Source organism: Modestobacter sp. KNN46-3 (assembly GCF_011039295.1).
Genome location: NZ_JAAKGN010000008.1, coordinates 1 through 56,023 on the forward strand (window position 1 = coordinate 1; position 56,023 = coordinate 56,023).

At 74.2% G+C, this 56,023-nt stretch carries 55 protein-coding genes and 1 tRNA gene (1 of these 56 cut by a window edge); 29 read left to right on the forward strand and 27 right to left on the reverse strand.

Annotated features, from left to right (window positions below; translation table 11 throughout):
- The 4 genes from G5C62_RS04075 to G5C62_RS04090 all read left to right on the forward strand — a co-directional run.
- A partial coding sequence (locus G5C62_RS04075) for a uracil-DNA glycosylase family protein (RefSeq protein WP_277424754.1) occupies positions 1-361 on the forward strand: 361 nt, incomplete at its 5' end.
- 48 nt (positions 362-409) lie between these two features.
- Positions 410-1,789, forward strand: a complete 1,380-nt coding sequence (locus G5C62_RS04080) for an NAD(P)/FAD-dependent oxidoreductase (RefSeq protein ID WP_164700044.1) — start codon at positions 410-412, stop codon at positions 1,787-1,789.
- A 25-nt stretch (positions 1,790-1,814) separates the two neighbouring features.
- Positions 1,815-1,888, forward strand: a tRNA-Leu gene (locus G5C62_RS04085).
- A gap of 119 nt (positions 1,889-2,007) precedes the next feature.
- The gene (locus tag G5C62_RS04090) at positions 2,008-2,820 is read left to right on the forward strand and encodes a Bax inhibitor-1/YccA family protein (protein ID WP_164700045.1); all 813 of its coding nucleotides are present in this window, start codon (positions 2,008-2,010) and stop codon (positions 2,818-2,820) included.
- 121 nt (positions 2,821-2,941) lie between these two features.
- Here G5C62_RS04090 and G5C62_RS04095 read toward each other — a convergent pair whose 3' ends face one another.
- Together G5C62_RS04095 and G5C62_RS04100 are read right to left on the reverse strand one after the other, a co-directional pair.
- Positions 2,942-4,162, reverse strand: a complete 1,221-nt coding sequence (locus G5C62_RS04095; protein WP_036341067.1) for an acetyl-CoA C-acetyltransferase — start codon at positions 4,160-4,162, stop codon at positions 2,942-2,944.
- A gap of 102 nt (positions 4,163-4,264) precedes the next feature.
- Positions 4,265-5,284, reverse strand: coding sequence for an SGNH/GDSL hydrolase family protein (locus G5C62_RS04100; RefSeq protein WP_036341069.1), 1,020 nt, complete (start codon positions 5,282-5,284; stop codon positions 4,265-4,267).
- 87 nt (positions 5,285-5,371) lie between these two features.
- Here G5C62_RS04100 and G5C62_RS04105 point away from each other — a divergent pair, with 87 nt between their 5' ends.
- Positions 5,372-6,733 (forward strand): DUF2252 domain-containing protein, encoded by a 1,362-nt coding sequence (locus tag G5C62_RS04105; RefSeq protein ID WP_241175692.1) that lies wholly within the window; start codon positions 5,372-5,374, stop codon positions 6,731-6,733.
- Here the strand turns inward: G5C62_RS04105 and G5C62_RS04110 are convergent.
- From G5C62_RS04110 to G5C62_RS04120, 3 genes are all read right to left on the reverse strand, one after another.
- The gene (locus tag G5C62_RS04110) at positions 6,726-7,190 is read right to left on the reverse strand and encodes a GNAT family N-acetyltransferase (protein WP_052091663.1); all 465 of its coding nucleotides are present in this window, start codon (positions 7,188-7,190) and stop codon (positions 6,726-6,728) included. The two genes, G5C62_RS04105 and G5C62_RS04110, sit on opposite strands and share 8 nt — an antisense overlap.
- A gap of 129 nt (positions 7,191-7,319) precedes the next feature.
- Complete coding sequence (locus G5C62_RS04115; RefSeq protein ID WP_036341071.1) at positions 7,320-9,314, reverse strand: VWA domain-containing protein; 1,995 nt, start codon at positions 9,312-9,314, stop codon at positions 7,320-7,322.
- A 1-nt stretch (position 9,315) separates the two neighbouring features.
- Positions 9,316-10,785, reverse strand: a complete 1,470-nt coding sequence (locus G5C62_RS04120; protein WP_164700046.1) for a sigma 54-interacting transcriptional regulator — start codon at positions 10,783-10,785, stop codon at positions 9,316-9,318.
- Between the two features lie 78 nt (positions 10,786-10,863).
- Between G5C62_RS04120 and ilvA (G5C62_RS04125) the strand changes: the two genes are divergently transcribed.
- The 4 genes from ilvA (G5C62_RS04125) (at position 10,864) to G5C62_RS04140 (ending at position 16,254) form a co-directional block, all read left to right on the forward strand.
- A complete protein-coding gene (gene ilvA / locus G5C62_RS04125) occupies positions 10,864-12,090 on the forward strand; it encodes a threonine ammonia-lyase (RefSeq protein WP_197058613.1) in 1,227 nt (408 codons plus the stop codon).
- 171 nt (positions 12,091-12,261) lie between these two features.
- The gene (locus tag G5C62_RS04130; RefSeq protein WP_036341076.1) at positions 12,262-13,263 is read left to right on the forward strand and encodes a daunorubicin resistance protein DrrA family ABC transporter ATP-binding protein; all 1,002 of its coding nucleotides are present in this window, start codon (positions 12,262-12,264) and stop codon (positions 13,261-13,263) included.
- Complete coding sequence (locus G5C62_RS04135) at positions 13,260-14,069, forward strand: ABC transporter permease (protein ID WP_164700047.1); 810 nt, start codon at positions 13,260-13,262, stop codon at positions 14,067-14,069. The genes G5C62_RS04130 and G5C62_RS04135 overlap by 4 nt, the downstream gene beginning before the upstream one ends.
- 103 nt (positions 14,070-14,172) lie before the next feature.
- The gene (locus G5C62_RS04140; protein WP_164700048.1) at positions 14,173-16,254 is read left to right on the forward strand and encodes a M3 family metallopeptidase; all 2,082 of its coding nucleotides are present in this window, start codon (positions 14,173-14,175) and stop codon (positions 16,252-16,254) included.
- A gap of 164 nt (positions 16,255-16,418) precedes the next feature.
- Here the strand turns inward: G5C62_RS04140 and G5C62_RS04145 are convergent, their stop codons facing one another.
- Together G5C62_RS04145 and greA (G5C62_RS04150) are read right to left on the reverse strand one after the other, a co-directional pair.
- Positions 16,419-16,769, reverse strand: a complete 351-nt coding sequence (locus tag G5C62_RS04145) for an RNHCP domain-containing protein (RefSeq protein WP_036341085.1) — start codon at positions 16,767-16,769, stop codon at positions 16,419-16,421.
- Positions 16,770-16,797: 28 nt separating this feature from the next.
- The gene (gene greA / locus G5C62_RS04150; RefSeq protein ID WP_052091664.1) at positions 16,798-17,304 is read right to left on the reverse strand and encodes a transcription elongation factor GreA; all 507 of its coding nucleotides are present in this window, start codon (positions 17,302-17,304) and stop codon (positions 16,798-16,800) included.
- Positions 17,305-17,604: 300 nt separating this feature from the next.
- On the opposite strand from greA (G5C62_RS04150), the gene mca (G5C62_RS04155) reads away from it, so the two are divergent.
- From mca (G5C62_RS04155) to G5C62_RS04165, 3 genes are all read left to right on the forward strand, one after another.
- Positions 17,605-18,492, forward strand: coding sequence for a mycothiol conjugate amidase Mca (mca, locus tag G5C62_RS04155; protein WP_164700049.1), 888 nt, complete (start codon positions 17,605-17,607; stop codon positions 18,490-18,492).
- Positions 18,489-18,824: a hypothetical protein gene (locus G5C62_RS04160; protein ID WP_164700050.1), complete on the forward strand. Its 336-nt coding sequence runs from the start codon at positions 18,489-18,491 to the stop codon at positions 18,822-18,824. The genes mca (G5C62_RS04155) and G5C62_RS04160 overlap by 4 nt, the downstream gene beginning before the upstream one ends.
- A gap of 290 nt (positions 18,825-19,114) precedes the next feature.
- Positions 19,115-19,630, forward strand: a complete 516-nt coding sequence (locus G5C62_RS04165; RefSeq protein ID WP_164700051.1) for a phosphate-starvation-inducible PsiE family protein — start codon at positions 19,115-19,117, stop codon at positions 19,628-19,630.
- Between the two features lie 24 nt (positions 19,631-19,654).
- On the opposite strand, the gene G5C62_RS04170 is transcribed toward G5C62_RS04165, so the two are convergent.
- Complete coding sequence (locus G5C62_RS04170) at positions 19,655-20,290, reverse strand: hypothetical protein (protein WP_241175693.1); 636 nt, start codon at positions 20,288-20,290, stop codon at positions 19,655-19,657.
- 22 nt (positions 20,291-20,312) lie between these two features.
- On the reverse strand, positions 20,313-21,401 hold the full coding sequence (locus tag G5C62_RS04175; RefSeq protein ID WP_164700052.1) for a transglycosylase domain-containing protein: 1,089 nt from the start codon (positions 21,399-21,401) through the stop codon (positions 20,313-20,315).
- A gap of 121 nt (positions 21,402-21,522) precedes the next feature.
- Here G5C62_RS04175 and G5C62_RS04180 point away from each other — a divergent pair, with 121 nt between their 5' ends.
- The 5 genes from G5C62_RS04180 to G5C62_RS04200 all read left to right on the forward strand — a co-directional run bounded on the left by G5C62_RS04180 (position 21,523) and on the right by G5C62_RS04200 (position 26,905).
- Complete coding sequence (locus G5C62_RS04180; protein WP_164700053.1) at positions 21,523-23,529, forward strand: thioredoxin domain-containing protein; 2,007 nt, start codon at positions 21,523-21,525, stop codon at positions 23,527-23,529.
- 45 nt (positions 23,530-23,574) lie between these two features.
- Positions 23,575-24,153, forward strand: a complete 579-nt coding sequence (locus G5C62_RS04185; RefSeq protein WP_164700054.1) for a hypothetical protein — start codon at positions 23,575-23,577, stop codon at positions 24,151-24,153.
- Positions 24,154-24,196: 43 nt separating this feature from the next.
- A complete protein-coding gene (locus G5C62_RS04190) occupies positions 24,197-25,447 on the forward strand; it encodes a geranylgeranyl reductase family protein (protein WP_164700055.1) in 1,251 nt (416 codons plus the stop codon).
- A 106-nt stretch (positions 25,448-25,553) separates the two neighbouring features.
- Complete coding sequence (locus G5C62_RS04195; protein ID WP_036341107.1) at positions 25,554-25,889, forward strand: PadR family transcriptional regulator; 336 nt, start codon at positions 25,554-25,556, stop codon at positions 25,887-25,889.
- A complete protein-coding gene (locus tag G5C62_RS04200; RefSeq protein ID WP_164700056.1) occupies positions 25,886-26,905 on the forward strand; it encodes an HAAS signaling domain-containing protein in 1,020 nt (339 codons plus the stop codon). Before G5C62_RS04195 ends, G5C62_RS04200 begins: the two co-directional genes overlap by 4 nt.
- Positions 26,906-26,914: 9 nt before the next feature.
- Here the strand turns inward: G5C62_RS04200 and G5C62_RS04205 are convergent, their stop codons facing one another.
- Positions 26,915-27,742, reverse strand: a complete 828-nt coding sequence (locus G5C62_RS04205) for a hemolysin III family protein (RefSeq protein WP_081975642.1) — start codon at positions 27,740-27,742, stop codon at positions 26,915-26,917.
- A gap of 124 nt (positions 27,743-27,866) precedes the next feature.
- Here G5C62_RS04205 and G5C62_RS04210 point away from each other — a divergent pair, with 124 nt between their 5' ends.
- The 5 genes from G5C62_RS04210 to G5C62_RS04230 are packed head-to-tail and all read left to right on the forward strand — an operon-like array spanning position 27,867 to position 31,934.
- Positions 27,867-28,646, forward strand: a complete 780-nt coding sequence (locus tag G5C62_RS04210; RefSeq protein WP_036341110.1) for an isoprenyl transferase — start codon at positions 27,867-27,869, stop codon at positions 28,644-28,646.
- A gap of 46 nt (positions 28,647-28,692) precedes the next feature.
- Positions 28,693-29,910: a DUF885 domain-containing protein gene (locus tag G5C62_RS04215; protein ID WP_164700057.1), complete on the forward strand. Its 1,218-nt coding sequence runs from the start codon at positions 28,693-28,695 to the stop codon at positions 29,908-29,910.
- Positions 29,911-29,915: 5 nt separating this feature from the next.
- The gene (locus G5C62_RS04220; RefSeq protein ID WP_164700058.1) at positions 29,916-30,101 is read left to right on the forward strand and encodes a hypothetical protein; all 186 of its coding nucleotides are present in this window, start codon (positions 29,916-29,918) and stop codon (positions 30,099-30,101) included.
- A gap of 43 nt (positions 30,102-30,144) precedes the next feature.
- A complete protein-coding gene (locus G5C62_RS04225) occupies positions 30,145-31,140 on the forward strand; it encodes an ATP-binding cassette domain-containing protein (RefSeq protein ID WP_164700059.1) in 996 nt (331 codons plus the stop codon).
- Positions 31,137-31,934, forward strand: coding sequence for an ABC transporter permease (locus G5C62_RS04230; protein ID WP_164700060.1), 798 nt, complete (start codon positions 31,137-31,139; stop codon positions 31,932-31,934). Before G5C62_RS04225 ends, G5C62_RS04230 begins: the two co-directional genes overlap by 4 nt.
- Here the strand turns inward: G5C62_RS04230 and G5C62_RS04235 are convergent.
- From G5C62_RS04235 to G5C62_RS04255, 5 genes are read right to left on the reverse strand one after another with little or no spacing between them, the layout of a single operon-like run.
- Positions 31,850-32,455: an ABC transporter permease gene (locus G5C62_RS04235; protein WP_241175694.1), complete on the reverse strand. Its 606-nt coding sequence runs from the start codon at positions 32,453-32,455 to the stop codon at positions 31,850-31,852. The two genes, G5C62_RS04230 and G5C62_RS04235, sit on opposite strands and share 85 nt — an antisense overlap.
- Positions 32,452-33,447 (reverse strand): ATP-binding cassette domain-containing protein, encoded by a 996-nt coding sequence (locus G5C62_RS04240; RefSeq protein WP_164700059.1) that lies wholly within the window; start codon positions 33,445-33,447, stop codon positions 32,452-32,454. Before G5C62_RS04240 ends, G5C62_RS04235 begins: the two co-directional genes overlap by 4 nt.
- Before the next feature lie 43 nt (positions 33,448-33,490).
- A complete protein-coding gene (locus G5C62_RS04245; RefSeq protein WP_164700058.1) occupies positions 33,491-33,676 on the reverse strand; it encodes a hypothetical protein in 186 nt (61 codons plus the stop codon).
- 5 nt (positions 33,677-33,681) lie between these two features.
- Positions 33,682-34,899 (reverse strand): DUF885 domain-containing protein, encoded by a 1,218-nt coding sequence (locus G5C62_RS04250; protein ID WP_164700057.1) that lies wholly within the window; start codon positions 34,897-34,899, stop codon positions 33,682-33,684.
- A gap of 46 nt (positions 34,900-34,945) precedes the next feature.
- Positions 34,946-35,725 carry an isoprenyl transferase gene (locus G5C62_RS04255; RefSeq protein WP_036341110.1) on the reverse strand — a complete coding sequence of 260 codons (780 nt, stop codon included), beginning with the start codon at positions 35,723-35,725 and terminating at the stop codon, positions 34,946-34,948.
- A 124-nt stretch (positions 35,726-35,849) separates the two neighbouring features.
- Between G5C62_RS04255 and G5C62_RS04260 the strand changes: the two genes are divergently transcribed.
- Positions 35,850-36,677, forward strand: a complete 828-nt coding sequence (locus G5C62_RS04260) for a hemolysin III family protein (RefSeq protein WP_081975642.1) — start codon at positions 35,850-35,852, stop codon at positions 36,675-36,677.
- Between the two features lie 9 nt (positions 36,678-36,686).
- Here the strand turns inward: G5C62_RS04260 and G5C62_RS04265 are convergent, their stop codons facing one another.
- From G5C62_RS04265 to G5C62_RS04285, 5 genes are all read right to left on the reverse strand, one after another.
- Positions 36,687-37,706, reverse strand: a complete 1,020-nt coding sequence (locus tag G5C62_RS04265; protein WP_164700056.1) for an HAAS signaling domain-containing protein — start codon at positions 37,704-37,706, stop codon at positions 36,687-36,689.
- On the reverse strand, positions 37,703-38,038 hold the full coding sequence (locus G5C62_RS04270) for a PadR family transcriptional regulator (protein WP_036341107.1): 336 nt from the start codon (positions 38,036-38,038) through the stop codon (positions 37,703-37,705). The genes G5C62_RS04265 and G5C62_RS04270 overlap by 4 nt, the downstream gene beginning before the upstream one ends.
- Before the next feature lie 106 nt (positions 38,039-38,144).
- On the reverse strand, positions 38,145-39,395 hold the full coding sequence (locus G5C62_RS04275) for a geranylgeranyl reductase family protein (RefSeq protein WP_164700055.1): 1,251 nt from the start codon (positions 39,393-39,395) through the stop codon (positions 38,145-38,147).
- Between the two features lie 43 nt (positions 39,396-39,438).
- On the reverse strand, positions 39,439-40,017 hold the full coding sequence (locus tag G5C62_RS04280; RefSeq protein WP_164700054.1) for a hypothetical protein: 579 nt from the start codon (positions 40,015-40,017) through the stop codon (positions 39,439-39,441).
- A gap of 45 nt (positions 40,018-40,062) precedes the next feature.
- Entirely contained in the window at positions 40,063-42,069 is a 2,007-nt protein-coding gene (locus G5C62_RS04285) for a thioredoxin domain-containing protein (RefSeq protein WP_164700053.1), read from the reverse strand.
- Positions 42,070-42,190: 121 nt separating this feature from the next.
- On the opposite strand from G5C62_RS04285, the gene G5C62_RS04290 reads away from it, so the two are divergent.
- Positions 42,191-43,279 (forward strand): transglycosylase domain-containing protein, encoded by a 1,089-nt coding sequence (locus tag G5C62_RS04290; protein ID WP_164700052.1) that lies wholly within the window; start codon positions 42,191-42,193, stop codon positions 43,277-43,279.
- Positions 43,280-43,301: 22 nt separating this feature from the next.
- Positions 43,302-43,937, forward strand: a complete 636-nt coding sequence (locus tag G5C62_RS04295; RefSeq protein ID WP_241175693.1) for a hypothetical protein — start codon at positions 43,302-43,304, stop codon at positions 43,935-43,937.
- Between the two features lie 24 nt (positions 43,938-43,961).
- Here the strand turns inward: G5C62_RS04295 and G5C62_RS04300 are convergent, their stop codons facing one another.
- From G5C62_RS04300 to mca (G5C62_RS04310), 3 genes are all read right to left on the reverse strand, one after another.
- Complete coding sequence (locus G5C62_RS04300) at positions 43,962-44,477, reverse strand: phosphate-starvation-inducible PsiE family protein (RefSeq protein WP_164700051.1); 516 nt, start codon at positions 44,475-44,477, stop codon at positions 43,962-43,964.
- A 290-nt stretch (positions 44,478-44,767) separates the two neighbouring features.
- A complete protein-coding gene (locus G5C62_RS04305) occupies positions 44,768-45,103 on the reverse strand; it encodes a hypothetical protein (protein ID WP_164700050.1) in 336 nt (111 codons plus the stop codon).
- Positions 45,100-45,987, reverse strand: a complete 888-nt coding sequence (gene mca, locus G5C62_RS04310; RefSeq protein ID WP_164700049.1) for a mycothiol conjugate amidase Mca — start codon at positions 45,985-45,987, stop codon at positions 45,100-45,102. The genes G5C62_RS04305 and mca (G5C62_RS04310) overlap by 4 nt, the downstream gene beginning before the upstream one ends.
- Positions 45,988-46,287: 300 nt before the next feature.
- On the opposite strand from mca (G5C62_RS04310), the gene greA (G5C62_RS04315) reads away from it, so the two are divergent.
- Positions 46,288-46,794 carry a transcription elongation factor GreA gene (gene greA, locus G5C62_RS04315; RefSeq protein WP_052091664.1) on the forward strand — a complete coding sequence of 169 codons (507 nt, stop codon included), beginning with the start codon at positions 46,288-46,290 and terminating at the stop codon, positions 46,792-46,794.
- A 28-nt stretch (positions 46,795-46,822) separates the two neighbouring features.
- A complete protein-coding gene (locus G5C62_RS04320; RefSeq protein ID WP_036341085.1) occupies positions 46,823-47,173 on the forward strand; it encodes an RNHCP domain-containing protein in 351 nt (116 codons plus the stop codon).
- Positions 47,174-47,337: 164 nt separating this feature from the next.
- Here the strand turns inward: G5C62_RS04320 and G5C62_RS04325 are convergent, their stop codons facing one another.
- From G5C62_RS04325 to ilvA (G5C62_RS04340), 4 genes are all read right to left on the reverse strand, one after another.
- Positions 47,338-49,419 carry a M3 family metallopeptidase gene (locus G5C62_RS04325; protein WP_164700048.1) on the reverse strand — a complete coding sequence of 694 codons (2,082 nt, stop codon included), beginning with the start codon at positions 49,417-49,419 and terminating at the stop codon, positions 47,338-47,340.
- 103 nt (positions 49,420-49,522) lie between these two features.
- Complete coding sequence (locus tag G5C62_RS04330; RefSeq protein WP_164700047.1) at positions 49,523-50,332, reverse strand: ABC transporter permease; 810 nt, start codon at positions 50,330-50,332, stop codon at positions 49,523-49,525.
- On the reverse strand, positions 50,329-51,330 hold the full coding sequence (locus G5C62_RS04335; protein WP_036341076.1) for a daunorubicin resistance protein DrrA family ABC transporter ATP-binding protein: 1,002 nt from the start codon (positions 51,328-51,330) through the stop codon (positions 50,329-50,331). The genes G5C62_RS04330 and G5C62_RS04335 overlap by 4 nt, the downstream gene beginning before the upstream one ends.
- Positions 51,331-51,501: 171 nt before the next feature.
- On the reverse strand, positions 51,502-52,728 hold the full coding sequence (gene ilvA, locus G5C62_RS04340) for a threonine ammonia-lyase (RefSeq protein ID WP_197058613.1): 1,227 nt from the start codon (positions 52,726-52,728) through the stop codon (positions 51,502-51,504).
- Between the two features lie 78 nt (positions 52,729-52,806).
- On the opposite strand from ilvA (G5C62_RS04340), the gene G5C62_RS04345 reads away from it, so the two are divergent.
- Both G5C62_RS04345 and G5C62_RS04350 read left to right on the forward strand, forming a co-directional pair.
- Entirely contained in the window at positions 52,807-54,276 is a 1,470-nt protein-coding gene (locus tag G5C62_RS04345; RefSeq protein WP_164700046.1) for a sigma 54-interacting transcriptional regulator, read from the forward strand.
- 1 nt (position 54,277) lies between these two features.
- A protein-coding gene (locus G5C62_RS04350) for a VWA domain-containing protein (RefSeq protein WP_036341071.1) crosses the window boundary here: on the forward strand, positions 54,278-56,023 show its 5' portion. It continues 249 nt past the right edge of the window; 1,746 of the gene's 1,995 nt are visible here — the first part of the coding sequence; its start codon is at positions 54,278-54,280; its stop codon lies beyond the right edge, outside the window.

Here is a 56,023-nt window from a genome sequence, read left to right on the forward strand (position 1 = left end):
GTGCGCCGCGGTGCGGTGCGCGCCACCGGCCAATGCGCCCACGCCGGAGGAGCGGGACACCTGCTCGCCGTGGCTGGCCCGGGAGCTGGCGCTGCTGCCCCGACTGCGGGTGATCGTGGTGCTCGGCGGGTTCGGCTGGACGGCGCTGTGGCCGGTGCTGGCCGGCGCCGGGGTGCCGCTGCCCCGGCCGCGGCCGGCGTTCGGGCACGGCGTGGAGGTGTCGCTGGCCGGCCCGAACGGCCCGCTGACCCTGCTCGGCAGCTACCACGTCAGCCAGCAGAACACCTTCACCGGCCGGCTCACCGAGCCGATGCTGGACGCGGTGCTGCACCGGGCGAAGGAGCTCGCCGCCGCGGGATGAGTCGGCGACAGGTGTCCGCCGGGGCGCGTGCGGGCCTACGGTGAGTCCATGGCCCAGCGACCGGTGATCCTGATCGTGGGCGGCGGCTACGTCGGCCTCTACACCGCCCTGCGCTTGCAGAAGAAGCTGCGTCGCGGGCGGGCGGAGATCATCGTGGTCGACCCGCAACCGCACATGACGTACCAGCCGTTCCTGCCCGAGGCGGCGGCCGGCTCGGTGGAGCCCCGGCACGTCGTCGTCCCGCTGCGGCGCACGCTGGACCAGTGCCGCGTCATCACCGGTGCGGTGGCCGGGCTCAGCCACGCCGACCGGACCGCGACGGTGACGCCGGCCGAGGGCGACTCCTTCGAACTGCGCTACGACGTGCTGGTGATGGCCGCCGGCTCGGTGGCCCGCACCCTCCCCATCCCGGGCCTCGCCGAGCACGGCATCGGCTTCAAGAACGTCGGCGAGGCCATCTACCTGCGCAACCACGTGCTGGCCCGGCTGGACGCCGCGAGCTCCACCGACGACCCGCAGGTGCGCCGGCGGGCGCTGACCTTCACCTTCGTCGGCGGGGGCTACGCCGGCATCGAGGCGTTCGCCGAGCTGGAGGACATGGCCCGCTACGCCCTGGAGCGCTACTACCCCCGGCTGTCCCCGGCGGACATGCGCTGGGTCCTGGTGGAGGCGACCGGCCGGATCCTGCCCGAGGTCGACGCGGACATGGGTGCCTGGACGGTGCAGCAGCTGCAGGCCCGCGGCATGGAGGTCAAGCTCAACACCACGCTGGACTCCGTCTCCGACGACGGCGTCGTGCGCACCGGCGACGGTGACGAGTTCGCCAGCGACACCCTGGTCTGGACGGCGGGCACCAAGCCGCACCCGATGCTCGCCCAGACCGACCTGCCGCTGGACGAGCGCGGCCGGGTCCGCTGCCGGGCCACGCTGCAGGTCGACGGCCTGGACGGCGCGTGGGCCGCCGGCGACCTCGCCGCGGTGCCGGACGTGACCAAGGACGAGCCCGGCGCCACCACCGCCCCGAACGCCCAGCACGCGGTGCGGCAGGCCAAGCGGCTGGCCGACAACATCGTGGCCGTGCTGGACGGTGAGCAGCCGGTGGAGTACCGGCACGCCTACGCCGGTTCGGTGGCCAGCCTCGGGCTGCACAAGGGGGTGGCCCAGGTCTACGGGGTCAAGCTCAAGGGCCGACCGGCCTGGTGGATGCACCGCGCCTACCACGTCAGCCGGGTGCCCACCCTGAACCGCAAGGTGCGGGTGGTCGCCGACTGGGCGCTCGCCTCGGTGTTCCGGCGCGAGGTCATCGCGCTGGGCCAGTTGCAGAACCCGCGGCGGGAGTTCGTCGCCGCGGCCACCGGCGGCCAGGCCCCGTCGATCCCGCCGCCGAGCGCGGCCGACCGGGACCAGTCGGGCCCCCGGGCCAGCTAGGGTCCCGGGCGGGCCCCGAGCCCGCGCCCCCGTAGCCCAATCGGCAGAGGCAGGCCCCTTAAAAGGGTTCCGGTGTCGGTTCGAACCCGACCGGGGGCACCCGTCCGGGTGGTCCCGGGCACACGGGAACTACCGGCGCTGAGCTGGCGTTACACCAGACAGCGTGGGGCGGACGAACTGAGCCCCACGGCCCGACCAGTCACCTCGAGGAGATGACGATGCCCAGCAGCAACCCGGCCTTCCGGGGCCTCCCGGCAGCCGGCAACGGCCCGTCCGCCGGCTGGGGCTCCGCCCCGCAGCAGACGTACGGCGGGGCACCCACCCAGCACGACCCGTACGCCGCTCCGTCGCCGTACGCCGCGACCGACCGCGCCTACATGACGATGGACGACGTCGTCACCAAGACCGGCCTCAGCTTCCTGGTGACGGTGCTCTCCGCCGCCGTCACCTGGGCCGTGCTGCCGGACAGTCTCGCCCTGGGCCTCACGCTCCCGGCCGTCCTGGTCGCCCTCGTGCTCGGCCTGGTCATCGCGTTCAAGCAGGTCGCCAACCCGGTCGCGACGCTGACGTACGGCGCTCTCTACGGCGTGGCGCTCGGCGCGATCAGCGAGATGTTCAACGACCAGTACAGCGGCATCGTGGCGCAGGCGCTCATCGGCACCTTCGGTGTCTTCGCCGGCATGCTGGTGGTCTACAAGACCGGCGCCATCCGGGTCACCCCGAAGCTCACCCGCTGGATCGTGGGCGCGCTCTTCGGCGTCCTGGCGCTCGTGATCGTCAACCTGGTCGCCAGCTTCTTCATCCCCGGCGGCCTGGGCCTGCGCGACGGTGGCCCGCTGGCCATCATCTTCAGCATCGTCGTCATCGGCGTCGCGGCGTTCACGCTGCTGCTGGACTTCGACATGGCCGACGAGGCGATCCGCCGCGGCGTCGAGCCGAAGTTCGCCTGGTACATCGCCTTCGGCCTGCTGGTCACGGTCATCTGGCTGTACATCGAGATCCTGCGGCTGCTCAGCTACTTCCGCGAGTGATCGCAGGCCCCCGTCCCGGGGTCTGACACACGACGACCGTGGCCCGGTCCCCGCGAGGGGGCCGGGCCACGGTCGTCTGTGCGCGCAGCCCCGGCGGCCGGTCGGCCGCCGGGGCGCGACGTCAGGAGAGGCGCTCGAGCACCATCGCCATGCCCTGCCCGCCACCGACGCACATCGTCTCCAGGCCGAACTGGCCGTCGCGGGCGCGCAGCCCGTTGAGCAGCGTGCCGGTGATCCGGGCGCCGGTCATGCCGAAGGGGTGCCCGACCGCGATCGCGCCACCGTGCACGTTCAGCTTGTCGATGTCGATGCCCAGGTCGCGGTAGCTGGGGATGACCTGGGCCGCGAACGCCTCGTTGATCTCCACGAGGTCCATGTCCGAGATGGACATGCCCGCCCGGGCCAGCGCCTGCTCCGAGGCCGCGACCGGGCCGTAGCCCATGATCTCCGGCGACAGCCCGGTGACCCCGGTGGAGACGATCCGGGCCAGCGGGGTGATGCCCAGCTCCTGCGCCTTGCGGTCGCTCATGATCACCAGGGCGGCGGCGCCGTCGTTGAGCGGGCAGGCGTTGCCCGCGGTCACCCGGCCGTCGGGGCGGAAGACCGGCTTCAGACCGGCGAGCCCCTCGAGGGTGGTGCCGGCGCGCGGGCCGTCGTCCTTGCTGACCACGGTGCCGTCCGGCGTGGTGACCGGGGTGATCTCCCGCTCCCAGAAGCCGTTCGCGATCGCCTGCTCGGCCAGGTTCTGGCTGCGCACGGCGAACTCGTCCATCTCCTGGCGGGAGACGTCCTTGAGCAGCGCGAGGTTCTCCGCGGTCTGGCCCATGGCGATGTAGGCGTTGGGGAGCTCGCCGTCCTCGCGCGGGTCCTGCCAGCTCTCCGCGCCGCTCTCGGCGGTCTTGGCGACCCGGGCCTCGGCGTCGGCGAAGCGCGGGTTGTGGGTGTCCGGGATGGCGTCGGAGTTGCCCTTGGTGAAGCGGGACACCAGCTCGACGCCGGCGGAGATGAACACGTCGCCCTCGCCGGCCTTGATCGCGTGCAGCGCCATCCGGGTGGTCTGCAGCGAGGAGGAGCAGTAGCGGGTGATCGTCGTCCCGGGCAGGTGGTCCATCCCCATCAGGACGGCGACGACCCGGCCCATGTTGAAGCCCTGCTCACCGCCGGGGAGGCCGCAGCCCAGCATCAGGTCGTCGATGTCGGTCGGGTCCAGCTGCGGCACCTGGTCCAACGCGGCCCGGGTGATCGTCGCGGCCAGGTCGTCCGGACGGAGGTCCTTGAGCGACCCCTTGAACGCGCGGCCGATGGGGGAGCGGGCGGCGGCGACGATGACGGCTTCGGGCATGGGTCCTCCACGATGAGGCGCGCCACCTCGGAGGCGGCGACGGACGTCAGATGACCCGAACCTACCCCCGGGTAGCTCCGCCGTCCGTCGGCGGCGGGGCGCTCACTGCGGTGCGGCCTCCAGCACGGACTCGTCGGCCTGCTCGGGCGTCGGGATCTCCGGGGGCCGCCGTCGACGGAGCCGGGCCCAGGGGCCCCGGGGACCGGTCTCGTTGCCGCGGACGGCGGTCGGCTGCACCTCGGTGCCGGTGCGGCCGGCGGCTCGGGCCGCGGCCTGGGCGACCGGCCGGACGGTGTCCCGGCGCAGCCGCAGCCCCCGGTCGGCTGCCGCGGGCCACACGCCGATCGAGTCGGCGATCGAGGGCAGCATCGAGGCGGCCGCCGCGGCGTACCCGGCCGCCGACGGGTGGAACTCGTCGTGGCTGAAGAGTTCCCGGTCGCTGGCGAACGAGGGGCCGAGGACCGAGCCGAGGGAGACGGTGCGCCCGCCCTCGGCGACCACGGCGATCGTCTGCGCGGCGGCCAGCTGGCGGCTCCAGCGCCGGGCCAGCACCCGCAGCGGCTGGGCGATCGGCCGGATGGTGCCCAGGTCGGGGCAGGTGCCGACGACGACCTGGCAGTCCGCGGCGATCAGCCGGCGCACGGCCTCGGCCAGCGCCCGCACCGAGTCCGCGGGCCGGGCCCGGCTGGTGACGTCGTTGGCGCCGATCATGATCAGGGCGACGTCGGGTCGTTCGAGCAGGGCCTGGTCCACCTGGGCGGTGAGGTCCTTGGACACGGCGCCGGACCTGGCGAACTTGGCCAGCCGGACCGGCCGCTCGGCCAGTTCCGCCAGCGCTGCGGCGATCAGCACACCAGGGGTCTGCCCGGCGTCGTCCACCCCGAGCCCCACGGCACTGGAGTCGCCGAGCACCGCGAGCACGAGCGGCTTGCCGCGACCGCGGCCGTACACGCCGTTGCCGGTGGGCGGGTCGGCCTCGGACGGGTTCGCCTTGACCCGGCGCCGGGCGGCCCGCGCCTCCTGGCGCAGCAGCGCCACCAGCGCGGCGCCGGCCAGCCCCACGCCGCCACCGCCGTAGGCGGCGCCGGTCGCCAGCCGCCGCGCCCTGCTCGCTCGTGTCACCCGGCCCGTCCTCTCTCCTGGCTCCTCGGCCGCGTGCTGCGGCCCGGAGCGCTGAATCCCAGGCTAGCCACCCCCTACGGTGGCGCTGTGGACGAACGCGCTGAGATCACCCCTGCTGGCGGGGACCCCGCCGACCGGCAGCAACAGATCGTCGACGTCCTCGTCGACGCCTTCTCCGACCTCATGGCCGCCGATGCCGACGCCTTCCGGACCAAGTTCCGCAAGATGGCGGCGGATCCCTTCGCCTTCTACCGCGGGTCGGCATGCCTGTTCTACGCCGACATGGCGACGCTGGAGGACCCCTGGTGTGACGAGCGGACGTCGCGCGTGTGGATCCAGGGTGACCTGCACGCGGAGAACTTCGGCACCTACATGGACGGGCAGGGCCGGATCGTCTTCGACGTCAACGACTTCGACGAGGCCTATCTGGGCCACGTCAGCTGGGACCTGCGCCGGTTCGCCGCCAGCTTCGCCCTCCTCGCCTGGCGCAAGGCGCTCGGCGACGACGTGATCGACGCCGTGCTGCGCCGCTACCTGGAGTCCTACCTGGACCAGGTGCACGCCTTCGTCGCCGCCGACGACGACCGCTCCTTCGCCCTCCGCCGGGAGAACACCGAGGGTGCGGTGCACGAGCTCGTGCTGGAGACCACCGAGCACACCCGGATCGCGCTGCTGGAGCGGATGACGGTGATCGAGGCGCACCAGCGCCGCTTCGCGGACCGTCCGCGCACCCGCCGGCTGGACGACGACGAGCGGGACCGGGTGCTGGCCGCCGTGGAGCGGTACCGGGAGACGCTCCCGCCCGGCAAGCGCCGCCGGGAGGTGACCTACGACGTGAAGGACGTCGTCGCCACCGGTGGCTTCGGCATCGGCAGCGCCGGGTTGCCGGCCTACAACGTGCTGATCGAGGGGTACGACCAGGCGCTGGAGAACGACGTCGTCCTGTCGATGAAGCAGGGCAACGTGCCGGCGCCCAGCCGGGTGGTGACCGACCCGGAGATCCGCCGGCACTTCGAGCACGAGGGGCACCGGACGGCGATGAGCCAGCGGGCGCTGCAGTCCTACGCCTCGGCCTTCCTCGGGCACACCGAGATGGACGGCGTGGGCTACGTGGTCGCCGAGCTCTCGCCCTACGAGCTGGACCTGGACTGGGACGACCTGACCGAGCCGGAGGAGATCCTGCCCGTGGTCGCCCAGCTGGGGCGGGCCACGGCCAAGATGCACTGCGTCGGGGACGCCGACAGCGACCACGAACTGGTCGACTTCCAGACCGAGGACGCGATCACCGAGATGATCGGTGACCGGCGCGAGGAGTTCATCGCCGACCTGATCGACTTCGCGCACTCCCACGCCGAGCGCACCCGCGCCGACCACCGGCTCTTCGTCAACGCCTTCCGGTCCGGACAGATCCCCGGGGTCAGCTCCAGCGGAGCCCACCCGGTCACCTGATCGGCAGCTCGATCAGCATGCCGCGGTGCCCGCCCACCGGCCGCAGGTCGTACTCGTCGGTGACGATCTGGAAGCCCAGGCGCTCGTAGAAGCCGACGGCGGACGCCCGGGCGTCGCACCAGACCAGCTGCCCGCCGCAGGCAGCCACCCGGGCCAGGCCCGCGGCGACCAGCGCCCGGCCCGCGCCGAGCCCCCGAACCCGCGGGTCGGTGGCCATGCCCCGCAGCTGCCAGGAGCCCTCGCCCTCCCGCCAGGGGCAGTCGCGCGGGTGGAAGCGGACCACGCCGACCACCTCGTCCCCGTTGATCCGGGCGGCCAGGTGCAGCGTGTACGGAGCGTCGTCCTCGTCGATCTCGACCGGTCGGCCCTGGCGCAGCTCCTGGGCGCGCAGCGGGTAGGTCGCCGCCGCGTCGACCTGCTCGATGGTGATCGTCCCGGACTCCGCCTCGGTGGTCACGACAACAGTCTCCTCGATCCTGGGCGGTCCCGTCGCCGGAGCCGGCCCTGTGCGACGACTGACCTGATCAGACCCCTCCTGCTGCACCCCACGAGGGTGCAGCAGGAGCAGTCACCTGGTCACCCTCCGTCACCGGCCGCGACGACCGCGGCGCGTGCGCAGGTAGTCGGCGACGACGTACTCGCCGAGTCGCTCGCTGTCGGGCTGGAACACCCGGCCGCCGGCCCGCGCGGTGATGTCGTGCACGAACTCCACCAGCCCGGGCTCGGGGTCCAGGGCGAAGACGTTGAGCGTCGCGCCGGTGCGGGCCACCCGCTCCACCTCGGCCACCGTGCGGGCGATCGTCTCGGGCATCGGCGGCCAGCAGAAGTACGGCGTCCCGTCGTCCTCCAGGTGGGCGGTCGGCTCCCCGTCGGTGACCACCAGCACCACCGGCTCGGCGTCCCGGTGCCGGGCCAGGAAGCGGCGGGCCAGCATCAGGCCGTGCTGCAGGTTGGTGCCCTGCAGGGTGTCCACCGACAGCTCGGCCAGGGTCTCCGGGCGGAGCACCTGGGCGGTGGAGGAGAAGCCGATGATCTCGATGGCGTCCTGCGGGAACTGGGTGGTCACCAGCGAGTGCAGGGCCATCGCCGTCGACTTCGCCGCGCCCCAGGTGCCGCGCAGCGCCATCGAGTAGGACAGGTCGACCAGCAGGGCCACCGCGGCCCCCGTGCGCCGTTCGGTCTCCACCACCTCGAAGTCCTCGACGGCGATCTGCACCCGGCGCTGGCCCTCCTCGCGGGGGCTGCCGGCGCTGCGCAGCACCGCGTTGCGCACCGTGCGGACGACGTCCAGCGGCTGCTCGTCGCCGAACCGCCACTCCCGCGAGGCCCCGGTCAGCTCCCCGGCGGCGCCGGCGTCGGCGACGTCGTGCTCCCCGCGACCGGTGGCCGACAGTTTCGCGAACACCCGGCGCAGGGCCGTGGCACCCAGCCGGCGCACCGCCTTGGGGGAGAGCTGCAGTGCCCCCTCCGAGCGGTCGAGCCAGCCCTGCCGCTCGAGCTCCCGCTCCAGCCGACGCAACGCCGCGAGGTCGTCGACGGCCGAGCGGCCCAGCGCCTGCTCCAGCAGCTCCTCGTCCACGTCGGCCAGCGAGGCGCCGGCGTAGCCCTGGGACAGCTGCTGGGACAGCGCCTCCAGGTCGGCGAGCTCGGCGACGGCGGTCGTCGCGTCGCCCAGCCCCAGCGGTTGGTCCCCGTCGGGCACCGGGCCGCGCTGGCCCCACGGCAGGTCCGGCCGGGCCTGCCGCAGCGCATCGGACAGGTGCGCCATCTCGCTCTGCAGCCCGAGGTCGCCCATCGCCTGGCCCATCAGGTCCTGCAGCTCGGCCCGCTGCTCGGCCGACAGCCCGGCCATCATCCGCTCCTGGGCGGCCGCCCGGCGGGCGAGGGAGTCGATCAGCTCCTCCACCGACTGCGGGTCGTCGGGGAAGAACTGCCCGTGCCGGTCCATGAAGTCGGCGAACTGCTGGTCGGTGTCCTCGCCCCGGTTGTGCGCATCGACCAGCGCGGACAGGTCGGCGACCATGTCCTTGACCGCCTGCATCGCCGCGCCGTCGCCGTCCTGCATCTGCTGCAGGGCCTGCTTCATCCCCTGGAACGAGCTGTCCAGCACCTCCTGCCGCAGCAGCTCCTCGATCTCCCGGTAGGCCTGGGCGGCCTCGGGCGAGCGCCAGGCGTGGTCCTTCAGCGCGCGGACGGCCCCGGCGGTGTCCTCCGGCAGCGTGTCGAGCTCGGCCTCGGCCAGCCGGGCGGCGTCGTCGGGGTCGGGGAACAGCGCCGTCCGCTCGGCCTCGACCGCCCGGTCCAGCAGTTCCCGGACCTGCTCCAGCGTGCCGTCCAGTCGGCCGGCCTCGCGGGCCTGGCGCAGCCGGTCCCGGACGGTGCGGCGCAGCTGGTCCAGGCCGCGCCGACCGTCGACACCGCGGCGCAGCAGGTCGCGCATCGCCTCCCGCACGCCGCTGCCGGCCAGCACCTGGTCGCCGATCTCGTCGACCGCGGACGCCACGTCGTAGGGCGGCGCCAGGGGGTCGGGCCCGCCCCGCCACTTCCCGTACCGGTAGCCGCCGTGCCGTCGCTGCGGCATCTCAGGCTCCGTAGACCGTGCGCGAGCCGTCGGTGTCCTTGGCCAGCCGGCGGGTCAGCCACAGCCCCTCCAGCGCGAACTCGACGGCGGCGGCGGCCTGCTCGGCGGACTGCTCGCCCTCGGGCACCCCGAGCCGGCCGAGCAGCTGGGCCAGGTGCGGGATGGTGCCCAGCTGCCCGAGCAGGACGGCGGCCGGCACCAGGTCACCGGACTCCACGGTGTCCCCGCCGGTGAAGTGCTCCTGCAGACCGGTGAGGTCGAGGCCGCCGCAGCGGGCCCGGAAGGTCTGCGCGGTCGCCTGGCGCAGCAGGTGCTCGAGCACCTCCAGGTCGCGGTCGTCGTCGGCGTCGCTGCCGGAGTCGGCGAACTCCACCTTCCCGCGGCTGGCCGGGACGATGCTGGGCAGGTCGACCACCCGCGCCACCGGCCGGCTCTCCCCGGCGACGGCGGCCCGGCGCACCGCGGAGGCGGCCACCGTCTCCAGCCCGGCGATGGCGAACCGGGCGCTGACCCCGGAGCGCTGGTCGACGTGGCTGGACTCGCGGACCAGCCGGGTGAACCGGGCGACGATCTCCACCAGGTGCTGCGGCACCAGCGGGGTGCCGAGCTCGCCGCTCCCGCCCAGCCAGGTCGTCTGGGCCTCCTGCTCCAGCAGGCGCACCTCGTCGGCGAGCTCGATCGGGTAGTGGGTGCGCACCTCGGCACCGAAGCGGTCCTTCAGCGGGGTGATGATCCGGCCGCGGTTGGTGTAGTCCTCGGGGTTGGCGCTGGCCACCAGCAGCAGGTCCAGCGGCAGCCGCACCCGGTACCCGCGGATCTGGATGTCCCGCTCCTCCAGCACGTTGAGCAGCGCGACCTGGATCCGCTCGGCCAGGTCGGGCAGCTCGTTGACGCTGAAGATGCCGCGGTTGGTGCGCGGCACCAACCCGTAGTGGACCGTCTCCGGGTCGCCCAGGGTGCGGCCCTCGGCGACCTTGATCGGGTCGACGTCGCCGATCAGGTCGCCGACGCTGGTGTCGGGGGTGGCCAGCTTCTCGCCGAACCGCTCGCTGCGGTGCAGCCAGCCGACCGGGGTCGCGTCGCCGTGCTCGGCGACCTGACGGTGCCCCCAGACGCTGATCGGCTGCAGCGGGTGCTCGTTGAGCTCGCTGCCGACCAGCACCGGGGTCCACTCGTCGAGCAGGCCGACCAGGGTGCGGATCAGCCGGGTCTTGCCCTGGCCGCGTTCGCCGAGCAGCACCAGGTCGTGCCCGGCGATGAGCGCCCGCTCGACCTCGGGCACGACGGTGTCCTCGAAGCCGACGATGCCGGGCAGCGTGGGCTCGCCGGCGGCCAGCCGGGCGAGGAGGTTCTGGCGGATCTCGGCCTTGACCGGCCGGGGGGCGGCTCCGCTGGCGCGGAGCTCGCCGAGAGTGGTGGGAGCGGGAGGGGTGGGGGACTGGGTGGTCCCCGTCAGTGCGGCGTCCGTCACCTCGACCACGGTACGACGGACCTGTGACACCCGGGTGTCCGTCACACCGCGCATCCGCGGACTGCGAGGATCGGCGGCGTGTCCGTCCCCGGTGCAGTGCCCCTGGTCAGCGGTGCCGACGTCGAGTCGGCCGCGCGGTTGCTGGACGGCGTGGTGCGCCGGACGCCGCTGGAGCACTCCCGCGCGCTGGCGGAGCGGGTCGGCGGGCCCGCGTGGCTCAAGTGCGAGAACCTGCAGCGCACCGGCTCGTTCAAGATCCGCGGCGCCTACACCCGGATCGCCCGGCTCAGCGACGCCGAGCGCGCCCGGGGCGTGGTCGCGGCCAGCGCCGGCAACCACGCACAGGGCGTCGCGCTGGCCGCCCGCGAGCTGGGTGCGGCCGCGACCGTGTTCATGCCGGAGAGCGCCCCGCTGCCCAAGGTCGCCGCCACCCGCGGCTACGGCGCGGACGCCCGGCTCGGCGGGGAGACCCTCACCGAGGCGATCCTCTCGGCGGTCGAGTACGCCGACCGGACCGGCTCGGTGTTCATCCACCCCTTCGACCACCCCGACGTCATCGCCGGGCAGGGCACCGTGGGCCTGGAGGTGCTCGAGCAGTGCCCGGACGTGGCCACGGTGGTCGTCTGCACCGGCGGCGGCGGGCTGGTGTCCGGGATCGCCGCCGCCGTGAAGGCCCGCCGTCCCGACGTCCGGGTGGTCGCGGTCCAGGCGGCGACGGCAGCCGCCTTCCCCGCCTCGCTGGCTGCCGGTCGGCCGGTGCCGCTGACCAGCATGGCGACGATGGCCGACGGCATCGCCGTCGCCGCCCCCGGTGACCTCACCCTGGCGCACGTCTCCGGCCTGGTCGACGACGTCGTGACGGTCAGCGAGGGCGACCTCTCCCGGGCGCTGCTGTTCTGTCTGGAGCGCGCGAAGCTGGTGGTCGAGCCGGCCGGGGTCGCCGCGGTCGCCGCGCTGCTGGCCGACCCCGCCGCGTTCGCACCACCGGTCGTGGCGGTGGTCTCCGGCGGCAACATCGACCCGGTGCTGATGATGAAGGTCGTCCAGCACGGCATGGCCGCCGCCGGCCGCTACCTGTCGCTGCGGGTGCAGGTGCCCGACCGGCCCGGCTCGCTCGCCGGGCTGCTGCGGGAGCTGGCCGGGCTGGCCGCCAACGTGCTCTCCGTCGAGCACGAGCGGTTGACGCCGCGCCTGGTGCTGGGCGAGGTGGAGGTCGGCGTGCACCTGGAGACCCGCGGCCCCGACCACGCCGAGCACGTGCTGGCCGCGCTGTCCGCGGCCGGGTACGCCCCTCGCGTCGACTGACCGGCGCGGCCCGATGAGTTCTCCGGGTGGGGCGGGTCTGCACCCCTGAGCCGTCGCACCGCGACGGCCGGACGGACCACGCGTCGTCGGAGGAGTGTTCATGGAACGGACCCGCCTGGTGCCCGGAAAAGACAGTGATAACCGTCGGTGGGCGGGCCTAGCGTGCGCGGCATGACCGATGCCGTCGTCGTCGAGGGGCTCGTGAAGCGCTTCGGGGAGAACACCGCGCTCGGTGGGGTCGACCTCACCGTGTCCGAGGGCACCGTCCTCGGGCTGCTGGGGCCCAACGGCGCCGGCAAGACCACCGTCGTCCGGATCCTGAGCACGCTGTTGCAGCCCGATGCCGGGCGGGCGGAGGTGGCCGGGCTCGACGTGGCCACCCAGGCCGACCAGGTGCGCGCCACGATCGGGCTGACCGGTCAGTACGCCGCGGTCGACGAGTACCTGACCGGGCACGAGAACCTGGAGATGGTCGGGCGGCTGTACCGGCTCGGCAAGCGCGAGGCCAGGTCGCGCGCCGGCCAGCTGCTGGAGCGCTTCGACCTCGCGGACGCGGCGAACCGCCCGGCGAAGACGTACTCCGGCGGCATGCGCCGTCGGCTGGACATCGCCGCCTCGCTCATCGCCCGGCCCCGGGTGCTGTTCCTCGACGAGCCGACCACCGGGCTCGACCCGCGCAGCCGGCTGGGCATGTGGGAGTTCATCGCCGACCTGGTCAGCGACGGGACGACGATCCTGCTCACCACCCAGTACCTGGAGGAGGCCGACCGGCTGGCCGACCGGATGGTGGTCATCGACCGCGGCAAGGTGATCGCCCGGGGCACCGCCGACGAGCTGAAGGCCCAGGTGGGCGGCGAACGGCTGGAGCTCACCGTGGGCACCGTCGAGCAGCTCGCGGTGGTGACCGACGCCCTGCGCCCGCTCTCCCACGGCGAGCTGCACGCCGACCGGCAGACCCGGCGGCTGTCGGTCCCGGTCACCGGCGGCACCGACACGCTGGCCGAGGCGCTGCGCCGGCTGACGGGCACCAGCGCGCAGGTGCTCGACATCGGCCTGCGCCGGCCCGACCTGGACGACGTCTTCCTCACCCTCACCGGACGCTCCGCAGAGGACGCCGACACCGCCACCGACGCCGAGCCCTCGGCCACCGTCAGTGCAGGAGCGCAGTCATGAGCAGCACGCTGGCCGAGACCGTCTCCGACAGCGTCGTCATCACCAAGCGGAACCTGATCAAGGTCAAGCGGGTGCCCGACCTGATCGTCTTCGCGACCCTGTCGCCGATCATGTTCGTGGTGCTGTTCCGCTACATCTTCGGTGGCGCCATCAACCTGCCGCCGGGCATCAGCTACGCCGAGTTCCTGCTGCCGGGGATCTTCGCCCAGACAGTGGTCTTCGGCTCCACCGTCACCGGGGCGAGCATCGCGGAGGACCTGCAGAAGGGGCTGATCGACCGGTTCCGGTCCCTGCCGATGTCGCGGTCGGCGGTGCTGATCGGCCGCACCGTCGCCGACCTGGGGCTCAACGTCATCTCGATCACGGTGATGGCGCTGACCGGGTACGCCGTGGGCTGGCGGATCAACTCCTCGATCGCCGAGGCGATCGGCGGGTTCCTGGTGCTGCTGATCTTCGCCTTCGCCATCTCCTGGCTGATGGCGCTGGTCGGCCTGCTGGTCCGCACCCCGGAGGTGGTCAACAACGCGAGCTTCATCGTGATCTTCCCGTTGACGTTCGCTTCCAACGCCTTCGTCCCGCTGGAGAGCTTCCCGGCGCCGCTGCGGGCCTTCGCCGAGTGGAACCCGGTCTCCACCGTCGTCCAGGCGGCCCGGGAGCTGTTCGGCAACGTCCCCGCCGGGGCCCCGGTCCCCGACGTCTGGTCGCTGCAGAACCCGGCGCTCTACACGGTGCTGTGGACCGTCGTGATCCTGCTGGTCTTCGTGCCGCTGGCGGTTCGGGCCTACCTGCGCACCGCCAGCCGCTGAGGCCGTGGGCCTCTCTGCCCCCGCCGCTCGCAGGCTCCCGGCGGGACGCTGCAGCGAGGCCGCGGGTGACGGCCGGCCGGGCGTGGGGGTGAAGATGGGCGGGATGAGCACCACTGCACCGGCTCCCTCGCCGGACTCCGCGTCCCTGTCCGCGTCGAACCCGCTGGCCGCCCCGTCGGCGCTGCCCTACGAGCTGCCCCCGTTCGCCGACATCTCGCTGGAGCACTGCCGGGAGGCGCTGCTGGCCGGGATGGCCGAGCAGCGGGCCGAGGTCGCCGCCCTGCTGGCCGACCCGGCCGAGCCGACGTTCGAGAACACCGTCGTGGCCCTCGAGCGCTCCGGCCAGCTGCTCGGCCGGGCGGAGGCGGTGTTCTGGAACCTGTCCTCGTCGATGTCCAGCGACCGGCTGCGGGAGATCGAGCGGGAGGTCGCCCCGCTCTCGGCGGCCCACTCCGACGCGCTGCGTCTGGACCCGGCGCTGTTCGCCCGGATCGACGCGGTCCACGCCGGGCGGAACGACGCCGGCCTCGACGAGGAGGCGGTCCGCCTGGTCGAGCGCTACCACCTGGACTTCGTCCTCGCCGGTGCCGGGCTGGACGACGCCGGGCGCGAGCAGCTCCGTGAGCTCAACCAGCGGCTGTCCGAGCTCTCCACGACCTTCGGGCAGAACCTGGTGGTGGCCACCGAGGCGGCGGCGGTGCTGGTCACCGACGAGACCGAGCTGGACGGACTGAGCCCCGCCGAGGTGCAGGCCGCAGCCGGCGCCGCCGCCGAGCGCGGGCACGACGGTGGGTACCTGCTCACCCTGGTGCTGCCCAGCGGCCAGCCCGCGATGGCCAAGCTGCGCAACCGGGAGCTGCGCCGCCGGCTGCACGAGGCGTCGCTGACCCGGGCCTCGGTCGGGGAGCACGACAACGGCCCGATCGCGGTGGAGATGGCGCACCTGCGCGCCGTCCGGGCGCAGCTGCTGGGCTTCGACACCCACGCCGACCTGATCGCCGCCGACCAGACCGCCCGCACGTCCGCTGCGGTCGACGAGCTGCTGGCCGCACTGGTCCCGCCGGCGATGGCCAACGCGAAGGCCGAGGGCGAGGTGCTCGCCGAGGTGGCCACCGCCGACGGGGTCGAGCTGGCCGCCTGGGACTGGTCGTTCTACTCCGAGCGGGTGCGGGCCGAGCGTTACGCCGTGGACAGCGCCGCGCTACGGCCGTGGTTCGAGCTGGACCGGGTACTGGTCGACGGGGTGTTCCGCGCCGCCGAGCTGCTCTACGGCCTCACCTTCACCCCGCGCCCGGACCTGCAGGGCTACCACCCCGACGTCCGGGTCTGGGAGGTCTTCGCCGACGAGCAGCCGATCGGGCTCTACCTGGGTGACTTCTTCGCCCGGGAGGGCAAGCGCGGCGGGGCCTGGATGAGCTCGTTCGTCAGCCAGTCCGGCCTGCTGGACACCCGGCCGGTGGTCTTCAACTGCCTCAACGTCACCCGGGCCGCGGCCGGGCAGCCGACGCTGCTGACCCTCGACGAGGTGACGACGCTCTTCCACGAGTTCGGGCACGCGCTGCACGGGCTCTCCTCGGCAGTGACGTACCCGCGGTTCAGCGGTACCAGCGTGCCGCGCGACTTCGTGGAGTTCCCCAGCCAGGTCAACGAGATGTGGGCGCTGTGGCCGGAGGTGCTGGCGCACTACGCCAAGCACGTCGAGACCGGGGAGCCGCTGGCGCAGGAGACGGTCGACGCGCTCGAGGCCGCGGCCCTGTGGGGCGAGGGGTTCGCGACCGTCGAGTACCTGGGGGCCACGCTGCTCGACCAGGCCTGGCACCGGATCGGGCCGGACACCGAGGTCGCCGACGCGCAGGCCTTCGAGGCGCAGGCGCTGGCCGACGCCGGTGTCGCCTTCGACCTGGTGCCGCCCCGGTACCGGACGACGTACTTCCAGCACGTCTTCGCCGGCGGCTACTCGGCCGGCTACTACTCCTACATCTGGTCGGAGGTGCTGGACGCCGACACCGTGGAGTGGTTCAAGGAGAACGGTGGGCTGCGCCGGGAGAACGGCGACGTCTTCCGTGGTGAGCTGCTCTCCCGCGGTGGCTCGGTCGACCCGCTGGGCGCCTTCGCCGCCGTCCGCGGCCGGGCCGCCGACACCGGGCCGCTGCTGCGCCGCCGGGGGCTGACGCCCGTCGCCTGACCCCGACACGCAGAACGCCCCTGCGCCAGGCGGGCTCGGGGCCCGCCCGGTCAGGTGGCGGACGTCGCTCTGCACGCGTTCCGTCCGCTCCGCACGTGCTGCAGCACGTGCAGAGCGGAGGAAGAGCGTGCAATGCGGCGAACGCGGCGGATGCGCGGCCGGTTTCAGAGCCAGGGGAGGGCGAGCACCAGGTCGAGGTCGTCGGGGGCAGCGCCGTCCCGGACCAGGCGGTTGGGCTGGCGGTGGCCGCAGGCGGTGCAGCGGTGCACCACCTGCCAGCCCTTGCCCGACTTCTCGACCAGACCGATGGGCTCCATCAGCTGCCGGCACTCGCTGGCCCGGTCGCCCGGCAGGTCGTCGACGTGCAACGACCACAGGCACCACGGGCAGTGGTTGCGGTAGTGCCCGTCGGTGTTCGCCGGCACCAGGGTCTGGCAGTGCCCGCAGACGAAGGTGGTGTTCTCCGCCCGCCGGGAACGCGCCCGCCCGCCGTCCACCGTGCCGGCCTCGTCCATCGCGCTCGTCACTGCCCTGGCCGGCAGGTCAGGGGATGAACGGCTCGACGGCCAGGACCTTCACGGAGATGTCCTTGCCGTTCGGGGCCTGGTAGGTGACCGTCGAGCCCGGCGCCGCGCCCACGATCGCCGAACCCAACGCGGACTCGGGGGAGTACACGGTCAGGTCGGTGGTGCCGGCGATCTCCCGTGAACCCAGCAGGAACCGCTCGGTGTCGTCCTCGTCGCCGTCGAAGGCGATCGTGATCACCGTGCCGACGGCGGCGTTGGTGGCCGTCGTCGGCGGCTGCCCGACCCGGGCCTTCCGCAGCAGGTCGGTGAGCTGGCGGATCCGGCCCTCGGCCTTGCCCTGTTCCTCGCGGGCCGCGTGGTAGCCGCCGTTCTCCTTGAGGTCACCCTCCTCGCGGCGGTCGTTGATCTCCTTTGCCATGGCCGGGCGGCTCGCCACCAGCTGCTCGAGCTCGGCTCGCAGCCGGTCGTGGGCCTCCTGCGTCAGCCAGACGCCCTGGTCCTGCTCGTCGGTGGGGGTGGCCACAGTCGCTCCCGGTGCTCGTCGTCGCGACCCGCTGCGCTCGCAGGTCACCGGTGGTCAATCCGAGCAACGTAACACCGGAGCCCGGCCCCGTGCAGCCGTCTACGGAACGGATCCGGCCGGGATGGCCCCCCGACCCCGGGGCCCACCGGAGTGGTGCGGGGCACACCAGGAGTCGCCGGGGTGCGTGCCACGACCCGTCGGCCGGGGGGACAATGGGTGTCGCGACCGGGCGTGCGTGTCGCGCACGGAGCAGGGCACCGTCGGGCACGGGTTCGACGAGCGGAGCGAGGAGCAGCACACGTGACCGAACCGGACCAGTTGCGCCTGCTCGCGGTGCACGCCCACCCCGACGACGAGTCGAGCAAGGGCGCCGCGACCATGGCCAAGTACGTCGCCGAGGGCGCCCGCGTGATGGTGGCGACCTGCACCGGCGGGGAGCGCGGGTCGGTGCTGAACCCGGCGATGGACCGCCCCGAGGTGTGGGAGCGGATGGCCGAGATCCGCAGCGAGGAGATGGCCCGGGCTCGGGAGGTCCTCGGTGTCGAGCAGGAGTTCCTCGGCTTCGTCGACTCCGGGCTGCCCGAGGGTGACCCGCTGCCGCCGCTCCCGGAGGGCTGCTTCGCCTTGGTGCCGGTCGAGGAGGCCGCTGCGCCCCTGGTCGAGCTGATCCGGCGGTTCCGGCCGCAGGTGGTGCTCACCTACGACGAGCGGGGCGGCTACCCGCATCCCGACCACATCAAGACCCACGACATCTCGGTGCACGCCTTCGAGGCAGCCGGTGACCCGGACCGCTACCCCGACCTCGGGGAGCCCTGGCAGCCGAGCAAGCTCTACTACCACATGGGCTTCACGCTGCCCCGGACGAAGGCGCTGCACGAGGCGATGCTGGCCGAGGGGGCCGAGTCGCCGTACACCGAGTGGCTGGCGAAGTGGGACCCGGCCAACGACATCTCCCACCGGGTGACCACCCGGGTGCCCTGCGCCGAGTACTTCCCGGTGCGGGACGCCGCACTGATCGCCCACGCGACCCAGATCGACCCCACCGGCCGCTGGTTCTCGGTCCCGCTGGACCTGCAGACCCGCACCTGGCCGACCGAGGACTACGAGCTGGCGCGGTCGCTGGTCGACGTCCCTGTCCCGGAGGACGACCTGTTCGCCGGCGTCCGCACCTCGGAGCGTGTCTCGTGACCACTGCACTCACCCTGCTCGCCGTCCAACAGCAACCGGTGCCGGAGGACGTCGGCAAGGGCGGTCCGTTCGGGCTGCTGCTCATCGTCGTGCTGCTGATCGCGGTGCTGTGGCTCGGCCGGTCGATGGGCCGGCACCTCAAGAAGGTGCCGCGCAGCTTCGACCCGGCCGACCAGGTCCCGGACAGCCCGGCCGAGCTGATGGTCGACGTCCCGGCCCGGGAGCCGGGGGCCGAGCTGCTGGACACCCTGCGCCGGGCGCCGCTGGCCATCGAGCCGCCACGCCGTCCGCAGGACGGCGACGGCTGGGGTGGGCGGCCCGCCGCCTCCTGACCGACCCGGGCGCAGCCCGCAGTGGGGGCGGGCGCCGGGTGGGAGACCCACCCGGCGTCCTCGGGGACACGAGGTCCCACGGTCACCAGCGGTGCGCCACGTCGTTCACGAGCCGGGGGGTGTGGTCGCTGTTCGGCGTACCCGCCAGGGTTCGGCGGGTCGCCTGGTGATGCTGTCGAACCAGCGGCGCGCGACCGACCTCTCGGCGGACGGCGCCGGGATCTGACCCGCGCGGGGGATCCTCGCCGGTGGCCGGCGCGGGAGGGGCCGCGGTCGGCGATGATCCTCCGATGGCGACGCAGCAGGCCCGGCGCGACCCCGGACAGCAGGAACGACCCGGGCTCGGCCGGTTCGGCACCCGTGCGCTCGAGGTGGGCGAGAACGTCGTCTACGCGGGCATCGCGCTGTTCCTGGTGGTCAGCGCGCTCGTGCTGCTCGTCGTGGCCGGGAAGACGACGTGGGGGATGGTCGGCGACCTCTCCCAGGCCCCGGTGCTCGAGCTGCTCGACGTGCTGCTGCTCGTCTTCATCATCGTCGAGCTGCTGTTCGCGGTGCGGATCACCGTGGAGCGCCGTGAGCTGGTGGCCGAGCCGTTCCTGTTGGTCGGGATCATCGCCTCGATCAAGGAGATCGTCGTGCTGTCGGTCGAGGCGGCGGGGGTCCTGGGCAAGGGTGCGGAGTTCGACGACCGGATCACCGAGATCGCCGTCCTCGGCGTGCTGGTTGTCCTGCTCGGGTGCACGGCGTGGCTGCTGCGGCTGAAGGAGCGCGAGCCCGACGAGGGTGACGCGCCGCCGCGGGGCTGATCGGCCGGATCGGCCCCGCGGACCTCACCAGCGGTGGGCGACGTCCACCACGACGCGGGCGCCGTCGGGCTGTCCCGGCGCACCGGCGAGCACGAAGACCCGGAAGGGCAGCCGGGCCCGGGTGCCGACGGCCAGCGTCGTCTGTCCCTCGAAGGAGCCGCCCCAGGCGACCTGGCGCAGCGTGCGCGCGCCGGTGACGTCCACGACCTCCGTGCGGTCGGCGGGCTGGTACGTCGGCTCGTAGGTGTCGTCGTACGCGGGTGCCTGGACGACCACCTGCAGCACGGCGCCGCCCCGGACGGGCACCGGCGTCCCGGAGCCCTGGGCGCCCACCTGGTCGACGTACCGGACGAAGTAGCCGGCCGACCCCTCGGCACCCTGCAGGTCGACGACCAGCCGGTCGAAGCACGGGTGCTGCCCGGTGCGGACGTCGGTGATCGTGCCCCAGGGGCTGGCGGGCGGCTGGCTCTCCGGCAGTGATCCCCAGCGGATGCCGCAGTACGGGTCGCTGGCCGCCTGGGCCGGCAGTGCGCCGCCCAGCAGCGCGAGGGTGCTGAGCAGCACCACGACCAGCATGCGCGGACTCGTTCCGTTCCGGTTCACGGCCGCCTCCTCGAAGTCGTCCTCGGGTGGTGCCCGGTGCGGCTGCGGGGGGAACATGACGATCTTGTGACGCCGTCCGTCAGGCGGTGCCCTCCGCGGCGATCAGGTCGGCGACCTCCTGAGGGCGCACGCTGCAGTCGTCGCCGGAGTCCGGTTGGTCGGCGGCCAGCCCGGTGATGCCGACGTCCTCGACCGGCTGGAAGCCCAGCCGGTCGAGGTGGCGCGGCAGCCGGGCCTGGGCGTTGAGCACGTGGGAGCGGGACAGCCAGCCCAGGCCGTCCTCCACCTGGAAGTCGAGCCCGCCGCCGGGGGCGCGGCGGACGTGCCCGGGGGAGGGGAGCAGGCCGGCCAGCTGGATCGCCTGCTCGGGGTACAGGGTGTCCGGCGGGGTGTCGAAGTAGTACCAGCTGGCCGTGCAGACGCCGTACAGCGTGGGGCCGAACTGGGCGTGGTTGACGTAGAGCTCGAGCATCCGACGGTCGTCGACGACCAGGGCCAGCTCCGCGGCCAGGCCGGCCTCCACCGCCTTGCGCCAGGCGCTCAGCTCCTGGTTGAGGAACAGGTTCTTGGCCACCTGCTGCGGGATGGTCGAGCCGGATGGGTCGTCCTCGCCGCGCAGGTGGGCCTGTGCGCGGGCGAGCAGCGACTCCCACTCGAAGGCGCCCGAGCGGTAGGGGAGCGGGGCGTCCTCGTGGGCGATGACCGCGGCGAGGAAGTTCCGGGAGACGTGCTCGACCGGCACGGACTGCTGGATCGAGCCGGCCGGGTTGGCGGCCATGAACGCCGTCGTCGGCGGGTCGATCCAGCGCAGCGACACCATCACCAGCGCCTGGAGGACGAAGACGACGGCGACCAGCCGGCCGAGCGCCCGGAGGGCGCCGCGGCGCCCTCCGGGGCGACGGCCCGGCCACGTGCGCCGGGGGCGCGGCTCCGGGGCCGGCGGCGGTGCGTCGTCGGATCGGCCGCCCCGCCGCCAGCGCCGCGCGGGGCGGGACTGCCCCTCGGCCGGCGGGCGTGGGTGCCAGCCGGCCGCGTCCGACGGTGGGCCGTACCGGTCGCCGCCGGCCGGGGGGAACGGGTCGGACGGGTACGCGGTGTCCGCAGGTGGCCCGTCGGCCGGGCGGCGGAACCGCACGGTCGGCTGGCGGTCCGGCGGGACGTGGGTCATACGGTGGAGCTCCCCAGGGGTCGACGCGAGCCGCCATCGTACGGGCGCCGGCCCGGCAGATGGCGCCGCTCGAGGCCCGCTGCGCCGTTCGGGCGGGGCCGGGGACGGGAAGGAGAGGGCCATGCCGAACCGCCTCGCCACCGCGACGAGCCCCTACCTGCTGCAGCATGCCGACAACCCGGTCGACTGGCGGGAGTGGGGCCCCGGCGCGTTCGAGGAGGCCCGTGAGCGCGGCGTGCCCGTGCTGGTCTCCGTGGGCTACGCGGCCTGCCACTGGTGCCACGTGATGGCGCACGAGTCGTTCGAGGACCCGCAGACGGCCGCACAGATGAACGCCGGCTTCGTCTGCGTGAAGGTCGACCGCGAGGAACGCCCGGACGTCGACAGCGTCTACATGACCGCCACCCAGGCGCTGACCGGCCACGGCGGCTGGCCGATGACGGTCTTCACCACGCCGGACGGCGCACCGTTCTACTGCGGGACCTACTTCCCGCCCCGGCCACATCCGCAGCTGCCGGCGTTCCGGCAGGTGCTCAGCGCGGTGAGCGAGGCCTGGGCCAGTCGGCGCGACGAGCTGGAGTCGGCGGGGGAGAGCGTCGTGGCCGGCATCTCCAGTCGGCTGGACCTCGGCGACCCCAGCCCGCTGTCCGCCGACCTCCTGGACCGGGCCGTCGGCGTGCTCGCCGACAGCCACGACCGGCGCGCCGGTGGCTTCGGCGGCGCCCCGAAGTTCCCGCCGTCCATGGTGCTGGAGTTCCTGCTCCGCGCCCATGCCCGGCGAGGTGACCCCAACTCCCTCGGCATGGCCGTGCACACCGCCGAGGCGATGGCCCGCGGGGGCGTCTACGACCAGCTGGCCGGTGGCTTCGCCCGGTACTCCGTCGACGAGCACTGGGTGGTGCCGCACTTCGAGAAGATGCTCTACGACAACGCCCTGCTCCTGCGGGTCTACTCGCACCTGTGGCGGAGCACCGGGGCCCACTGGGCCCGTCGGGTCGCCGACGAGACCGCCGCGTTCCTGGTGCGGGACCTGGGTACCGCCGAGGGCGGGTTCGCCTCGGCGCTGGACGCCGACACCGAGGGGGTCGAGGGGCTCACCTACGTCTGGACGCCGGTTCAGCTGGTCGAGGTGCTCGGCGCGGACGACGGCGCCTGGGCCGCGGAGGCCTTCACCGTGACCCCCGAGGGGACGTTCGAGCACGGCAGTTCCACCCTGCAGCTGCTGCGCGACCCCGACGACGCCGGGCGGCTGGCCAGGGTGCGGGCGGCGCTGATCGCTGCACGGGCGCAGCGCCCGCAGCCGGCCCGCGACGACAAGGTGGTCACCGCTTGGAACGGGCTGGCGATCGCGGCCCTGGCCGACCACGGCGCGTTGACCGGCGACCCGGGGCTGGTCGGGGCCGCGGCTCGGGCAGCCGCGCTGCTGCATCAGGTCCACTGGGTGGACGGACGGTTGCGCCGCGCCTCCCGGAACGGCTCGGTTGGGGCCAACGCGGGGGTCCTCGAGGACTACGGCGACCTCGCCGAGGGGCTGCTGGCGCTGCACGCAGCCACCGCTGACGGGCGGTGGCTGAGCTGGGCCGGGGAGCTGCTCGACGTCGTCGCCGCGCAGTTCGTCGACGGCGAGGGGCAGTGGCACGACACGGCAGCGGACGCCGAGGCGCTCGTCCACCGCCCGTTCGACCCGACCGACGGCCCCACGCCGGCGGGCATCGCGGCGGCTGCGGGCGCGCTGGTCGGCTACGCGGCGCTGGCCGGCTCGCCGGAGCACCGGGCCCGCGGGGAGGCGGCGCTCGCGTCGCTGGCCGGGTTGGTGGCGCAGGCGCCGCGGGCGGCCGGCTGGGCGGCGGCGGTGGGGGAGGCGCTGTTGGCCGGCCCGCTGGAGGTGGCCGTCAGTGGGCCGGCCGGTCCGGAGCGCGACGCGTTGACGGCCGCGGCACGTGCATCGGCGAGCCCGGGCGCGGTGGTGGTGGCCGGCGAGCCGGATGCTCCCGGCGTCCCGTTGCTGGCCGGGCGGCCGGTGCGCGACGGCCATCCGGCCGCCTACGTCTGCCGCGGTTTCGTCTGTGCGGCGCCGGTCACGGAGGTGTCCGCTCTCAGCGCAGCGATGGGGCCGGTGGTGAACTGATTACAGGATTACAGTGTGCGGTATTCGTTCCACCGAGGAGGAATCGTGCACGCACACCACCGCTTCCCACCCGAGGGCTTCCCTGGTCGCGGGCGTGCCCGTGGCCGCGCCGCGGACGCCCCCCCGCCGGTCGATCGCGCCGAGGTCGCCGGCTGGTTCGCCGGACGGCTCCCCGACGAGTGGTTCACCGGCCCGGTCGAGCTGGTCGTCGACCGGGACGAGATCACCGTCGTGGGGTCGGTTCCCGAGCCCGAGCCGGGTGACGGCGACCCGACGGCCGCCCGTGCGGGACGGATCGCCCGCTTCCGGGAGCAGACCCGCGGCCAGCGGATGGCGATCGCCGATGCCGCCCAGGAGCGTTACGGCCGGTCGGTCGCCTGGGGTGCGACCTGCGGCGACGTCCGGGAGCTGTTCACCACGCTCTCCGTGCCGGTGATGACCCGACTGCGGCAGCCCGAGCGTCTGGTGCTGGACACCCTGGTCGACGCCGGCGTGGCCCGGTCCCGGTCCGAGGCGCTGGTCTGGACCGTGCGCCTGGTCGGCCAGCACGCCGACGACTGGCTGGCCGAGCTGCGGCAGGCCATGGCCGCCGTCGAGGAGGTGCGCGCGCGGGGTCCCCGGTAGGAGGGCCGCGGGCCCGTGCGGGGGCCGGGGGACACTGGGTGCCGTGCCCGACACCGCTGAGCCCACCGACACCGACGTGCTCGTGGTGGGGGCCGGTCCCGCCGGGGCGGCTGCGGCCGCCTGGGCCGCGCGCGGCGGCGCCGACGTCGTCCTCGCCGACGCCGCCGTCTTCCCCCGGGACAAGACCTGCGGTGACGGCCTGACCCCCCGGGCCATCGCCGAGCTCGACCGGCTGGGGCTCGGCGACTGGGTGCGCTCGCACGGCCGCAACCGGGGGCTCCGGGCGGCCGGCTTCGGCCAGGAGCTGCTGCTGCCCTGGCCCGGTGGCGCGCTGCCCGACCACGGCGGTGCCGTCCCCCGCACGGAGCTGGACGCCCGGATCCGCTCGGTGGCCCTGGACTCGGGCGCCACCCCGCTGGAGGGTGCCCGCGCGGTGGACGTCGAGCGGGACGGCGACCGGGTGGCTGCGGTGGTGTTCCGCCGTCCCGACGGGTCGACGACGACGGTCCGCTGCCGCCGGCTGGTGGTGGCCGACGGCGTCCGCTCGCCGCTGGGCCGGGTGCTCGGCCGGGAGTGGCACCGCGACACCGTCTACGGGGTGGCCGCACGCGGCTACGTGCGCTCCGGTCGCAGCGACGACGAGTGGATCAGCTCGCACCTGGAGCTGCGTGGGGCCGAGGGGGAGCTGCTGTCCGGCTACGGCTGGGTGTTCCCGCTGGGTGCCGAGCGCGGTGAGGTCAACGTCGGGGTCGGCACGCTGGCGACCGAGCGCCGTCCGGCCGAGGTGCGGCTGCGCAGCCTGCTGGAGCTCTACACCGACCAGCGGCGCGCGGAGTGGCAGATCGACGGCGCCGTGCAGGCCCCCGCCAGTGCACTGCTGCCGATGGGCGGTGCGGTCTCCGGCGTCGCCGGGCGCAACTGGGCGCTGGTCGGGGACGCCGCGGGCTGTGTCAACCCGCTCAACGGCGAGGGCATCGACTACGGGCTGGAGACCGGCCGCAGCGTGGTCGACCTGTTCGACGACGACGACTGGTCGCACGCCTGGCCCACGACGCTGCGCCGGCACTACGGCGAGGCCTTCTCCATCGCCCGCCGGCTGGCCGGGCTGCTCACCGTGCCCAGGTTCCTGCCCGCCGCCGGCCCGGTGGGCATGCGGTCCCGGCTGCTGATGACCGTCGCCCTGCGGGTCATGGGCAACCTGGTGACCGACACCGACCGGGACGTCGTCGCCCGCGCCTGGCGCCGGGCCGGCCGGCTCTCGGTGCGGCTGGACCACCGCCCGCCGTTCGCCTGAGCCGCCCCTCGCCCGGGCTCGGGCACGACGCGCCGGACCGCCGCCTGCCCGCTACTGCGTGATGCGCAGCACTGTGCGTTCCACACCGACGAGCCGGAGGGCCCCGATGGACACCACGCAACTGCTCAAGGGGGTGCTGGACCTCGCCGTCCTCGCGGTGCTGGACGGGGAGGACGGCTACGGCTACGACGTCGTCCGGCGGCTGCGCGCCGGGGGGCTCGAGGAGGTCGGCGACGCCTCGGTCTACGGCACGCTGCGGCGGCTGTACGCCGCGGGCCACCTGACCAGCTACGTCGTCCCCTCGGCCGAGGGGCCGCACCGCAAGTACTACGGGCTCAACGTCTCCGGGCGGGCACAGCTGGAGATCGCGACCAAGACCTGGCAGGGCTTCGCCGACACGATGGCGGCCCTGCTGACGACCGATCCGGAGGTGGCGGCATGACCGGCGCGACGAGTGTGGGCCGGCAGGCCGAGGTGGCGGAGTACGCGGCGGCGGTGCGCGCCGCGCTGACCGACGTCCCGGCCGACCGGTGCGAGGAGCTGCTGGAGGACCTCGAGGACCACCTGGCGGAGGTGGCCGCGGACGGCGATGCGCCGCTGGAGTTCCGGCTGGGGTCGCCGCGCCACTACGCCGACGAGCTGCGGACCGCCGCCGGGTTGCCGGTCGCGCCGCCGGCCGAGGACGACCAGGTCGGCCTGACCGAGTTGGTCACCCGGCTCCGGTCCTGGGCGCCGGTGCGGCAGGTCGAGGCGTTCCTCCCCGAGCTGCGGCCGGCGTGGTGGGTGGTGCGGGCCTGGGCGGCGGTGACCGCGGTGGACGTGGTGTTCGTCGGGGGCACGTCCTTCCCGGTGCCCACCCTCGGGCTCGGCCCGGTCGGCCTGCTGATCACCGGTGCGGCGATCGCCTGGTCGGTGCGGCTGGGCCTGCAGGCCCGGGCGGAGGGGCGCGAGCCGGGGCGCCGCGCCGCCCTGGTCAACGCCGGGCTGGGGCTGCTGACGCTCGTCGCCCTGGTCGGCCTGGCCGACGGGCCCGGCGTCGCCACCGCCGAGCAGGTGTACGTCGAGGACGCGCAGCCGGACCACCTGGTGCACGAGGACGGCACGCCGATCACCAACATCCTGCCGTTCTCCTCCACCGGTGAACCGCTGACCGGCGTCCTGCTCTACGACCAGGACGGGCGCCCGATCGACGGGCTCGCCGACGCGACGGTCGACGGCGAGCAGGTCGAGACGGTGCCGGACGCACCGCTGCAGCCGGGGAACGCCTACCCTCAGCAGCGACAGGTGCTGAGCTGGGACCAGTACGGCGAGGAGACCGCCGTCCCGATGCCACTGCCGAGCATCGCGCCCAGCACCGGCGTCGCACCCAGCGCCGGCGTCACCCCGGAGCCGGAGCCGGTGCCGGCCGTGCCGGGGGAGACCCCCGGGACCGGTCCGGGCGCGCCGCCGACGCCCTGAGCGGCCGGCTCAGGTGAGCGGGGAGCGGTAGACCACGAAGTAGACGGCGATGTAGTGGCAGAGGGCGGCCACGATCGTCAGCGCGTGGAACACCTCGTGGTAGCCGAAGGTGCCCGGCCAGGGGTTGGGCCACTTGCTGGCGTAGGCGATCGCCCCGACGCTGTAGAGCAGGCCGCCGACGCACAGCAGCACCAGCGCGGTGACGCCGGCCAGTTGCAGGATGTCGACCAGCACGAACACCGCCGCCCAGCCCAGGGCCAGGTAGATCGGCACGCCCAGCCAGCGGGGTGCGTGCGGCCAGGCCACCTTCAGCGCCACACCCAGCACGGCACCGGCCCAGACGAGGGCCAGCAGCCACCGGCCGGTCGGTTCGGGGACGGCGAGCAGCGCGAACGGCGTGTACGTCCCGGCGATGAACACGAAGATCATCGAGTGGTCGGCGCGCTTCATCAGCTTCCAGCCGCGCGGTGACCAGCGTCGGCGGTGGTAGAGCGCGCTGACCCCGAAGAGCCCGAGGATGGTGAGGCAGTACAGCGCCACCGACCAGCCGGCGCGCGCGCCCTGCACGGCAGCGAGCGGGATGAGCACCGCCCCGGCGACGACCGACCCGAAGAACGCGAAGAGGTGCAGCCAGCCCCGCATCCGGGGGCGGGTGTCGGGGTGGTCGTACTCGTGGTCGCCGTACTCGGTCAGCGCCCACTCGCCCTGGCGCTCGACGGACTCGACCCGTTCGCCCTCCGCATGGACGGCCGCCACCGCCTCGCCGGCCGGCGCCTCGATCTCAGCGCCGTCAGCGGTGACCCGGGCGTGGTCCTCGTGGTCTGAGGAGACGCTCATGAGCCGAGGTTACGGAGCAGTGGGTACCGCGTCATCCCGGGCCGGGTGTGATCTCGCTGGGAACGCGCCGCCCGGTCCGGCGCGCGGTCCGGCCGCGCGGGGAGGCGGCACCTAGGGTGAGGGCGTGGTGGTGCGCGCGAAGGTCCGGGACGCGCTCACCGTCGTCTACGAGCGCAGGCTGGCCCGCGGCCTGGTGGGCGCCGACACCCCACGGCACGTCGGCGTGATCATCGACGGCAACCGGCGCTGGGCCCGGGCCATCGGCCTGGAGGACGTCAGCGAGGGGCATCGCCGCGGCGCGGACAAGATCGCCGACCTGCTCTCCTGGTGCGACGAGGCCGGGGTCGAGGTGGTCACCCTCTTCCTGCTGTCCACCGACAACCTCACCCGGCCGGCTCCCGAGCTCACCCCGCTGCTCCGGATCATCGAGGGCGTCGCCTGCGACCTGGCCGGCCCGGACCGGCGGTGGCACCTGCGGGCGGTGGGTGCCCTCGAGCTGCTGCCGGCGGAGACCGTCGCCGTGCTGACCCGGGCCGAGCGCGACACCCGGGAGCGGCCGGGGGCGACGGTGAACCTGGCGGTCGGCTACGGCGGACGCCGGGAGATCGCCGACGCCGTCCGGTCGCTGCTGGCCGAGCACGTCCAGCGGGGGACGACGCTGCCGGAGCTGATCGAGGTGCTCGACGCCGACCACATCGCCGAGCACCTCTACACCCGTGGGCAGCCCGACCCGGACCTCGTCATCCGCACCAGCGGCGAGCAGCGGCTCTCCGGGTTCCTGACCTGGCAGACCGCCCACTCCGAGTTCTACTTCACCGACGTCTACTGGCCGGAGTTCCGCCGAGTCGACTTCCTGCGGGCGCTGCGCGCCTACGCCGCCCGGCACCGCCGCTTCGGCAGCTGACCCGGCCCTGCCCGGGACGGCGCCCGGGGGCTGACAGACTCGGGGCATGGCAGCCGGCGCGGTCGACGTCCCCCTGGAGTACGTGCGGCTGGGGCTGCGCTTCGACCGGCTCGAACCCGGCTTCGTCGACGCCTACACCGGCGAGCAGCGGCTGCGGGCCCAGGTCGCCGACGAGCCGGCGCCGCAGCCGCACCAGCTGCGCGACCAGGCCCGGGCGCTGTTGGGCGAGCTCGACTCCGCCGCTCTGCCGGCCGACCGGACCGCCTACCTGCGCGGTCAGCTCACCGGTCTGGAGTGCAGCGCCCGCAAGCTGGGCGGGGAGCCGGTCGGCTTCATCGCCGAGGTCGAGGCCTACTTCCAGGTGTCGGTCGCCCTCGGCGACCCGGCCGAGTACGCCGCCGCGCACGCCGAGCTCGAGCAGCTGCTGCCGGGCAGCGGGACGCTGGCGGAGCGGTACGCGGTGCACCGGCGCCGGGAGGAGTGCCCCCCACAGCGGCTGGAGGAGGCGGTGCACGCGCTCTCCTCCGCACTGCGGGACCGGGTGCGCGGCCAGTACGGCCTGCCCGAGGCCGAGACGGTGCGCTACGAGGTGGTCACCGACAAGCCGTGGTCGGGGTTCAACTACTACGAGGGCGACTACCGCTCGCGGGTGGCGATCAACGCCGACCTGCCGCACCGGCTCGGTCAGCTGCCGCACCTGGTCGCGCACGAGTCCTACCCCGGGCACCACACCGAGCACTGCCGCAAGGAGCGGGGGCTGGTCGAGCGCGACCAGCACCTCGAGCACACCGTGTTCCTGGTCAACACCCCCGAGTGCCTGATGGCCGAGGGGCTGGCCGACCTGGGCGTCGAGGCGTCGATCGGCGCCGGGTGGGGCCCCTGGGCCGCCGACGTGCTCGGTGACCTGGGCCTGCGCTTCGACGGGCACCTGGCCGAGCGGGTCGCCGCCGCGGCCGCGCCGCTGAACCGGGTGCGCCAGGACGCCGCGATCCTGCTGCACGACCGCGGCGCCGACCCCGACGTGGTGATCGCCCACCTCCAGCGCTGGGGTCTGGTGAGCCGTGACCGCGCCGTCCAGCAGCTGCGGTTCCTCACCGACCCGCTGTGGCGGGCCTACATCTCCACCTACGTCGAGGGCTTCGACCTGCTCGCCGCCTGGCTGGCCGCCCGGCCGGCCGGGCAGCCCGTCGCCGACCGGTTCCTGCGACTGCTGGACGAGCCGCTGACGCCGGCGGTCGTCACCGCCGAGCTGGCCGGCGCCTGACCGTCGTGGCGAGCGGGACGACGGAGGAGCGACAGGCCCTCGGGCTGTGGATGGCGGGCTGGCTGGCGCTGTTCCTGCTGGCCGGGCTGCTGTGGCTGGGCGACGTGTCGCTGCAGTGGCCGGTGCTGCTGGTGCCGGCGGCCTGGGCGCTGGTGGTGCTCCGGCCGCGCCGGTCGTCCGCCGGGAGCTGAACCCGGTCGACTCCTGTCGGTGCACCGGTGGAGGATCCCCGCCGTGATCCACGCCCGCGGGCTCGCCCGCACCTTCCGGAAGAAGAAGCAGGAGGTGCACGCCGTCGCCGGCGTGGACCTCGACGTCGAGGCCGGGGAGATCGTCGGCTTCCTGGGCCCGAACGGCGCCGGCAAGACCACCACGCTGCGGATGCTGACCACCCTGCTCGAGCCCACCGCCGGCACCGCCACCGTGGCCGGCTGCGACCTGATCGCCGACCCGGTCGGGGTACGCCGCCGGATCGGCTACGTCTCGCAGAGCGGCTCGACCGCGCCCGAGGCCCGCGCCGGGGAGGAGGTCGTCGACCACGCCCGGCTGTACGGGATCAGCACCGAGGAGGCGACCGCCCGCGGCAAGCAGCTGTTCCGTGAGCTCGACCTCGACGGCCTCTGGGAGCGTCAGCCGAAGGCGATGTCCGGCGGCCAGCGCCGTCGGCTGGACATCGCGCTGGGCCTGGTGCACGTCCCGGGCCTGGTCTTCCTCGACGAGCCGACCACCGGGCTCGACCCGCAGGCCCGGGCGAACCTGTGGCAGCACATCCGCGGCCTGCGCGCCGAGCGCGGGACGACGGTGTTCCTGACCACGCACTACCTCGACGAGGCCGACGCGCTGTGCGACCGGATCCTGGTCATCGACTCCGGCCGCATCGTCGCCGCCGGCACCCCCGACCAGCTCAAGTCCGACGTCGGCGGCGACGTCCTGACCGTCACCGCCGAGCACGCCGACGCCGCCGGGCAGGTCGCCGCCCTGATGGCCGCGCTGCCCGGGGCGGAGGCTCCCCAGGTCGACGGCACCCGGGTGGTCGGCCGCGCCCCGAACGGCGGTGCCGCCCTGGTCGCCCTCGTCCGCGAGCTGGACGCCGCCGGCATCGCCGTGGCCGGCATCGAGAGCCGCCGGCCCAGCCTGGACGACGTGTTCCTCGGCCTCACCGGCCGGTCGCTGCGGGAGACCGGGGCGCCGCCCGCCGTCCCCACCGAGTCGCTGGAGGCAGCCCGATGAGCACGGTCGCGACCCCGCCGGAGGCCACCCAGCCCACGACCAGTGCCACCGCGACCAGCAACCTGGTCCGGGACACCTACACGGTCTTCGCCCGGGCGATGCGGATGTCGCTGCGCAACCCGGCCTGGCTGGTGATCAGCCTGCTGCAGCCGATCCTCTACATCACCCTCTTCGGCCCGCTGTTGACCTCCGACGCCGTCCAGCTGGGTGCGGGCAACGCCTACCAGGTGTTCGTGCCCGGGATCCTCGTCCAGCTGGGCATCTTCGGTGCGCTGTTCGTCGGGTTCGGGCTGATCGCCGAGTACCGGGCCGGGGTCATCGAGAGCCAGCGGGTCACCCCGGCCAGCCGCACGGCGCTGCTGCTGGGGCGGGTGCTGCGTGACGTCGTCGTCCTGCTGGTGCAGGGCACGCTGCTCGTGCTGGTGGCCATCCCGCTCGGGCTGCGCGCACCGGTGGCCGGGGTGCTGCTGACCCTGGTGGTCATCGCGCTGCTGGGGGCGGCGTTCGCCTCGGTCTCCTACGCGCTCGCGCTGACGCTGAAGAGCGAGGACGCCTTCGCGCCGCTGCTCAACGCCGTCGTCCTGCCGGTGCTGCTGCTCTCGGGCATCCTGCTGCCGATGTCGCTGGCCCCCGGCTGGCTGCAGGCGATCAGCGACGTCAACCCGCTCAAGCACGTGGTCGAGGGCACCCGTGCCTTCTTCGACGGCGACTACGGCAGCAGCACCGGCAGGACGACGGCGTTGAGCAGCGGCGCGAAGGCGTCCTCGCTCTTCAGCGTCAGCGCGAGCGCGTAGGAGACCGAGGCGAACGCCGCCCCCAGCAGCGCGATGACCACCAGGGTCAGCAGCACCCCGGCCACCGGTGCGCGCAGCCCGAGCGGGATGGCCACCAGCACGAGCAGCGTGCCCTGCACCAGCAGGACGACGACGTCACGCAGCACCCGCCCCAGCAGCAGCGCCGTGCGGCTGGCCGGGGTGACCCGCTGGCTCTCGATGACCCCGGCCCGGTACTCGGCGATCAGCCCGAACCCGACGAACAGCGCACCGAAGATGCCCAGCTGGACGAGGATCCCGGGCACGAACACCTGGTAGGCGTTGCCCGCACCCAGCTGGACGGCGTCGGAGGTCAACAGCGGGCCGAAGAGGGTGATGTAGAGGATCGGCTGCAGCAGGCTGATCACCAGCCAGGCCGGGTTGCGCAGCGACATCCGCATCGCCCGGGCGAAGACCGTGTAGGTGTCCCGGACCAGGTTGCTGGTCGCGGTGGCACTGGTCGTGGGCTGGGTGGCCTCCGGCGGGGTCGCGACCGTGCTCATCGGGCTGCCTCCAGCGACTCGGTGGGGACGGCGGGCGGCGCCCCGGTCTCCCGCAGCGACCGGCCGGTGAGGCCGAGGAACACGTCGTCCAGGCTGGGCCGGCGGCTCTCGATGCCGGCCACGGCGATGCCGGCGGCGTCCAGCTCGCGGACGAGGGCGACCAGGGCGGCACCGCCGTTCGGGGCGCGGCCGACCACCCGGGTGCCGTCGACCTGGGGAGCCTCCGCCCCGGGCAGCGCGGCCATCAGGGCGGCGACCTGCCCGGCGGCGTCGGCGTGCTCGGCGGTGACGGTCAGGACGTCGCCGCCGACGTCGGACTTGAGCTGGTCGGGGGTGCCGGCGGCGACGATGCGGCCGGAGTCGATGACCAGGATCCGGTCGCACAGCGCGTCGGCCTCGTCGAGGTAGTGCGTGGTCAGGAACACCGTCGTCCCGCGCTCGGCGCGCAGGCCGCGGATGTGCTGCCACAGGTTCGCCCGGGCCTGCGGGTCGAGCCCGGTGGTCGGCTCGTCGAGGAAGACCAGGCCCGGGACGTGCACCAGGCCCAGCGCGATGTCCAGCCGACGGCGCTGGCCGCCGGACATCGCCTTCGGCTGACGCTCCCAGAGGCCGTCGAGGTCGAGCTCACGGAACAGCTGCTTGCCGCGGGCGGTCGCCTCCTCGGTGCTGATCCCGTACAGCCGGGCGTGGTCGACGACCTCCTCCCCGGCGCGGGCCTCGGGCGCGGTCGAGCCGCTCTGCGAGACGTAGCCGATCCGGCGGCGTACCCCGACCGGGTCGGCGATCAGGTCGCAGCCGGCCACGGTGGCGGTGCCGGCGGTGGGCTCGAGCAGGGTGGTCAGCATCCGCAGCGTGGTGGTCTTGCCGGCGCCGTTCGGGCCCAGGAAGCCGACGATCTCCCCGGCCTCGACGTCGAGGTCCACGCCGGCGACGGCGTGCACCTCCTGCTTCTTCTTCCGGAAGGTGCGGGCGAGCCCGCGGGCGTGGATCACGGCGGGGATCCTCCACCGGTGCACCGACAGGAGTCGACCGGGTTCAGCTCCCGGCGGACGACCGGCGCGGCCGGAGCACCACCAGCGCCCAGGCCGCCGGCACCAGCAGCACCGGCCACTGCAGCGACACGTCGCCCAGCCACAGCAGCCCGGCCAGCAGGAACAGCGCCAGCCAGCCCGCCATCCACAGCCCGAGGGCCTGTCGCTCCTCCGTCGTCCCGCTCGCCACGACGGTCAGGCGCCGGCCAGCTCGGCGGTGACGACCGCCGGCGTCAGCGGCTCGTCCAGCAGTCGCAGGAACCGGTCGGCGACGGGCTGCCCGGCCGGCCGGGCGGCCAGCCAGGCGGCGAGCAGGTCGAAGCCCTCGACGTAGGTGGAGATGTAGGCCCGCCACAGCGGGTCGGTGAGGAACCGCAGCTGCTGGACGGCGCGGTCACGGCTCACCAGACCCCAGCGCTGGAGGTGGGCGATCACCACGTCGGGGTCGGCGCCGCGGTCGTGCAGCAGGATCGCGGCGTCCTGGCGCACCCGGTTCAGCGGCGCGGCCGCGGCGGCGACCCGCTCGGCCAGGTGCCCGTCGAAGCGCAGGCCCAGGTCACCGAGCACGTCGGCGGCCCAGGGGCCCCACCCGGCGCCGATCGACGCCTCGACGCCCAGGTCGGCCAGCCCCTCGGCCATCAGGCACTCGGGGGTGTTGACCAGGAACACGGTGTGCTCGAGGTGCTGGTCGCGCTCGACCAGCCCCCGCTCCTTGCGGCAGTGCTCGGTGTGGTGCCCGGGGTAGGACTCGTGCGCGACCAGGTGCGGCAGCTGACCGAGCCGGTGCGGCAGGTCGGCGTTGATCGCCACCCGCGAGCGGTAGTCGCCCTCGTAGTAGTTGAACCCCGACCACGGCTTGTCGGTGACCACCTCGTAGCGCACCGTCTCGGCCTCGGGCAGGCCGTACTGGCCGCGCACCCGGTCCCGCAGTGCGGAGGAGAGCGCGTGCACCGCCTCCTCCAGCCGCTGTGGGGGGCACTCCTCCCGGCGCCGGTGCACCGCGTACCGCTCCGCCAGCGTCCCGCTGCCCGGCAGCAGCTGCTCGAGCTCGGCGTGCGCGGCGGCGTACTCGGCCGGGTCGCCGAGGGCGACCGACACCTGGAAGTAGGCCTCGACCTCGGCGATGAAGCCGACCGGCTCCCCGCCCAGCTTGCGGGCGCTGCACTCCAGACCGGTGAGCTGACCGCGCAGGTAGGCGGTCCGGTCGGCCGGCAGAGCGGCGGAGTCGAGCTCGCCCAACAGCGCCCGGGCCTGGTCGCGCAGCTGGTGCGGCTGCGGCGCCGGCTCGTCGGCGACCTGGGCCCGCAGCCGCTGCTCGCCGGTGTAGGCGTCGACGAAGCCGGGTTCGAGCCGGTCGAAGCGCAGCCCCAGCCGCACGTACTCCAGGGGGACGTCGACCGCGCCGGCTGCCATGCCCCGAGTCTGTCAGCCCCCGGGCGCCGTCCCGGGCAGGGCCGGGTCAGCTGCCGAAGCGGCGGTGCCGGGCGGCGTAGGCGCGCAGCGCCCGCAGGAAGTCGACTCGGCGGAACTCCGGCCAGTAGACGTCGGTGAAGTAGAACTCGGAGTGGGCGGTCTGCCAGGTCAGGAACCCGGAGAGCCGCTGCTCGCCGCTGGTGCGGATGACGAGGTCCGGGTCGGGCTGCCCACGGGTGTAGAGGTGCTCGGCGATGTGGTCGGCGTCGAGCACCTCGATCAGCTCCGGCAGCGTCGTCCCCCGCTGGACGTGCTCGGCCAGCAGCGACCGGACGGCGTCGGCGATCTCCCGGCGTCCGCCGTAGCCGACCGCCAGGTTCACCGTCGCCCCCGGCCGCTCCCGGGTGTCGCGCTCGGCCCGGGTCAGCACGGCGACGGTCTCCGCCGGCAGCAGCTCGAGGGCACCCACCGCCCGCAGGTGCCACCGCCGGTCCGGGCCGGCCAGGTCGCAGGCGACGCCCTCGATGATCCGGAGCAGCGGGGTGAGCTCGGGAGCCGGCCGGGTGAGGTTGTCGGTGGACAGCAGGAAGAGGGTGACCACCTCGACCCCGGCCTCGTCGCACCAGGAGAGCAGGTCGGCGATCTTGTCCGCGCCGCGGCGATGCCCCTCGCTGACGTCCTCCAGGCCGATGGCCCGGGCCCAGCGCCGGTTGCCGTCGATGATCACGCCGACGTGCCGTGGGGTGTCGGCGCCCACCAGGCCGCGGGCCAGCCTGCGCTCGTAGACGACGGTGAGCGCGTCCCGGACCTTCGCGCGCACCACCACGCCCTCACCCTAGGTGCCGCCTCCCCGCGCGGCCGGACCGCGCGCCGGACCGGGCGGCGCGTTCCCAGCGAGATCACACCCGGCCCGGGATGACGCGGTACCCACTGCTCCGTAACCTCGGCTCATGAGCGTCTCCTCAGACCACGAGGACCACGCCCGGGTCACCGCTGACGGCGCTGAGATCGAGGCGCCGGCCGGCGAGGCGGTGGCGGCCGTCCATGCGGAGGGCGAACGGGTCGAGTCCGTCGAGCGCCAGGGCGAGTGGGCGCTGACCGAGTACGGCGACCACGAGTACGACCACCCCGACACCCGCCCCCGGATGCGGGGCTGGCTGCACCTCTTCGCGTTCTTCGGGTCGGTCGTCGCCGGGGCGGTGCTCATCCCGCTCGCTGCCGTGCAGGGCGCGCGCGCCGGCTGGTCGGTGGCGCTGTACTGCCTCACCATCCTCGGGCTCTTCGGGGTCAGCGCGCTCTACCACCGCCGACGCTGGTCACCGCGCGGCTGGAAGCTGATGAAGCGCGCCGACCACTCGATGATCTTCGTGTTCATCGCCGGGACGTACACGCCGTTCGCGCTGCTCGCCGTCCCCGAACCGACCGGCCGGTGGCTGCTGGCCCTCGTCTGGGCCGGTGCCGTGCTGGGTGTGGCGCTGAAGGTGGCCTGGCCGCACGCACCCCGCTGGCTGGGCGTGCCGATCTACCTGGCCCTGGGCTGGGCGGCGGTGTTCGTGCTGGTCGACATCCTGCAACTGGCCGGCGTCACCGCGCTGGTGCTGCTGTGCGTCGGCGGCCTGCTCTACAGCGTCGGGGCGATCGCCTACGCCAGCAAGTGGCCCAACCCCTGGCCGGGCACCTTCGGCTACCACGAGGTGTTCCACGCGCTGACGATCGTGGCCGCCCTCTGCCACTACATCGCCGTCTACTTCGTGGTCTACCGCTCCCCGCTCACCTGAGCCGGCCGCTCAGGGCGTCGGCGGCGCGCCCGGACCGGTCCCGGGGGTCTCCCCCGGCACGGCCGGCACCGGCTCCGGCTCCGGGGTGACGCCGGCGCTGGGTGCGACGCCGGTGCTGGGCGCGATGCTCGGCAGTGGCATCGGGACGGCGGTCTCCTCGCCGTACTGGTCCCAGCTCAGCACCTGTCGCTGCTGAGGGTAGGCGTTCCCCGGCTGCAGCGGTGCGTCCGGCACCGTCTCGACCTGCTCGCCGTCGACCGTCGCGTCGGCGAGCCCGTCGATCGGGCGCCCGTCCTGGTCGTAGAGCAGGACGCCGGTCAGCGGTTCACCGGTGGAGGAGAACGGCAGGATGTTGGTGATCGGCGTGCCGTCCTCGTGCACCAGGTGGTCCGGCTGCGCGTCCTCGACGTACACCTGCTCGGCGGTGGCGACGCCGGGCCCGTCGGCCAGGCCGACCAGGGCGACGAGCGTCAGCAGCCCCAGCCCGGCGTTGACCAGGGCGGCGCGGCGCCCCGGCTCGCGCCCCTCCGCCCGGGCCTGCAGGCCCAGCCGCACCGACCAGGCGATCGCCGCACCGGTGATCAGCAGGCCGACCGGGCCGAGCCCGAGGGTGGGCACCGGGAAGGACGTGCCCCCGACGAACACCACGTCCACCGCGGTCACCGCCGCCCAGGCCCGCACCACCCACCACGCCGGCCGCAGCTCGGGGAGGAACGCCTCGACCTGCCGCACCGGCGCCCAGGACCGGAGCCGGGTGACCAACTCGGTCAGGCCGACCTGGTCGTCCTCGGCCGGCGGCGCGACCGGCAACCCGGCGGCGGTCCGCAGCTCGTCGGCGTAGTGGCGCGGCGACCCCAGCCGGAACTCCAGCGGCGCATCGCCGTCCGCGGCCACCTCCGCCAGGTGGTCCTCGAGGTCCTCCAGCAGCTCCTCGCACCGGTCGGCCGGGACGTCGGTCAGCGCGGCGCGCACCGCCGCCGCGTACTCCGCCACCTCGGCCTGCCGGCCCACACTCGTCGCGCCGGTCATGCCGCCACCTCCGGATCGGTCGTCAGCAGGGCCGCCATCGTGTCGGCGAAGCCCTGCCAGGTCTTGGTCGCGATCTCCAGCTGTGCCCGCCCGGAGACGTTGAGCCCGTAGTACTTGCGGTGCGGCCCCTCGGCCGAGGGGACGACGTAGCTGGTCAGGTGGCCCGCGGCGTACAGCCGCCGCAGCGTGCCGTAGACCGAGGCGTCGCCGACCTCCTCGAGCCCCCCGGCGCGCAGCCGCCGGACGACGTCGTAGCCGTAGCCGTCCTCCCCGTCCAGCACCGCGAGGACGGCGAGGTCCAGCACCCCCTTGAGCAGTTGCGTGGTGTCCATCGGGGCCCTCCGGCTCGTCGGTGTGGAACGCACAGTGCTGCGCATCACGCAGTAGCGGGCAGGCGGCGGTCCGGCGCGTCGTGCCCGAGCCCGGGCGAGGGGCGGCTCAGGCGAACGGCGGGCGGTGGTCCAGCCGCACCGAGAGCCGGCCGGCCCGGCGCCAGGCGCGGGCGACGACGTCCCGGTCGGTGTCGGTCACCAGGTTGCCCATGACCCGCAGGGCGACGGTCATCAGCAGCCGGGACCGCATGCCCACCGGGCCGGCGGCGGGCAGGAACCTGGGCACGGTGAGCAGCCCGGCCAGCCGGCGGGCGATGGAGAAGGCCTCGCCGTAGTGCCGGCGCAGCGTCGTGGGCCAGGCGTGCGACCAGTCGTCGTCGTCGAACAGGTCGACCACGCTGCGGCCGGTCTCCAGCCCGTAGTCGATGCCCTCGCCGTTGAGCGGGTTGACACAGCCCGCGGCGTCCCCGACCAGCGCCCAGTTGCGCCCGGCGACGCCGGAGACCGCACCGCCCATCGGCAGCAGTGCACTGGCGGGGGCCTGCACGGCGCCGTCGATCTGCCACTCCGCGCGCCGCTGGTCGGTGTAGAGCTCCAGCAGGCTGCGCAGCCGCACCTCGGCCGGACGGCGCTCGGTCGCCAGCGTGCCGACCCCGACGTTGACCTCACCGCGCTCGGCACCCAGCGGGAACACCCAGCCGTAGCCGGACAGCAGCTCCCCCTCGGCCCCACGCAGCTCCAGGTGCGAGCTGATCCACTCGTCGTCGCTGCGACCGGAGCGCACGTAGCCGCGTGCGGCCACCCCGTAGACGGTGTCGCGGTGCCACTCCCGGCCGAGCACCCGGCCCAGCGGCGAGCGGACGCCGTCGGCCACCACCAGCCGGCGGCAGCGGACCGTCGTCGTCGACCCGTCGGGACGGCGGAACACCACCGCAGCCACCCGGTCGCCGTCCCGCTCGACGTCCACCGCGCGGGCACCCTCCAGCGGGGTGGCGCCCGAGTCCAGGGCCACCGAGCGGATCCGGGCGTCCAGCTCCGTGCGGGGGACGGCACCGCCGTGGTCGGGCAGCGCGCCACCGGGCCAGGGCAGCAGCAGCTCCTGGCCGAAGCCGGCCGCCCGGAGCCCCCGGTTGCGGCCGTGCGAGCGCACCCAGTCGCCGAGCCCCAGCCGGTCGAGCTCGGCGATGGCCCGGGGGGTCAGGCCGTCACCGCAGGTCTTGTCCCGGGGGAAGACGGCGGCGTCGGCGAGGACGACGTCGGCGCCGCCGCGCGCGGCCCAGGCGGCCGCAGCCGCCCCGGCGGGACCGGCCCCCACCACGAGCACGTCGGTGTCGGTGGGCTCAGCGGTGTCGGGCACGGCACCCAGTGTCCCCCGGCCCCCGCACGGGCCCGCGGCCCTCCTACCGGGGACCCCGCGCGCGCACCTCCTCGACGGCGGCCATGGCCTGCCGCAGCTCGGCCAGCCAGTCGTCGGCGTGCTGGCCGACCAGGCGCACGGTCCAGACCAGCGCCTCGGACCGGGACCGGGCCACGCCGGCGTCGACCAGGGTGTCCAGCACCAGACGCTCGGGCTGCCGCAGTCGGGTCATCACCGGCACGGAGAGCGTGGTGAACAGCTCCCGGACGTCGCCGCAGGTCGCACCCCAGGCGACCGACCGGCCGTAACGCTCCTGGGCGGCATCGGCGATCGCCATCCGCTGGCCGCGGGTCTGCTCCCGGAAGCGGGCGATCCGTCCCGCACGGGCGGCCGTCGGGTCGCCGTCACCCGGCTCGGGCTCGGGAACCGACCCCACGACGGTGATCTCGTCCCGGTCGACGACCAGCTCGACCGGGCCGGTGAACCACTCGTCGGGGAGCCGTCCGGCGAACCAGCCGGCGACCTCGGCGCGATCGACCGGCGGGGGGGCGTCCGCGGCGCGGCCACGGGCACGCCCGCGACCAGGGAAGCCCTCGGGTGGGAAGCGGTGGTGTGCGTGCACGATTCCTCCTCGGTGGAACGAATACCGCACACTGTAATCCTGTAATCAGTTCACCACCGGCCCCATCGCTGCGCTGAGAGCGGACACCTCCGTGACCGGCGCCGCACAGACGAAACCGCGGCAGACGTAGGCGGCCGGATGGCCGTCGCGCACCGGCCGCCCGGCCAGCAACGGGACGCCGGGAGCATCCGGCTCGCCGGCCACCACCACCGCGCCCGGGCTCGCCGATGCACGTGCCGCGGCCGTCAACGCGTCGCGCTCCGGACCGGCCGGCCCACTGACGGCCACCTCCAGCGGGCCGGCCAACAGCGCCTCCCCCACCGCCGCCGCCCAGCCGGCCGCCCGCGGCGCCTGCGCCACCAACCCGGCCAGCGACGCGAGCGCCGCCTCCCCGCGGGCCCGGTGCTCCGGCGAGCCGGCCAGCGCCGCGTAGCCGACCAGCGCGCCCGCAGCCGCCGCGATGCCCGCCGGCGTGGGGCCGTCGGTCGGGTCGAACGGGCGGTGGACGAGCGCCTCGGCGTCCGCTGCCGTGTCGTGCCACTGCCCCTCGCCGTCGACGAACTGCGCGGCGACGACGTCGAGCAGCTCCCCGGCCCAGCTCAGCCACCGCCCGTCAGCGGTGGCTGCGTGCAGCGCCAGCAGCCCCTCGGCGAGGTCGCCGTAGTCCTCGAGGACCCCCGCGTTGGCCCCAACCGAGCCGTTCCGGGAGGCGCGGCGCAACCGTCCGTCCACCCAGTGGACCTGATGCAGCAGCGCGGCTGCCCGAGCCGCGGCCCCGACCAGCCCCGGGTCGCCGGTCAACGCGCCGTGGTCGGCCAGGGCCGCGATCGCCAGCCCGTTCCAAGCGGTGACCACCTTGTCGTCGCGGGCCGGCTGCGGGCGCTGCGCCCGTGCAGCGATCAGCGCCGCCCGCACCCTGGCCAGCCGCCCGGCGTCGTCGGGGTCGCGCAGCAGCTGCAGGGTGGAACTGCCGTGCTCGAACGTCCCCTCGGGGGTCACGGTGAAGGCCTCCGCGGCCCAGGCGCCGTCGTCCGCGCCGAGCACCTCGACCAGCTGAACCGGCGTCCAGACGTAGGTGAGCCCCTCGACCCCCTCGGTGTCGGCGTCCAGCGCCGAGGCGAACCCGCCCTCGGCGGTACCCAGGTCCCGCACCAGGAACGCGGCGGTCTCGTCGGCGACCCGACGGGCCCAGTGGGCCCCGGTGCTCCGCCACAGGTGCGAGTAGACCCGCAGGAGCAGGGCGTTGTCGTAGAGCATCTTCTCGAAGTGCGGCACCACCCAGTGCTCGTCGACGGAGTACCGGGCGAAGCCACCGGCCAGCTGGTCGTAGACGCCCCCGCGGGCCATCGCCTCGGCGGTGTGCACGGCCATGCCGAGGGAGTTGGGGTCACCTCGCCGGGCATGGGCGCGGAGCAGGAACTCCAGCACCATGGACGGCGGGAACTTCGGGGCGCCGCCGAAGCCACCGGCGCGCCGGTCGTGGCTGTCGGCGAGCACGCCGACGGCCCGGTCCAGGAGGTCGGCGGACAGCGGGCTGGGGTCGCCGAGGTCCAGCCGACTGGAGATGCCGGCCACGACGCTCTCCCCCGCCGACTCCAGCTCGTCGCGCCGACTGGCCCAGGCCTCGCTCACCGCGCTGAGCACCTGCCGGAACGCCGGCAGCTGCGGATGTGGCCGGGGCGGGAAGTAGGTCCCGCAGTAGAACGGTGCGCCGTCCGGCGTGGTGAAGACCGTCATCGGCCAGCCGCCGTGGCCGGTCAGCGCCTGGGTGGCGGTCATGTAGACGCTGTCGACGTCCGGGCGTTCCTCGCGGTCGACCTTCACGCAGACGAAGCCGGCGTTCATCTGTGCGGCCGTCTGCGGGTCCTCGAACGACTCGTGCGCCATCACGTGGCACCAGTGGCAGGCCGCGTAGCCCACGGAGACCAGCACGGGCACGCCGCGCTCACGGGCCTCCTCGAACGCGCCGGGGCCCCACTCCCGCCAGTCGACCGGGTTGTCGGCATGCTGCAGCAGGTAGGGGCTCGTCGCGGTGGCGAGGCGGTTCGGCATGGCCCTCTCCTTCCCGTCCCCGGCCCCGCCCGAACGGCGCAGCGGGCCTCGAGCGGCGCCATCTGCCGGGCCGGCGCCCGTACGATGGCGGCTCGCGTCGACCCCTGGGGAGCTCCACCGTATGACCCACGTCCCGCCGGACCGCCAGCCGACCGTGCGGTTCCGCCGCCCGGCCGACGGGCCACCTGCGGACACCGCGTACCCGTCCGACCCGTTCCCCCCGGCCGGCGGCGACCGGTACGGCCCACCGTCGGACGCGGCCGGCTGGCACCCACGCCCGCCGGCCGAGGGGCAGTCCCGCCCCGCGCGGCGCTGGCGGCGGGGCGGCCGATCCGACGACGCACCGCCGCCGGCCCCGGAGCCGCGCCCCCGGCGCACGTGGCCGGGCCGTCGCCCCGGAGGGCGCCGCGGCGCCCTCCGGGCGCTCGGCCGGCTGGTCGCCGTCGTCTTCGTCCTCCAGGCGCTGGTGATGGTGTCGCTGCGCTGGATCGACCCGCCGACGACGGCGTTCATGGCCGCCAACCCGGCCGGCTCGATCCAGCAGTCCGTGCCGGTCGAGCACGTCTCCCGGAACTTCCTCGCCGCGGTCATCGCCCACGAGGACGCCCCGCTCCCCTACCGCTCGGGCGCCTTCGAGTGGGAGTCGCTGCTCGCCCGCGCACAGGCCCACCTGCGCGGCGAGGACGACCCATCCGGCTCGACCATCCCGCAGCAGGTGGCCAAGAACCTGTTCCTCAACCAGGAGCTGAGCGCCTGGCGCAAGGCGGTGGAGGCCGGCCTGGCCGCGGAGCTGGCCCTGGTCGTCGACGACCGTCGGATGCTCGAGCTCTACGTCAACCACGCCCAGTTCGGCCCCACGCTGTACGGCGTCTGCACGGCCAGCTGGTACTACTTCGACACCCCGCCGGACACCCTGTACCCCGAGCAGGCGATCCAGCTGGCCGGCCTGCTCCCCTCCCCCGGGCACGTCCGCCGCGCCCCCGGCGGCGGGCTCGACTTCCAGGTGGAGGACGGCCTGGGCTGGCTGTCCCGCTCCCACGTGCTCAACGCCCAGGCCCGGCTGCCGCGCCACCTCGACCGGCTGGGCTTCCAGCCGGTCGAGGACGTCGGCATCACCGGGCTGGCCGCCGACCAACCGGACTCCGGCGACGACTGCAGCGTGCGCCCTCAGGAGGTCGCCGACCTGATCGCCGCGGAGGGCACCGCCTGACGGACGGCGTCACAAGATCGTCATGTTCCCCCCGCAGCCGCACCGGGCACCACCCGAGGACGACTTCGAGGAGGCGGCCGTGAACCGGAACGGAACGAGTCCGCGCATGCTGGTCGTGGTGCTGCTCAGCACCCTCGCGCTGCTGGGCGGCGCACTGCCGGCCCAGGCGGCCAGCGACCCGTACTGCGGCATCCGCTGGGGATCACTGCCGGAGAGCCAGCCGCCCGCCAGCCCCTGGGGCACGATCACCGACGTCCGCACCGGGCAGCACCCGTGCTTCGACCGGCTGGTCGTCGACCTGCAGGGTGCCGAGGGGTCGGCCGGCTACTTCGTCCGGTACGTCGACCAGGTGGGCGCCCAGGGCTCCGGGACGCCGGTGCCCGTCCGGGGCGGCGCCGTGCTGCAGGTGGTCGTCCAGGCACCCGCGTACGACGACACCTACGAGCCGACGTACCAGCCCGCCGACCGCACGGAGGTCGTGGACGTCACCGGCGCGCGCACGCTGCGCCAGGTCGCCTGGGGCGGCTCCTTCGAGGGACAGACGACGCTGGCCGTCGGCACCCGGGCCCGGCTGCCCTTCCGGGTCTTCGTGCTCGCCGGTGCGCCGGGACAGCCCGACGGCGCCCGCGTCGTGGTGGACGTCGCCCACCGCTGGTGAGGTCCGCGGGGCCGATCCGGCCGATCAGCCCCGCGGCGGCGCGTCACCCTCGTCGGGCTCGCGCTCCTTCAGCCGCAGCAGCCACGCCGTGCACCCGAGCAGGACAACCAGCACGCCGAGGACGGCGATCTCGGTGATCCGGTCGTCGAACTCCGCACCCTTGCCCAGGACCCCCGCCGCCTCGACCGACAGCACGACGATCTCCTTGATCGAGGCGATGATCCCGACCAACAGGAACGGCTCGGCCACCAGCTCACGGCGCTCCACGGTGATCCGCACCGCGAACAGCAGCTCGACGATGATGAAGACGAGCAGCAGCACGTCGAGCAGCTCGAGCACCGGGGCCTGGGAGAGGTCGCCGACCATCCCCCACGTCGTCTTCCCGGCCACGACGAGCAGCACGAGCGCGCTGACCACCAGGAACAGCGCGATGCCCGCGTAGACGACGTTCTCGCCCACCTCGAGCGCACGGGTGCCGAACCGGCCGAGCCCGGGTCGTTCCTGCTGTCCGGGGTCGCGCCGGGCCTGCTGCGTCGCCATCGGAGGATCATCGCCGACCGCGGCCCCTCCCGCGCCGGCCACCGGCGAGGATCCCCCGCGCGGGTCAGATCCCGGCGCCGTCCGCCGAGAGGTCGGTCGCGCGCCGCTGGTTCGACAGCATCACCAGGCGACCCGCCGAACCCTGGCGGGTACGCCGAACAGCGACCACACCCCCCGGCTCGTGAACGACGTGGCGCACCGCTGGTGACCGTGGGACCTCGTGTCCCCGAGGACGCCGGGTGGGTCTCCCACCCGGCGCCCGCCCCCACTGCGGGCTGCGCCCGGGTCGGTCAGGAGGCGGCGGGCCGCCCACCCCAGCCGTCGCCGTCCTGCGGACGGCGTGGCGGCTCGATGGCCAGCGGCGCCCGGCGCAGGGTGTCCAGCAGCTCGGCCCCCGGCTCCCGGGCCGGGACGTCGACCATCAGCTCGGCCGGGCTGTCCGGGACCTGGTCGGCCGGGTCGAAGCTGCGCGGCACCTTCTTGAGGTGCCGGCCCATCGACCGGCCGAGCCACAGCACCGCGATCAGCAGCACGACGATGAGCAGCAGCCCGAACGGACCGCCCTTGCCGACGTCCTCCGGCACCGGTTGCTGTTGGACGGCGAGCAGGGTGAGTGCAGTGGTCACGAGACACGCTCCGAGGTGCGGACGCCGGCGAACAGGTCGTCCTCCGGGACAGGGACGTCGACCAGCGACCGCGCCAGCTCGTAGTCCTCGGTCGGCCAGGTGCGGGTCTGCAGGTCCAGCGGGACCGAGAACCAGCGGCCGGTGGGGTCGATCTGGGTCGCGTGGGCGATCAGTGCGGCGTCCCGCACCGGGAAGTACTCGGCGCAGGGCACCCGGGTGGTCACCCGGTGGGAGATGTCGTTGGCCGGGTCCCACTTCGCCAGCCACTCGGTGTACGGCGACTCGGCCCCCTCGGCCAGCATCGCCTCGTGCAGCGCCTTCGTCCGGGGCAGCGTGAAGCCCATGTGGTAGTAGAGCTTGCTCGGCTGCCAGGGCTCCCCGAGGTCGGGGTAGCGGTCCGGGTCACCGGCTGCCTCGAAGGCGTGCACCGAGATGTCGTGGGTCTTGATGTGGTCGGGATGCGGGTAGCCGCCCCGCTCGTCGTAGGTGAGCACCACCTGCGGCCGGAACCGCCGGATCAGCTCGACCAGGGGCGCAGCGGCCTCCTCGACCGGCACCAAGGCGAAGCAGCCCTCCGGGAGCGGCGGCAGCGGGTCACCCTCGGGCAGCCCGGAGTCGACGAAGCCGAGGAACTCCTGCTCGACACCGAGGACCTCCCGAGCCCGGGCCATCTCCTCGCTGCGGATCTCGGCCATCCGCTCCCACACCTCGGGGCGGTCCATCGCCGGGTTCAGCACCGACCCGCGCTCCCCGCCGGTGCAGGTCGCCACCATCACGCGGGCGCCCTCGGCGACGTACTTGGCCATGGTCGCGGCGCCCTTGCTCGACTCGTCGTCGGGGTGGGCGTGCACCGCGAGCAGGCGCAACTGGTCCGGTTCGGTCACGTGTGCTGCTCCTCGCTCCGCTCGTCGAACCCGTGCCCGACGGTGCCCTGCTCCGTGCGCGACACGCACGCCCGGTCGCGACACCCATTGTCCCCCCGGCCGACGGGTCGTGGCACGCACCCCGGCGACTCCTGGTGTGCCCCGCACCACTCCGGTGGGCCCCGGGGTCGGGGGGCCATCCCGGCCGGATCCGTTCCGTAGACGGCTGCACGGGGCCGGGCTCCGGTGTTACGTTGCTCGGATTGACCACCGGTGACCTGCGAGCGCAGCGGGTCGCGACGACGAGCACCGGGAGCGACTGTGGCCACCCCCACCGACGAGCAGGACCAGGGCGTCTGGCTGACGCAGGAGGCCCACGACCGGCTGCGAGCCGAGCTCGAGCAGCTGGTGGCGAGCCGCCCGGCCATGGCAAAGGAGATCAACGACCGCCGCGAGGAGGGTGACCTCAAGGAGAACGGCGGCTACCACGCGGCCCGCGAGGAACAGGGCAAGGCCGAGGGCCGGATCCGCCAGCTCACCGACCTGCTGCGGAAGGCCCGGGTCGGGCAGCCGCCGACGACGGCCACCAACGCCGCCGTCGGCACGGTGATCACGATCGCCTTCGACGGCGACGAGGACGACACCGAGCGGTTCCTGCTGGGTTCACGGGAGATCGCCGGCACCACCGACCTGACCGTGTACTCCCCCGAGTCCGCGTTGGGTTCGGCGATCGTGGGCGCGGCGCCGGGCTCGACGGTCACCTACCAGGCCCCGAACGGCAAGGACATCTCCGTGAAGGTCCTGGCCGTCGAGCCGTTCATCCCCTGACCTGCCGGCCAGGGCAGTGACGAGCGCGATGGACGAGGCCGGCACGGTGGACGGCGGGCGGGCGCGTTCCCGGCGGGCGGAGAACACCACCTTCGTCTGCGGGCACTGCCAGACCCTGGTGCCGGCGAACACCGACGGGCACTACCGCAACCACTGCCCGTGGTGCCTGTGGTCGTTGCACGTCGACGACCTGCCGGGCGACCGGGCCAGCGAGTGCCGGCAGCTGATGGAGCCCATCGGTCTGGTCGAGAAGTCGGGCAAGGGCTGGCAGGTGGTGCACCGCTGCACCGCCTGCGGCCACCGCCAGCCCAACCGCCTGGTCCGGGACGGCGCTGCCCCCGACGACCTCGACCTGGTGCTCGCCCTCCCCTGGCTCTGAAACCGGCCGCGCATCCGCCGCGTTCGCCGCATTGCACGCTCTTCCTCCGCTCTGCACGTGCTGCAGCACGTGCGGAGCGGACGGAACGCGTGCAGAGCGACGTCCGCCACCTGACCGGGCGGGCCCCGAGCCCGCCTGGCGCAGGGGCGTTCTGCGTGTCGGGGTCAGGCGACGGGCGTCAGCCCCCGGCGGCGCAGCAGCGGCCCGGTGTCGGCGGCCCGGCCGCGGACGGCGGCGAAGGCGCCCAGCGGGTCGACCGAGCCACCGCGGGAGAGCAGCTCACCACGGAAGACGTCGCCGTTCTCCCGGCGCAGCCCACCGTTCTCCTTGAACCACTCCACGGTGTCGGCGTCCAGCACCTCCGACCAGATGTAGGAGTAGTAGCCGGCCGAGTAGCCGCCGGCGAAGACGTGCTGGAAGTACGTCGTCCGGTACCGGGGCGGCACCAGGTCGAAGGCGACACCGGCGTCGGCCAGCGCCTGCGCCTCGAAGGCCTGCGCGTCGGCGACCTCGGTGTCCGGCCCGATCCGGTGCCAGGCCTGGTCGAGCAGCGTGGCCCCCAGGTACTCGACGGTCGCGAACCCCTCGCCCCACAGGGCCGCGGCCTCGAGCGCGTCGACCGTCTCCTGCGCCAGCGGCTCCCCGGTCTCGACGTGCTTGGCGTAGTGCGCCAGCACCTCCGGCCACAGCGCCCACATCTCGTTGACCTGGCTGGGGAACTCCACGAAGTCGCGCGGCACGCTGGTACCGCTGAACCGCGGGTACGTCACTGCCGAGGAGAGCCCGTGCAGCGCGTGCCCGAACTCGTGGAAGAGCGTCGTCACCTCGTCGAGGGTCAGCAGCGTCGGCTGCCCGGCCGCGGCCCGGGTGACGTTGAGGCAGTTGAAGACCACCGGCCGGGTGTCCAGCAGGCCGGACTGGCTGACGAACGAGCTCATCCAGGCCCCGCCGCGCTTGCCCTCCCGGGCGAAGAAGTCACCCAGGTAGAGCCCGATCGGCTGCTCGTCGGCGAAGACCTCCCAGACCCGGACGTCGGGGTGGTAGCCCTGCAGGTCCGGGCGCGGGGTGAAGGTGAGGCCGTAGAGCAGCTCGGCGGCGCGGAACACCCCGTCGACCAGTACCCGGTCCAGCTCGAACCACGGCCGTAGCGCGGCGCTGTCCACGGCGTAACGCTCGGCCCGCACCCGCTCGGAGTAGAACGACCAGTCCCAGGCGGCCAGCTCGACCCCGTCGGCGGTGGCCACCTCGGCGAGCACCTCGCCCTCGGCCTTCGCGTTGGCCATCGCCGGCGGGACCAGTGCGGCCAGCAGCTCGTCGACCGCAGCGGACGTGCGGGCGGTCTGGTCGGCGGCGATCAGGTCGGCGTGGGTGTCGAAGCCCAGCAGCTGCGCCCGGACGGCGCGCAGGTGCGCCATCTCCACCGCGATCGGGCCGTTGTCGTGCTCCCCGACCGAGGCCCGGGTCAGCGACGCCTCGTGCAGCCGGCGGCGCAGCTCCCGGTTGCGCAGCTTGGCCATCGCGGGCTGGCCGCTGGGCAGCACCAGGGTGAGCAGGTACCCACCGTCGTGCCCGCGCTCGGCGGCGGCGCCGGCTGCGGCCTGCACCTCGGCGGGGCTCAGTCCGTCCAGCTCGGTCTCGTCGGTGACCAGCACCGCCGCCGCCTCGGTGGCCACCACCAGGTTCTGCCCGAAGGTCGTGGAGAGCTCGGACAGCCGCTGGTTGAGCTCACGGAGCTGCTCGCGCCCGGCGTCGTCCAGCCCGGCACCGGCGAGGACGAAGTCCAGGTGGTAGCGCTCGACCAGGCGGACCGCCTCCTCGTCGAGGCCGGCGTCGTTCCGCCCGGCGTGGACCGCGTCGATCCGGGCGAACAGCGCCGGGTCCAGACGCAGCGCGTCGGAGTGGGCCGCCGAGAGCGGGGCGACCTCCCGCTCGATCTCCCGCAGCCGGTCGCTGGACATCGACGAGGACAGGTTCCAGAACACCGCCTCCGCCCGGCCGAGCAGCTGGCCGGAGCGCTCGAGGGCCACGACGGTGTTCTCGAACGTCGGCTCGGCCGGGTCGGCCAGCAGGGCGGCGACCTCGGCCCGCTGCTCGGCCATCCCGGCCAGCAGCGCCTCCCGGCAGTGCTCCAGCGAGATGTCGGCGAACGGGGGCAGCTCGTAGGGCAGCGCCGACGGGGCGGCCAGCGGGTTCGACGCGGACAGGGACGCGGAGTCCGGCGAGGGAGCCGGTGCAGTGGTGCTCATCCCGCCCATCTTCACCCCCACGCCCGGCCGGCCGTCACCCGCGGCCTCGCTGCAGCGTCCCGCCGGGAGCCTGCGAGCGGCGGGGGCAGAGAGGCCCACGGCCTCAGCGGCTGGCGGTGCGCAGGTAGGCCCGAACCGCCAGCGGCACGAAGACCAGCAGGATCACGACGGTCCACAGCACCGTGTAGAGCGCCGGGTTCTGCAGCGACCAGACGTCGGGGACCGGGGCCCCGGCGGGGACGTTGCCGAACAGCTCCCGGGCCGCCTGGACGACGGTGGAGACCGGGTTCCACTCGGCGAAGGCCCGCAGCGGCGCCGGGAAGCTCTCCAGCGGGACGAAGGCGTTGGAAGCGAACGTCAACGGGAAGATCACGATGAAGCTCGCGTTGTTGACCACCTCCGGGGTGCGGACCAGCAGGCCGACCAGCGCCATCAGCCAGGAGATGGCGAAGGCGAAGATCAGCAGCACCAGGAACCCGCCGATCGCCTCGGCGATCGAGGAGTTGATCCGCCAGCCCACGGCGTACCCGGTCAGCGCCATCACCGTGATCGAGATGACGTTGAGCCCCAGGTCGGCGACGGTGCGGCCGATCAGCACCGCCGACCGCGACATCGGCAGGGACCGGAACCGGTCGATCAGCCCCTTCTGCAGGTCCTCCGCGATGCTCGCCCCGGTGACGGTGGAGCCGAAGACCACTGTCTGGGCGAAGATCCCCGGCAGCAGGAACTCGGCGTAGCTGATGCCCGGCGGCAGGTTGATGGCGCCACCGAAGATGTAGCGGAACAGCACCACGAACATGATCGGCGACAGGGTCGCGAAGACGATCAGGTCGGGCACCCGCTTGACCTTGATCAGGTTCCGCTTGGTGATGACGACGCTGTCGGAGACGGTCTCGGCCAGCGTGCTGCTCATGACTGCGCTCCTGCACTGACGGTGGCCGAGGGCTCGGCGTCGGTGGCGGTGTCGGCGTCCTCTGCGGAGCGTCCGGTGAGGGTGAGGAAGACGTCGTCCAGGTCGGGCCGGCGCAGGCCGATGTCGAGCACCTGCGCGCTGGTGCCCGTCAGCCGGCGCAGCGCCTCGGCCAGCGTGTCGGTGCCGCCGGTGACCGGGACCGACAGCCGCCGGGTCTGCCGGTCGGCGTGCAGCTCGCCGTGGGAGAGCGGGCGCAGGGCGTCGGTCACCACCGCGAGCTGCTCGACGGTGCCCACGGTGAGCTCCAGCCGTTCGCCGCCCACCTGGGCCTTCAGCTCGTCGGCGGTGCCCCGGGCGATCACCTTGCCGCGGTCGATGACCACCATCCGGTCGGCCAGCCGGTCGGCCTCCTCCAGGTACTGGGTGGTGAGCAGGATCGTCGTCCCGTCGCTGACCAGGTCGGCGATGAACTCCCACATGCCCAGCCGGCTGCGCGGGTCGAGCCCGGTGGTCGGCTCGTCGAGGAACAGCACCCGGGGCCGGGCGATGAGCGAGGCGGCGATGTCCAGCCGACGGCGCATGCCGCCGGAGTACGTCTTCGCCGGGCGGTTCGCCGCGTCCGCGAGGTCGAAGCGCTCCAGCAGCTGGCCGGCGCGCGACCTGGCCTCGCGCTTGCCGAGCCGGTACAGCCGCCCGACCATCTCCAGGTTCTCGTGCCCGGTCAGGTACTCGTCGACCGCGGCGTACTGACCGGTCAGCCCGATCGTGGCGCGCACCTGGTCGGCCTGGGTGGCCACGTCGAGCCCGGCCACCTCCGCCCGCCCGGCATCGGGCTGCAACAGCGTGCTCAGGATCCGGACGACGGTGGTCTTGCCGGCGCCGTTGGGCCCCAGCAGCCCGAGGACGGTGCCCTCGGACACGGTGAGGTCGACCCCACCGAGCGCGGTGTTCTCCCCGAAGCGCTTCACGAGCCCCTCGACGACGACGGCATCGGTCATGCCGCGCACGCTAGGCCCGCCCACCGACGGTTATCACTGTCTTTTCCGGGCACCAGGCGGGTCCGTTCCATGAACACTCCTCCGACGACGCGTGGTCCGTCCGGCCGTCGCGGTGCGACGGCTCAGGGGTGCAGACCCGCCCCACCCGGAGAACTCATCGGGCCGCGCCGGTCAGTCGACGCGAGGGGCGTACCCGGCCGCGGACAGCGCGGCCAGCACGTGCTCGGCGTGGTCGGGGCCGCGGGTCTCCAGGTGCACGCCGACCTCCACCTCGCCCAGCACCAGGCGCGGCGTCAACCGCTCGTGCTCGACGGAGAGCACGTTGGCGGCCAGCCCGGCCAGCTCCCGCAGCAGCCCGGCGAGCGAGCCGGGCCGGTCGGGCACCTGCACCCGCAGCGACAGGTAGCGGCCGGCGGCGGCCATGCCGTGCTGGACGACCTTCATCATCAGCACCGGGTCGATGTTGCCGCCGGAGACCACCGCCACGACCGGTGGTGCGAACGCGGCGGGGTCGGCCAGCAGCGCGGCGACCGCGGCGACCCCGGCCGGCTCGACCACCAGCTTCGCGCGCTCCAGACAGAACAGCAGCGCCCGGGAGAGGTCGCCCTCGCTGACCGTCACGACGTCGTCGACCAGGCCGGAGACGTGCGCCAGGGTGAGGTCACCGGGGGCGGCGACGGCGATGCCGTCGGCCATCGTCGCCATGCTGGTCAGCGGCACCGGCCGACCGGCAGCCAGCGAGGCGGGGAAGGCGGCTGCCGTCGCCGCCTGGACCGCGACCACCCGGACGTCGGGACGGCGGGCCTTCACGGCGGCGGCGATCCCGGACACCAGCCCGCCGCCGCCGGTGCAGACGACCACCGTGGCCACGTCCGGGCACTGCTCGAGCACCTCCAGGCCCACGGTGCCCTGCCCGGCGATGACGTCGGGGTGGTCGAAGGGGTGGATGAACACCGAGCCGGTCCGGTCGGCGTACTCGACCGCCGAGAGGATCGCCTCGGTGAGGGTCTCCCCGCCGAGCCGGGCGTCCGCGCCGTAGCCGCGGGTGGCGGCGACCTTGGGCAGCGGGGCGCTCTCCGGCATGAACACGGTCGCGGCCGCACCCAGCTCGCGGGCGGCCAGCGCGACGCCCTGTGCGTGGTTGCCGGCGCTGGCCGCGACCACGCCCCGGGCGCGCTCGGCGTCGCTGAGCCGGGCGATCCGGGTGTAGGCGCCGCGGATCTTGAACGAGCCGGTGCGCTGCAGGTTCTCGCACTTGAGCCACGCGGGCCCGCCGACCCGCTCCGCCAGCGCGCGGGAGTGCTCCAGCGGCGTCCGGCGCACCACGCCGTCCAGCAACCGCGCGGCCGACTCGACGTCGGCACCGCTGACCAGGGGCACTGCACCGGGGACGGACACGCCGCCGATCCTCGCAGTCCGCGGATGCGCGGTGTGACGGACACCCGGGTGTCACAGGTCCGTCGTACCGTGGTCGAGGTGACGGACGCCGCACTGACGGGGACCACCCAGTCCCCCACCCCTCCCGCTCCCACCACTCTCGGCGAGCTCCGCGCCAGCGGAGCCGCCCCCCGGCCGGTCAAGGCCGAGATCCGCCAGAACCTCCTCGCCCGGCTGGCCGCCGGCGAGCCCACGCTGCCCGGCATCGTCGGCTTCGAGGACACCGTCGTGCCCGAGGTCGAGCGGGCGCTCATCGCCGGGCACGACCTGGTGCTGCTCGGCGAACGCGGCCAGGGCAAGACCCGGCTGATCCGCACCCTGGTCGGCCTGCTCGACGAGTGGACCCCGGTGCTGGTCGGCAGCGAGCTCAACGAGCACCCGCTGCAGCCGATCAGCGTCTGGGGGCACCGTCAGGTCGCCGAGCACGGCGACGCGACCCCGGTCGGCTGGCTGCACCGCAGCGAGCGGTTCGGCGAGAAGCTGGCCACCCCCGACACCAGCGTCGGCGACCTGATCGGCGACGTCGACCCGATCAAGGTCGCCGAGGGCCGCACCCTGGGCGACCCGGAGACGGTCCACTACGGGTTGGTGCCGCGCACCAACCGCGGCATCTTCAGCGTCAACGAGCTGCCCGACCTGGCCGAGCGGATCCAGGTCGCGCTGCTCAACGTGCTGGAGGAGCGGGACATCCAGATCCGCGGGTACCGGGTGCGGCTGCCGCTGGACCTGCTGCTGGTGGCCAGCGCCAACCCCGAGGACTACACCAACCGCGGCCGGATCATCACCCCGCTGAAGGACCGCTTCGGTGCCGAGGTGCGCACCCACTACCCGATCGAGCTCGCCGACGAGGTGCGCCTGCTGGAGCAGGAGGCCCAGACGACCTGGCTGGGCGGGAGCGGCGAGCTCGGCACCCCGCTGGTGCCGCAGCACCTGGTGGAGATCGTCGCCCGGTTCACCCGGCTGGTCCGCGAGTCCAGCCACGTCGACCAGCGCTCCGGGGTCAGCGCCCGGTTCGCCATCGCCGGGCTGGAGACGGTGGCCGCCTCCGCGGTGCGCCGGGCCGCCGTCGCCGGGGAGAGCCGGCCGGTGGCGCGGGTGGTCGACCTGCCCAGCATCGTCCCGGCCAGCCGCGGGAAGGTGGAGTTCGCCGACTCCGGCAGCGACGCCGACGACGACCGCGACCTGGAGGTGCTCGAGCACCTGCTGCGCCAGGCGACCGCGCAGACCTTCCGGGCCCGCTGCGGCGGCCTCGACCTCACCGGTCTGCAGGAGCACTTCACCGGCGGGGACACCGTGGAGTCCGGTGACCTGGTGCCGGCCGCCGTCCTGCTCGGGCAGCTGGGCACCATCCCGCACCTGGCCCAGCTGCTCGGCCGGCTCGGGGTGCCCGAGGGCGAGCAGTCCGCCGAGCAGGCCGCCGCCGCCGTCGAGTTCGCGCTGGAGGGGCTGTGGCTGACCCGCCGGCTGGCCAAGGACACCGACGGCTCGCGCACGGTCTACGGAGCCTGAGATGCCGCAGCGACGGCACGGCGGCTACCGGTACGGGAAGTGGCGGGGCGGGCCCGACCCCCTGGCGCCGCCCTACGACGTGGCGTCCGCGGTCGACGAGATCGGCGACCAGGTGCTGGCCGGCAGCGGCGTGCGGGAGGCGATGCGCGACCTGCTGCGCCGCGGTGTCGACGGTCGGCGCGGCCTGGACCAGCTGCGCCGCACCGTCCGGGACCGGCTGCGCCAGGCCCGCGAGGCCGGCCGACTGGACGGCACGCTGGAGCAGGTCCGGGAACTGCTGGACCGGGCGGTCGAGGCCGAGCGGACGGCGCTGTTCCCCGACCCCGACGACGCCGCCCGGCTGGCCGAGGCCGAGCTCGACACGCTGCCGGAGGACACCGCCGGGGCCGTCCGCGCGCTGAAGGACCACGCCTGGCGCTCGCCCGAGGCCGCCCAGGCCTACCGGGAGATCGAGGAGCTGCTGCGGCAGGAGGTGCTGGACAGCTCGTTCCAGGGGATGAAGCAGGCCCTGCAGCAGATGCAGGACGGCGACGGCGCGGCGATGCAGGCGGTCAAGGACATGGTCGCCGACCTGTCCGCGCTGGTCGATGCGCACAACCGGGGCGAGGACACCGACCAGCAGTTCGCCGACTTCATGGACCGGCACGGGCAGTTCTTCCCCGACGACCCGCAGTCGGTGGAGGAGCTGATCGACTCCCTCGCCCGCCGGGCGGCCGCCCAGGAGCGGATGATGGCCGGGCTGTCGGCCGAGCAGCGGGCCGAGCTGCAGGACCTGATGGGCCAGGCGATGGGCGACCTCGGGCTGCAGAGCGAGATGGCGCACCTGTCCGATGCGCTGCGGCAGGCCCGGCCGGACCTGCCGTGGGGCCAGCGCGGCCCGGTGCCCGACGGGGACCAACCGCTGGGGCTGGGCGACGCGACGACCGCCGTCGCCGAGCTCGCCGACCTGGAGGCGCTGTCCCAGCAGCTGTCCCAGGGCTACGCCGGCGCCTCGCTGGCCGACGTGGACGAGGAGCTGCTGGAGCAGGCGCTGGGCCGCTCGGCCGTCGACGACCTCGCGGCGTTGCGTCGGCTGGAGCGGGAGCTCGAGCGGCAGGGCTGGCTCGACCGCTCGGAGGGGGCACTGCAGCTCTCCCCCAAGGCGGTGCGCCGGCTGGGTGCCACGGCCCTGCGCCGGGTGTTCGCGAAACTGTCGGCCACCGGTCGCGGGGAGCACGACGTCGCCGACGCCGGCGCCGCCGGGGAGCTGACCGGGGCCTCGCGGGAGTGGCGGTTCGGCGACGAGCAGCCGCTGGACGTCGTCCGCACGGTGCGCAACGCGGTGCTGCGCAGCGCCGGCAGCCCCCGCGAGGAGGGCCAGCGCCGGGTGCAGATCGCCGTCGAGGACTTCGAGGTGGTGGAGACCGAACGGCGCACGGGGGCCGCGGTGGCCCTGCTGGTCGACCTGTCCTACTCGATGGCGCTGCGCGGCACCTGGGGCGCGGCGAAGTCGACGGCGATGGCCCTGCACTCGCTGGTGACCACCCAGTTCCCGCAGGACGCCATCGAGATCATCGGCTTCTCCTCCACCGCCCAGGTGCTCCGCCCGGAGACCCTGGCCGAGCTGTCGGTGGACACCCTGCAGGGCACCAACCTGCAGCACGGCCTGATGCTGGCCCGCCGCTTCCTGGCCCGGCACCGGGACGCCGAGCCGGTGGTGCTGGTGGTCACCGACGGGGAGCCGACCGCCCACCTGGAGGACGACGGG

Coding starts and splice junctions, on each gene's coding strand:
- G5C62_RS04165 (WP_164700051.1), top strand. CDS start 19,115: ATGGCGACGCAGCAGGCCCGGCGCGACCCCGGACAGCAGGAACGACCC.
- G5C62_RS04090 (WP_164700045.1), top strand. CDS start 2,008: ATGCCCAGCAGCAACCCGGCCTTCCGGGGCCTCCCGGCAGCCGGCAAC.
- G5C62_RS04330 (WP_164700047.1), bottom strand. CDS start 50,332: ATGAGCAGCACGCTGGCCGAGACCGTCTCCGACAGCGTCGTCATCACC.
- G5C62_RS04140 (WP_164700048.1), top strand. CDS start 14,173: ATGAGCACCACTGCACCGGCTCCCTCGCCGGACTCCGCGTCCCTGTCC.
- G5C62_RS04260 (WP_081975642.1), top strand. CDS start 35,850: ATGAGCGTCTCCTCAGACCACGAGGACCACGCCCGGGTCACCGCTGAC.
- G5C62_RS04215 (WP_164700057.1), top strand. CDS start 28,693: ATGGCAGCCGGCGCGGTCGACGTCCCCCTGGAGTACGTGCGGCTGGGG.
- G5C62_RS04080 (WP_164700044.1), top strand. CDS start 410: ATGGCCCAGCGACCGGTGATCCTGATCGTGGGCGGCGGCTACGTCGGC.
- G5C62_RS04230 (WP_164700060.1), top strand. CDS start 31,137: ATGAGCACGGTCGCGACCCCGCCGGAGGCCACCCAGCCCACGACCAGT.
- G5C62_RS04290 (WP_164700052.1), top strand. CDS start 42,191: ATGACCCACGTCCCGCCGGACCGCCAGCCGACCGTGCGGTTCCGCCGC.
- G5C62_RS04325 (WP_164700048.1), bottom strand. CDS start 49,419: ATGAGCACCACTGCACCGGCTCCCTCGCCGGACTCCGCGTCCCTGTCC.
- G5C62_RS04130 (WP_036341076.1), top strand. CDS start 12,262: ATGACCGATGCCGTCGTCGTCGAGGGGCTCGTGAAGCGCTTCGGGGAG.
- G5C62_RS04270 (WP_036341107.1), bottom strand. CDS start 38,038: ATGGACACCACGCAACTGCTCAAGGGGGTGCTGGACCTCGCCGTCCTC.
- G5C62_RS04175 (WP_164700052.1), bottom strand. CDS start 21,401: ATGACCCACGTCCCGCCGGACCGCCAGCCGACCGTGCGGTTCCGCCGC.
- G5C62_RS04135 (WP_164700047.1), top strand. CDS start 13,260: ATGAGCAGCACGCTGGCCGAGACCGTCTCCGACAGCGTCGTCATCACC.
- G5C62_RS04205 (WP_081975642.1), bottom strand. CDS start 27,742: ATGAGCGTCTCCTCAGACCACGAGGACCACGCCCGGGTCACCGCTGAC.
- G5C62_RS04145 (WP_036341085.1), bottom strand. CDS start 16,769: ATGGACGAGGCCGGCACGGTGGACGGCGGGCGGGCGCGTTCCCGGCGG.
- G5C62_RS04170 (WP_241175693.1), bottom strand. CDS start 20,290: ATGTTCCCCCCGCAGCCGCACCGGGCACCACCCGAGGACGACTTCGAG.
- G5C62_RS04300 (WP_164700051.1), bottom strand. CDS start 44,477: ATGGCGACGCAGCAGGCCCGGCGCGACCCCGGACAGCAGGAACGACCC.
- G5C62_RS04285 (WP_164700053.1), bottom strand. CDS start 42,069: ATGCCGAACCGCCTCGCCACCGCGACGAGCCCCTACCTGCTGCAGCAT.
- G5C62_RS04235 (WP_241175694.1), bottom strand. CDS start 32,455: ATGAGCACGGTCGCGACCCCGCCGGAGGCCACCCAGCCCACGACCAGT.
- G5C62_RS04200 (WP_164700056.1), top strand. CDS start 25,886: ATGACCGGCGCGACGAGTGTGGGCCGGCAGGCCGAGGTGGCGGAGTAC.
- G5C62_RS04320 (WP_036341085.1), top strand. CDS start 46,823: ATGGACGAGGCCGGCACGGTGGACGGCGGGCGGGCGCGTTCCCGGCGG.
- G5C62_RS04335 (WP_036341076.1), bottom strand. CDS start 51,330: ATGACCGATGCCGTCGTCGTCGAGGGGCTCGTGAAGCGCTTCGGGGAG.
- G5C62_RS04180 (WP_164700053.1), top strand. CDS start 21,523: ATGCCGAACCGCCTCGCCACCGCGACGAGCCCCTACCTGCTGCAGCAT.
- G5C62_RS04115 (WP_036341071.1), bottom strand. CDS start 9,314: ATGCCGCAGCGACGGCACGGCGGCTACCGGTACGGGAAGTGGCGGGGC.
- G5C62_RS04250 (WP_164700057.1), bottom strand. CDS start 34,899: ATGGCAGCCGGCGCGGTCGACGTCCCCCTGGAGTACGTGCGGCTGGGG.
- G5C62_RS04295 (WP_241175693.1), top strand. CDS start 43,302: ATGTTCCCCCCGCAGCCGCACCGGGCACCACCCGAGGACGACTTCGAG.
- G5C62_RS04265 (WP_164700056.1), bottom strand. CDS start 37,706: ATGACCGGCGCGACGAGTGTGGGCCGGCAGGCCGAGGTGGCGGAGTAC.
- G5C62_RS04195 (WP_036341107.1), top strand. CDS start 25,554: ATGGACACCACGCAACTGCTCAAGGGGGTGCTGGACCTCGCCGTCCTC.
- G5C62_RS04095 (WP_036341067.1), bottom strand. CDS start 4,162: ATGCCCGAAGCCGTCATCGTCGCCGCCGCCCGCTCCCCCATCGGCCGC.